General features: G+C 68.3%; 55 protein-coding genes (2 of these 55 running past the window's edge). 21 read left to right on the top strand and 34 right to left on the bottom strand.

Annotated features, from left to right (window positions below; all coding sequences use genetic code 11):
* The 4 genes in view from SLNSH_RS08385 to SLNSH_RS08370 are tightly spaced (at most 51 nt apart) and all read left to right on the top strand, a layout consistent with a single transcriptional unit that may run on beyond the window.
* On the top strand, positions 1–125 hold the 3' end of the coding sequence (locus SLNSH_RS08385) for an ABC transporter ATP-binding protein (RefSeq protein WP_106336271.1). It extends 898 nt beyond the left edge of the window; only the last 125 of its 1,023 coding nucleotides appear in the window; its start codon lies off the left edge, out of view; its stop codon occupies positions 123–125.
* The gene (locus SLNSH_RS08380) at positions 122–940 is read left to right on the top strand and encodes an ABC transporter ATP-binding protein (protein ID WP_106336220.1); all 819 of its coding nucleotides are present in this window, start codon (positions 122–124) and stop codon (positions 938–940) included. Before SLNSH_RS08385 ends, SLNSH_RS08380 begins: the two co-directional genes overlap by 4 nt.
* A 32-nt stretch (positions 941–972) precedes the next feature.
* The gene (gene arfA / locus SLNSH_RS08375; RefSeq protein WP_106336219.1) at positions 973–2,517 is read left to right on the top strand and encodes an arabinosylfuranosidase ArfA; all 1,545 of its coding nucleotides are present in this window, start codon (positions 973–975) and stop codon (positions 2,515–2,517) included.
* A 51-nt stretch (positions 2,518–2,568) separates the two neighbouring features.
* Positions 2,569–3,579 (top strand): ArsR/SmtB family transcription factor, encoded by a 1,011-nt coding sequence (locus tag SLNSH_RS08370; protein ID WP_106336270.1) that lies wholly within the window; start codon positions 2,569–2,571, stop codon positions 3,577–3,579.
* A gap of 50 nt (positions 3,580–3,629) precedes the next feature.
* Here the strand turns inward: SLNSH_RS08370 and SLNSH_RS08365 are convergent, their stop codons facing one another.
* The 5 genes from SLNSH_RS08365 to argH are packed head-to-tail and all read right to left on the bottom strand — an operon-like array spanning position 3,630 to position 8,149.
* Positions 3,630–4,154, bottom strand: a complete 525-nt coding sequence (locus SLNSH_RS08365) for a GNAT family N-acetyltransferase (RefSeq protein ID WP_106336218.1) — start codon at positions 4,152–4,154, stop codon at positions 3,630–3,632.
* Between the two features lie 14 nt (positions 4,155–4,168).
* Positions 4,169–5,002 (bottom strand): ABC transporter substrate-binding protein, encoded by an 834-nt coding sequence (locus SLNSH_RS08360; RefSeq protein WP_106336217.1) that lies wholly within the window; start codon positions 5,000–5,002, stop codon positions 4,169–4,171.
* A 35-nt stretch (positions 5,003–5,037) separates the two neighbouring features.
* Complete coding sequence (locus tag SLNSH_RS08355; protein ID WP_106336216.1) at positions 5,038–5,802, bottom strand: amino acid ABC transporter ATP-binding protein; 765 nt, start codon at positions 5,800–5,802, stop codon at positions 5,038–5,040.
* Positions 5,799–6,704, bottom strand: coding sequence for an amino acid ABC transporter permease (locus SLNSH_RS08350; protein ID WP_106336215.1), 906 nt, complete (start codon positions 6,702–6,704; stop codon positions 5,799–5,801). Before SLNSH_RS08350 ends, SLNSH_RS08355 begins: the two co-directional genes overlap by 4 nt.
* Entirely contained in the window at positions 6,701–8,149 is a 1,449-nt protein-coding gene (gene argH, locus SLNSH_RS08345; protein ID WP_106336214.1) for an argininosuccinate lyase, read from the bottom strand. Before argH ends, SLNSH_RS08350 begins: the two co-directional genes overlap by 4 nt.
* A gap of 180 nt (positions 8,150–8,329) precedes the next feature.
* Between argH and SLNSH_RS08340 the strand changes: the two genes are divergently transcribed.
* From SLNSH_RS08340 to SLNSH_RS08325, 4 genes are all read left to right on the top strand, one after another.
* Positions 8,330–9,808, top strand: a complete 1,479-nt coding sequence (locus SLNSH_RS08340) for a xylulokinase (protein ID WP_245422147.1) — start codon at positions 8,330–8,332, stop codon at positions 9,806–9,808.
* A 90-nt stretch (positions 9,809–9,898) separates the two neighbouring features.
* Positions 9,899–10,840 (top strand): ABC transporter permease, encoded by a 942-nt coding sequence (locus SLNSH_RS08335; RefSeq protein WP_106336213.1) that lies wholly within the window; start codon positions 9,899–9,901, stop codon positions 10,838–10,840.
* Positions 10,841–10,866: 26 nt separating this feature from the next.
* Positions 10,867–11,808 (top strand): sugar ABC transporter substrate-binding protein, encoded by a 942-nt coding sequence (locus SLNSH_RS08330; protein ID WP_106336212.1) that lies wholly within the window; start codon positions 10,867–10,869, stop codon positions 11,806–11,808.
* Between the two features lie 7 nt (positions 11,809–11,815).
* Positions 11,816–12,580: an ATP-binding cassette domain-containing protein gene (locus SLNSH_RS08325; RefSeq protein ID WP_106336211.1), complete on the top strand. Its 765-nt coding sequence runs from the start codon at positions 11,816–11,818 to the stop codon at positions 12,578–12,580.
* A gap of 92 nt (positions 12,581–12,672) precedes the next feature.
* On the opposite strand, the gene SLNSH_RS08320 is transcribed toward SLNSH_RS08325, so the two are convergent.
* The 3 genes from SLNSH_RS08320 to SLNSH_RS08310 all read right to left on the bottom strand — a co-directional run bounded on the left by SLNSH_RS08320 (position 12,673) and on the right by SLNSH_RS08310 (position 14,420).
* On the bottom strand, positions 12,673–12,996 hold the full coding sequence (locus tag SLNSH_RS08320) for an ATPase inhibitor subunit zeta (RefSeq protein WP_106336268.1): 324 nt from the start codon (positions 12,994–12,996) through the stop codon (positions 12,673–12,675).
* Positions 12,997–13,150: 154 nt separating this feature from the next.
* Positions 13,151–13,726: a hypothetical protein gene (locus tag SLNSH_RS25140; RefSeq protein ID WP_196240224.1), complete on the bottom strand. Its 576-nt coding sequence runs from the start codon at positions 13,724–13,726 to the stop codon at positions 13,151–13,153.
* 193 nt (positions 13,727–13,919) lie between these two features.
* Positions 13,920–14,420, bottom strand: a complete 501-nt coding sequence (locus SLNSH_RS08310) for a Spy/CpxP family protein refolding chaperone (protein WP_106336210.1) — start codon at positions 14,418–14,420, stop codon at positions 13,920–13,922.
* A 315-nt stretch (positions 14,421–14,735) separates the two neighbouring features.
* On the opposite strand from SLNSH_RS08310, the gene SLNSH_RS25305 reads away from it, so the two are divergent.
* A complete protein-coding gene (locus SLNSH_RS25305) occupies positions 14,736–15,791 on the top strand; it encodes an aspartate-alanine antiporter-like transporter (protein WP_245422145.1) in 1,056 nt (351 codons plus the stop codon).
* Positions 15,767–16,429 carry an aspartate-alanine antiporter-like transporter gene (locus SLNSH_RS25300; RefSeq protein ID WP_245422144.1) on the top strand — a complete coding sequence of 221 codons (663 nt, stop codon included), beginning with the start codon at positions 15,767–15,769 and terminating at the stop codon, positions 16,427–16,429. Before SLNSH_RS25305 ends, SLNSH_RS25300 begins: the two co-directional genes overlap by 25 nt.
* Before the next feature lie 42 nt (positions 16,430–16,471).
* Here the strand turns inward: SLNSH_RS25300 and ppk2 are convergent, their stop codons facing one another.
* Positions 16,472–17,257, bottom strand: a complete 786-nt coding sequence (gene ppk2, locus SLNSH_RS08300) for a polyphosphate kinase 2 (RefSeq protein ID WP_106336209.1) — start codon at positions 17,255–17,257, stop codon at positions 16,472–16,474.
* A 35-nt stretch (positions 17,258–17,292) separates the two neighbouring features.
* On the bottom strand, positions 17,293–17,730 hold the full coding sequence (locus SLNSH_RS08295) for a lipid-binding SYLF domain-containing protein (protein WP_106336208.1): 438 nt from the start codon (positions 17,728–17,730) through the stop codon (positions 17,293–17,295).
* 239 nt (positions 17,731–17,969) lie between these two features.
* Here SLNSH_RS08295 and SLNSH_RS08290 point away from each other — a divergent pair, with 239 nt between their 5' ends.
* A complete protein-coding gene (locus SLNSH_RS08290; RefSeq protein ID WP_245422142.1) occupies positions 17,970–18,509 on the top strand; it encodes a hypothetical protein in 540 nt (179 codons plus the stop codon).
* A gap of 3 nt (positions 18,510–18,512) precedes the next feature.
* On the top strand, positions 18,513–19,748 hold the full coding sequence (locus tag SLNSH_RS08285; RefSeq protein WP_106336207.1) for an HlyD family secretion protein: 1,236 nt from the start codon (positions 18,513–18,515) through the stop codon (positions 19,746–19,748).
* 160 nt (positions 19,749–19,908) lie between these two features.
* On the opposite strand, the gene SLNSH_RS08280 is transcribed toward SLNSH_RS08285, so the two are convergent.
* Together SLNSH_RS08280 and SLNSH_RS08275 are read right to left on the bottom strand one after the other, a co-directional pair.
* Entirely contained in the window at positions 19,909–20,319 is a 411-nt protein-coding gene (locus SLNSH_RS08280) for a hypothetical protein (RefSeq protein ID WP_106336206.1), read from the bottom strand.
* Positions 20,316–20,594: a hypothetical protein gene (locus SLNSH_RS08275; protein ID WP_106336205.1), complete on the bottom strand. Its 279-nt coding sequence runs from the start codon at positions 20,592–20,594 to the stop codon at positions 20,316–20,318. The genes SLNSH_RS08280 and SLNSH_RS08275 overlap by 4 nt, the downstream gene beginning before the upstream one ends.
* A 237-nt stretch (positions 20,595–20,831) precedes the next feature.
* Here SLNSH_RS08275 and SLNSH_RS08270 point away from each other — a divergent pair, with 237 nt between their 5' ends.
* The 7 genes from SLNSH_RS08270 (at position 20,832) to SLNSH_RS08240 (ending at position 30,319) form a co-directional block, all read left to right on the top strand.
* On the top strand, positions 20,832–23,504 hold the full coding sequence (locus SLNSH_RS08270; RefSeq protein WP_106336204.1) for a decarboxylase: 2,673 nt from the start codon (positions 20,832–20,834) through the stop codon (positions 23,502–23,504).
* 40 nt (positions 23,505–23,544) lie between these two features.
* Complete coding sequence (locus SLNSH_RS08265) at positions 23,545–25,245, top strand: aspartate:alanine exchanger family transporter (RefSeq protein WP_106336203.1); 1,701 nt, start codon at positions 23,545–23,547, stop codon at positions 25,243–25,245.
* Positions 25,246–25,409: 164 nt separating this feature from the next.
* On the top strand, positions 25,410–26,831 hold the full coding sequence (locus SLNSH_RS08260) for a porin (RefSeq protein ID WP_146140222.1): 1,422 nt from the start codon (positions 25,410–25,412) through the stop codon (positions 26,829–26,831).
* A gap of 138 nt (positions 26,832–26,969) precedes the next feature.
* Entirely contained in the window at positions 26,970–28,025 is a 1,056-nt protein-coding gene (locus SLNSH_RS08255; protein ID WP_146140221.1) for a hypothetical protein, read from the top strand.
* A 27-nt stretch (positions 28,026–28,052) separates the two neighbouring features.
* The gene (gene prs, locus SLNSH_RS08250) at positions 28,053–29,513 is read left to right on the top strand and encodes a ribose-phosphate diphosphokinase (RefSeq protein WP_245422140.1); all 1,461 of its coding nucleotides are present in this window, start codon (positions 28,053–28,055) and stop codon (positions 29,511–29,513) included.
* 124 nt (positions 29,514–29,637) lie between these two features.
* Positions 29,638–29,856: a hypothetical protein gene (locus SLNSH_RS08245; RefSeq protein WP_106336200.1), complete on the top strand. Its 219-nt coding sequence runs from the start codon at positions 29,638–29,640 to the stop codon at positions 29,854–29,856.
* 130 nt (positions 29,857–29,986) lie between these two features.
* Entirely contained in the window at positions 29,987–30,319 is a 333-nt protein-coding gene (locus SLNSH_RS08240) for a DUF1330 domain-containing protein (protein ID WP_245422139.1), read from the top strand.
* A 73-nt stretch (positions 30,320–30,392) separates the two neighbouring features.
* Here SLNSH_RS08240 and SLNSH_RS08235 read toward each other — a convergent pair whose 3' ends face one another.
* From SLNSH_RS08235 to SLNSH_RS08185, 11 genes are all read right to left on the bottom strand, one after another.
* Positions 30,393–30,983: an NADPH-dependent FMN reductase gene (locus tag SLNSH_RS08235; RefSeq protein WP_106336198.1), complete on the bottom strand. Its 591-nt coding sequence runs from the start codon at positions 30,981–30,983 to the stop codon at positions 30,393–30,395.
* 78 nt (positions 30,984–31,061) lie between these two features.
* Positions 31,062–32,030 carry a L,D-transpeptidase family protein gene (locus SLNSH_RS08230; protein ID WP_245422137.1) on the bottom strand — a complete coding sequence of 323 codons (969 nt, stop codon included), beginning with the start codon at positions 32,028–32,030 and terminating at the stop codon, positions 31,062–31,064.
* A 150-nt stretch (positions 32,031–32,180) separates the two neighbouring features.
* Positions 32,181–33,179, bottom strand: coding sequence for a catalase family peroxidase (locus tag SLNSH_RS08225; RefSeq protein ID WP_425352986.1), 999 nt, complete (start codon positions 33,177–33,179; stop codon positions 32,181–32,183).
* 137 nt (positions 33,180–33,316) lie between these two features.
* Complete coding sequence (locus SLNSH_RS08220) at positions 33,317–34,705, bottom strand: sigma-54-dependent transcriptional regulator (protein ID WP_106336197.1); 1,389 nt, start codon at positions 34,703–34,705, stop codon at positions 33,317–33,319.
* Positions 34,702–36,444 (bottom strand): sensor histidine kinase, encoded by a 1,743-nt coding sequence (locus SLNSH_RS08215; protein WP_106336196.1) that lies wholly within the window; start codon positions 36,442–36,444, stop codon positions 34,702–34,704. The genes SLNSH_RS08220 and SLNSH_RS08215 overlap by 4 nt, the downstream gene beginning before the upstream one ends.
* Positions 36,432–36,845, bottom strand: a complete 414-nt coding sequence (locus SLNSH_RS08210; RefSeq protein WP_106336195.1) for a DMT family transporter — start codon at positions 36,843–36,845, stop codon at positions 36,432–36,434. The genes SLNSH_RS08215 and SLNSH_RS08210 overlap by 13 nt, the downstream gene beginning before the upstream one ends.
* Positions 36,842–37,987 (bottom strand): GNAT family N-acetyltransferase, encoded by a 1,146-nt coding sequence (locus tag SLNSH_RS08205; RefSeq protein ID WP_106336194.1) that lies wholly within the window; start codon positions 37,985–37,987, stop codon positions 36,842–36,844. Before SLNSH_RS08205 ends, SLNSH_RS08210 begins: the two co-directional genes overlap by 4 nt.
* Positions 37,984–38,832 (bottom strand): alpha/beta hydrolase, encoded by an 849-nt coding sequence (locus SLNSH_RS08200; protein ID WP_106336193.1) that lies wholly within the window; start codon positions 38,830–38,832, stop codon positions 37,984–37,986. The genes SLNSH_RS08205 and SLNSH_RS08200 overlap by 4 nt, the downstream gene beginning before the upstream one ends.
* Before the next feature lie 10 nt (positions 38,833–38,842).
* Positions 38,843–39,193: a DMT family transporter gene (locus tag SLNSH_RS08195; RefSeq protein ID WP_106336192.1), complete on the bottom strand. Its 351-nt coding sequence runs from the start codon at positions 39,191–39,193 to the stop codon at positions 38,843–38,845.
* Positions 39,190–40,146 carry an arginase family protein gene (locus tag SLNSH_RS08190; protein ID WP_210202490.1) on the bottom strand — a complete coding sequence of 319 codons (957 nt, stop codon included), beginning with the start codon at positions 40,144–40,146 and terminating at the stop codon, positions 39,190–39,192. The genes SLNSH_RS08195 and SLNSH_RS08190 overlap by 4 nt, the downstream gene beginning before the upstream one ends.
* A complete protein-coding gene (locus SLNSH_RS08185) occupies positions 40,137–40,871 on the bottom strand; it encodes an HAD-IB family phosphatase (RefSeq protein ID WP_106336191.1) in 735 nt (244 codons plus the stop codon). The genes SLNSH_RS08190 and SLNSH_RS08185 overlap by 10 nt, the downstream gene beginning before the upstream one ends.
* Positions 40,872–41,094: 223 nt before the next feature.
* On the opposite strand from SLNSH_RS08185, the gene SLNSH_RS08180 reads away from it, so the two are divergent.
* Positions 41,095–41,913, top strand: a complete 819-nt coding sequence (locus tag SLNSH_RS08180; protein WP_106336190.1) for a MipA/OmpV family protein — start codon at positions 41,095–41,097, stop codon at positions 41,911–41,913.
* A gap of 8 nt (positions 41,914–41,921) precedes the next feature.
* On the opposite strand, the gene SLNSH_RS08175 is transcribed toward SLNSH_RS08180, so the two are convergent.
* Entirely contained in the window at positions 41,922–43,265 is a 1,344-nt protein-coding gene (locus SLNSH_RS08175) for an aspartate aminotransferase family protein (protein WP_106336189.1), read from the bottom strand.
* A 380-nt stretch (positions 43,266–43,645) separates the two neighbouring features.
* Between SLNSH_RS08175 and SLNSH_RS08170 the strand changes: the two genes are divergently transcribed.
* Positions 43,646–44,119, top strand: coding sequence for a DUF2147 domain-containing protein (locus tag SLNSH_RS08170; protein WP_158266719.1), 474 nt, complete (start codon positions 43,646–43,648; stop codon positions 44,117–44,119).
* A gap of 32 nt (positions 44,120–44,151) precedes the next feature.
* On the opposite strand, the gene SLNSH_RS08165 is transcribed toward SLNSH_RS08170, so the two are convergent.
* The 10 genes from SLNSH_RS08165 to SLNSH_RS08125 form a co-directional block, all read right to left on the bottom strand.
* Entirely contained in the window at positions 44,152–45,399 is a 1,248-nt protein-coding gene (locus tag SLNSH_RS08165) for an SAM-dependent methyltransferase (protein ID WP_106336264.1), read from the bottom strand.
* A gap of 157 nt (positions 45,400–45,556) precedes the next feature.
* Entirely contained in the window at positions 45,557–46,459 is a 903-nt protein-coding gene (locus SLNSH_RS08160; protein WP_158266718.1) for a methyltransferase domain-containing protein, read from the bottom strand.
* A 402-nt stretch (positions 46,460–46,861) separates the two neighbouring features.
* Entirely contained in the window at positions 46,862–47,005 is a 144-nt protein-coding gene (locus tag SLNSH_RS24860; protein WP_158266717.1) for a hypothetical protein, read from the bottom strand.
* 289 nt (positions 47,006–47,294) lie between these two features.
* The gene (locus SLNSH_RS08155; RefSeq protein WP_106336186.1) at positions 47,295–48,731 is read right to left on the bottom strand and encodes an NAD(P)/FAD-dependent oxidoreductase; all 1,437 of its coding nucleotides are present in this window, start codon (positions 48,729–48,731) and stop codon (positions 47,295–47,297) included.
* A 44-nt stretch (positions 48,732–48,775) separates the two neighbouring features.
* Positions 48,776–49,858 carry a hypothetical protein gene (locus SLNSH_RS08150; RefSeq protein ID WP_106336185.1) on the bottom strand — a complete coding sequence of 361 codons (1,083 nt, stop codon included), beginning with the start codon at positions 49,856–49,858 and terminating at the stop codon, positions 48,776–48,778.
* Complete coding sequence (locus tag SLNSH_RS08145; protein WP_106336184.1) at positions 49,855–51,405, bottom strand: class I adenylate-forming enzyme family protein; 1,551 nt, start codon at positions 51,403–51,405, stop codon at positions 49,855–49,857. Before SLNSH_RS08145 ends, SLNSH_RS08150 begins: the two co-directional genes overlap by 4 nt.
* Before the next feature lie 18 nt (positions 51,406–51,423).
* Positions 51,424–53,196 carry an ABC transporter permease subunit gene (locus SLNSH_RS08140; protein WP_106336183.1) on the bottom strand — a complete coding sequence of 591 codons (1,773 nt, stop codon included), beginning with the start codon at positions 53,194–53,196 and terminating at the stop codon, positions 51,424–51,426.
* A complete protein-coding gene (locus tag SLNSH_RS08135; protein WP_106336182.1) occupies positions 53,193–54,245 on the bottom strand; it encodes an ABC transporter ATP-binding protein in 1,053 nt (350 codons plus the stop codon). Before SLNSH_RS08135 ends, SLNSH_RS08140 begins: the two co-directional genes overlap by 4 nt.
* 39 nt (positions 54,246–54,284) lie before the next feature.
* Positions 54,285–55,349, bottom strand: a complete 1,065-nt coding sequence (locus SLNSH_RS08130) for an ABC transporter substrate-binding protein (RefSeq protein ID WP_106336181.1) — start codon at positions 55,347–55,349, stop codon at positions 54,285–54,287.
* 46 nt (positions 55,350–55,395) lie between these two features.
* Positions 55,396–55,714, bottom strand: the 3' end of a protein-coding gene (locus tag SLNSH_RS08125) for an enoyl-CoA hydratase/isomerase family protein (RefSeq protein WP_106336180.1). Its footprint extends 455 nt past the window's final position; the window shows 319 of its 774 coding nt (coding positions 456–774); the start codon falls outside the window, past its right edge; its stop codon occupies positions 55,396–55,398.

The raw sequence follows: 55,714 nt of genomic DNA, 5'->3' as shown, positions 1-55,714 counted from the left end.
GCCGCTTCCATCCCCGCTGCCCCCTGGCCATGGATATCTGCTCCCGGCAGGTCCCGCCCATGGTGGAGACGCTGCCCGGCCATCGCGTGGCCTGCCATGCCGTGAACCCGGGAGCAGCCGCATGAGCGGGGACCTGCTGCGGCTCGACCACGTGTCCAAGACATTCACGCGGGGCGGCTTCTTCACCTCCCGCAAGGTCGAGGCCGTGAAGGACCTGTCCTTCGCCATCCGGCAGGACCGGCCCGAGATCTTCACCATCATCGGCGAGTCCGGCAGCGGCAAGTCGACCACGGCCCGCATGATCCTCGGCGTCGAGCGCCCTACGGCCGGAGCGCTGACCTTCAATGGGCTGGATGTCGGCGCCCTGCGCACCCGGGAGGACCGGATGCGCTTCATGCACGCCGTGCAGCCGATCTTCCAGAACCCCTTCGAGGCGTTCAACCCGCTGAAGCGGCTCGACCGCTACCTTCTCCTCACGGCGCGCCGCTTCGGGGGCGCGACGGACGAGGCTGGCGCGGAGCGGCTGGCGGACGAGGCGCTGCGCAAGGTCGGGCTTTCGCTGGCCGAGGTGAAGGGCCGCTTCCCCCACGAGCTCTCCGGGGGGCAGCTGCAGCGCGTGGCGATCGCGCGCGCGCTCGTGTCCAGCCCGAAGCTGATCGTCGCCGACGAGCCCGTCTCCATGGTCGACGCCTCGCTGCGCATGGCCATCGTCACCCTGTTCAAGGCCCTGCGGGACGACCTTGGCATCTCGATCATCTACATCACGCACGACCTGGCCACGGCCTACTCCATCAGCGACCGCATCATCATCATGCAGAAGGGCGCCGTGGTGGAGGCGGGCGAGGCCCGCGCCGTGCTGGCCGCGCCCCAGCACCCCTATTCACGCCAGCTGCGCGAGGCCGTCCTGACGCCCGACGCGACGCCGGCCTTCAGCGCCTGAGCTTCCGGAACAAGCCTTCGACGGAGACCCCGATGAGAAAAGCCAACGTCCTCATGGATCGCGACTTCGCGATCGGACACACGGACCCGCGCCTGTTCGGCGCATTCGTGGAGCATCTCGGCCGCTGCGTGTATGGCGGCATCTACGAGCCCGGCCATCCGACCGCGGACGAGAAGGGCTTCCGCCGCGACGTGCTCGACCTCGTGCGCGAGCTCGGCCCCACCATCATGCGCTACCCGGGAGGCAATTTCGTCTCCGGCTACAATTGGGAGGACGGCGTCGGCCCGGTGGAGGAGCGCCCAACGCGCCTCGATCTCGCCTGGTTCACCACCGAGCCCAACACTTTCGGCACCAATGAATTCATGGACTGGTGCAAGGCGGCCGGCGTCGAGCCCATGATGGCGGTGAACCTGGGCACCCGCGCCGGGGACGCGGCGCGCAACCTGGTCGAATACTGCAACCATCCTGGCGGCACCTACTGGTCCGATCTGCGCCGCAAGCACGGCTGGGAGAAGCCCCACGACGTCAAGTTCTGGTGCCTGGGCAACGAGATGGATGGCCCCTGGCAGATGGAGTACAAGACCGCCACGCAATACGGCCTGGTCGCCAAGGAAGCGGCCAAGATGATGCGCTGGATCGACCCCAGCATCGAGCTGGCCGCCTGCGGCTCCTCCGCGCGTAACATGCCGACCTACGGCCGCTGGGAGGACGAGGTGCTCGAGCACACCTTCGAGCATGCCGACTACATCTCGCTGCACACCTACCTGAACAACTACAAGGGCGACACGGCCTCCTTCCTGGCCTCGCCCGACCTCATGGACAACTTCATCGACGAGGTCGTGGCGATCGCCGACGGCGTCGCCGCCCGCCGCCGCTCGACCAAGCGCATCATGCTCAGCTTCGACGAGTGGAACGTGTGGTACCGGACCCGCCGCAAGCGCCAGGACCGGGTGAAGGAGGGCTGGCCGATCGCGCCGCCGATCCTGGAAGAGATCTACACCATGGAGGATGCGCTCGCCTTCGGCGGAGCCTGCATCTCCCTCCTCAACCATGCCGACCGGGTGAAGTCCGCCTGCCTGGCGCAGCTCGTCAACGTGATCGCGCCGATCATGACGGAAACGGGCGGTCCCGCCTGGCGCCAGACCATCTTCCATCCCTTCGCCCAGATGTCGAAACACGGCCGCGGCAAGGTGCTGCGCGCCCAGGTCGAGAGCGAAGGCTACGACGCCGAGTACTACGACCCGCGCGGGCAGCAGGAGCTGTCCTTCCCGGTCTCGAACGTGGCCTACCTGAAGGTCGCGGCGGTGTCCGACGAGAAGGGAGGATTGTCGCTGTTCCTCCTGAACCGCGACGTCAAGCAGGAGCTCGAGGCCAGCATCGACGCCCGCGGCTTCGGAGCGCTGACGGTCGAGGAGGCGCTCGAACTGCGCCATGACGACCTGCAGGCGATCAACAGCAAGGATGCGCCGGAGCGGGTCTCGCCCGCGCCGCTGGAGGGCGTCGTGGTGGACGGCGGAAAGGTTCGGGTCACCCTGAAGCCGGCCTCGTGGAACGTGATCCGCCTCGCGCCCCGCTGAGACATGCTCCCGGGCGGCGGACCTCCGCCGTCCGGGATGGAGCCCACGCCGATGCTCGATCGCGAGGACAAGCCGAGAAGCCCGTCCGACCCGCCGCGGCCGGAAGCTGAAGCCCGGGAGCCCGGGCGCAGCTTCCTGGTGGTGAACCCGGAACGCCACCTCGGCGTGATCCGCGGATTGGCCTCGCCGGTGCGCGTCCGCATCCTGCGGCTGCTGCGGCGAAGCGGCGCCCTCAACGTCAACCAGATCGCCGAAAAGCTCGAGCTGCCGCAGTCCACGATCGCCACGAATGTCCAGATCCTCGAGGACGCCGAGCTCATCCTCACGGAGGTCAGAAAGGCCGCGAAGGGCCAGCAGAAGATCTGCTCCGCGCGTTTCGACGAGATCGTCGTCCGCCTGGACGCGGAGGACCCGAACCGCGACCGGAACATGATCGAGGTCGAGATGCCGCTCGGACTCTACACGAGCTACGACGTCTCGGCGCCCTGCGGCATGTGCTCGACCCAGAGCATCATGGGACTGCTGGATGTCCCGGACCTCTTCCTGGACCCATGCCGGGTGCAGGCGGCCCTGATCTGGTTCGGCCGCGGCTTCGTGGAATACAAGTTCCCCAACAACGCCAAGGTGCTCAAGACCGATCTCGCCGCCCTTGAGTTCGTGATGGAGCTCTCGTCGGAGGTGCCCGGAACCAACACCGACTGGCCCTCCGACATCAGCCTTTGGGTGAACGGCGTCGAGATCGGCGCCTGGACCTGCCCGGGCGACTACGGCGACCAGCGCGGCGCGCTGACGCCGCGGTGGTGGAAGCTGGAGGGCTCGCAGTACGGCGTGCTGACGCACTGGCGGGTGACGCCCGACGGGACTTTCATGAATGACGTCAAGCTATCGAATGTCTCGCTGGGCGATCTTTCGTTGGCGGAGCACCATTCCATTCGCCTGCGCATCGGGATCGACCCGCATGCTGCGCGTCCCGGCGGGGTGAACATCTTCGGCCGCGGCTTCGGCAACTATAACCAGGACATCCTGATGCGCCTTCACCTCCAGCCGTCGGCGCATCGGTAGGAGCCTTGGGGGTCAGTCGCGATGGGTCCCCTGACGTTCCTGGCCGCGGCTCAGACGGCCGAGATCGTCCCAGGTGAACAGCCAATTTCTTGACCGCCAGCGTGGGCCGGGGTCGATGTAGGAGCAGCGCGGACCCCTCCCAATGCGGCGTAGAAGGCGATCGCGCCGTCGTTGCCATCCACGACCCCGAGTCCCAGGCCCGAAAAGCCGAAGTGGACCGCTCGATGCGCTGCTTCGGCCATCAGGCGCCTGCCCAGTCCCTCGCCCTGCCGGTCGCGTCGGACAAACAGGTGCTTGACCTCGCACCGGCCGCCGAAAATCGCCTCCGTCGGGGGACCCAGAAGCGCGAAGCCTGCCAGGTCCGGACCGCTTCCGGCGACCAGCGCCGCATGCGGCCCAGGGCCGCCCAGCAGGGCCCGCCAGCGCTCGAGCCGGATTTCCTCCGTCATCGCCTGGCGCACTTCCGGGGGCGCCAGGACGGCGTAGGTTTCATGCCATAGCGCGTTGTGCAGCCGCGCGATCGCCGCGGCGTCGCACGGGGCGGCGTCGCGGATCGGCGGCTGCGCGGGGCTCATGGCTGTCCGATGCCTCACTCGCCCTTGTTGATCGAGATCGGCTTCAGCGCGTTGTCCTGAAGGCCGTACTTGGCGAGGAGCTGGTCGTAGGTGCCGTCGGCCTGCAGCTTCTCGAGAGCGCCCTTCACGGCGTCGCGCAGGCCGCCCTCGGCCTTGGTGAACGGGATGCCGACCAGCGATTGCGTGAACGCCTTGCCCAGAGGCACATAGGTGTTGGGCTCGAGCTTCTGGAAATAGGGCAGGGTCTCGTTGCCCTGCACGGCCGCCTGCAGGCGCTGGGTCTTCAGCTGCGTGCGGGCGTCGACGGATCCCTCGGTGCCGACAACGGTGATCGCGGGCTTGCCCTTGCCTTCGCAGTTGGCCTTGCTCCAGTCGCCGATCTGCTGGGGCCAGTTGGTGGAGCGGCTCGCGCCCACGCTCTTGCCGCACAGGTCGGCCGGCGACTTGATCTCGTTGGCGAGCGCCGTGATCGTGTAGAACTGTGCGCCCGAGGTCATGTAATCGACGAAATCCGCCACCTCGCGGCGGGTCGGCAGGTCGCTCATGCCGGCCATCACCATGTCGACGCGGCCTGTCTGCAAGGACGGCAGCATCTGCGCGAAGGCGATCTCCTGCCACTCGGCCTTGACGCCGAGCGTCTTGGCGATCGCCTCGCCCAGGTCGATGTCGAAGCCCGTCAGCGTGTTGGAGCCGGGGTCCTTGTAGGTGATCGGCGCATAGTTCGGGAAGGTCGCGATCACGAGCTTGCCGGCCTGCTTGATGCGGTCAGGCGCGGTCTGCGCGGCCGCAAGCGACGCGCTCGCAGCCAGGGCGGCCGCCGCGAGGGCGAGGGTGGCGATGGGCTTCATGGGAGTCCTCCAGTTTCTCGGATTGGTCGGAGCGGTCAGGGCAGCACGGCCGCGATGAATTCGCGTGTGCGGGCGTGGGATGGGTTGGACAGCAGCGTCGCAGGAGGGCCCTGTTCGACCACGCGGCCGCGGTCCATGAACACGACCCGGTTCGCCACTTCGCGGGCGAAGCCGAGCTCATGGGTCACCACCACCATGGTCATGCCGCCGCGGGCGAGATCCCGCATCACGGCGAGCACGTCGCCGACGAGCTCGGGATCCAGGGCCGAGGTCGGCTCGTCGAACAGGAGGATCTCCGGCTTCATTGCGAGCGCGCGGGCAATGGCGATGCGCTGCTGCTGGCCGCCGGAAAGCTCGGCCGGATAGGATTCGCGCTTGTCCGCGAGGCCAACGCGCTCCAGCAGGGCCATCGCCTCGGCTACCGCCTCGGGGCGGGGCCGCCGCAACACCGTGACCGGCCCTTCGATGATGTTCTGCAGCACGGTCAGGTGCGCGAACAGGTTGAAGCGCTGGAACACCATGCCGCTCGCCAGGCGCTGGCGCGCGACCTCGCGGTCGCTGAGCGGAAACAGCCGGTCACCTTCGCGCCGGTAGCCGATCAGCTCGCCATTGACCCAGATGGCGCCGCCGTCGATGCGTTCCAGCTGGTTGATGCAGCGCAGGAAGGTGCTCTTGCCGGATCCGGACGGGCCGATGACGCACACCACCTCGCCGCGGGCGACCTCGAGAGAGACACCGTCCAGCGCCTTCAGGGGCCCGAAGGTCTTGCGCACGTCCAGCGCGACGATCATGGGCGTCATGCCTGCGCCCCCTCGGCACCCGCCTCGGGGCGGGGCTGCGTGCGACCGCCCCGGGCGAACCGGCGCTCCAGCAGGTGCTGGCCGACCGTGAGCACGGTGACCACGGCCAGGTACCAGATGGCCGCCACGATCAGGAGCTCGATGACGCGCGCGTTGGCGAAGTAGATCGTCTGCGCGTTGCGCAGGATCTCGGAGTACTGGATCACGCTGGCCACGGAGGTGAGCTTCACCATGCTGATCACCTCGTTGCCGACCGGCGGGATGATCACCCGCATGGCCTGCGGCAGGACGATCCGGCGCAGCGTCGTGAGCCGCGTCATGCCGATGGTCTTGGCGGCTTCGGTCTGGCCCGGGTCCACGCTGAGAATGCCGCCGCGCACCACCTCGGCCGTGTAGGCGCCCTGGTTGATGCCGAGCCCGAGCAGCGTCGCCATGAAGGGCGTCATGACGTCCACGGTGCGCCACTCGATCAGCCCCGGGATGCCGATGCGCGGGAACACGAGGGCGAGGTTGAACCACAGCAGCAGCTGCAGCAGCAGCGGCGTGCCGCGGAAGAACCAGATGTAGAAGCGCGCCAGCCAGCGCAGCACCGGGTTCGGCGACATCACCATGATGGCGAACAGCACCCCGAGCGCGACGCCCAGCGCCATGGCCCACACCGTCATGGCGACCGTGTTGACCAGACCGCTCAGAATGGCCGAGGCCGTCAGGAACTGGCCGACCACGGCCCAGGCGATCTGCCCCTCGACGAACGCCTTCACGACCGCCGCGAAGGCCGCGAGCACCAGCGCGGCCGCGATCCAGCGCCCGTAATGCTTCGGCCGCACATGGGTCAGATGCGCGATCTCGTAGGGCGAGACCCCGGCGGGCCCGCCCGGCGCCGCGACGGCGGGCCCGCTCATGCGCGCGCGTCCCGCGCGGGGAGGTGGCGCGGGCCCGTATAGGCCTGCGCCCAGGCGCGCTGCTCGGCCATCCGCGCCTCCAGGCGCGCCATCTGTTCGCGCACGCGCTCCGGCGCCGTGCCGCCCGGTCCCGAGCGGGCCGCGATCGCGGCCTGCGGGGTCAGCGCCCGCATGAGCGACGCCTCGAGCCGCGGGTCCACGGCCGCGAGGTCGGCGGCCGTGAGGTCCTGGAGCCCGATGCCCCTGGCTTCGCAGGCCTGCACCAGGGCGCCCGTGATCTCGTGGGCCTCCGCGAAGGGGACGCCTCGGCGCGACAGCCAGTCCGCAACCTCGGTCGCCAGCGTGAACCCGTCGGTGGATTGCGCCAGCAAGCGGTCGACCCGCACCGTCATGGTCGCCACCATGCCGGCCATGGGGGGCAGGATCACCAGCATGGAGTCCAGCGCGTCGAAGGCGGCGCGCTTGTCCTCGGAGAGGTCGCGGTTATACGCGAAGGGCAGGCCCTTGAGCATCGTGAGGGTGGTGGCGAGGTCGCCGATGAGGCGCGCCGCGCGGCCGCGCGCGAGCTCCGCGATGTCCGCGTTCTTCTTCTGCGGCATGATCGACGAGCCCGTGGCGTAGGAGTCGTGCAGCTCGATCCAGCCGAACTGGCGCGACGACCACAGGAACAGCTCCTCCGCCAGCCGCGACAGGTGCACGTTGGCCATGGCGGCGACGAACACGAACTCGGCGACATGGTCGCGGCTGCCGACCGCGTCGATGGAGTTCTCGCACGGCGCGTCATAGCCGAGCTCGGCGGCCGACAGGTCCGCGCGCAGGGCGATGGCCGAGCCGGCCAGGGCGGCGGCGCCGAGCGGGGAGGTCGCGGCCCGCCGGTCCCAGTCGCGCAGCCGCTCGACGTCGCGCCACAGGGTCTGGGCGTGGGCGAGGAGCTGGTGGGCGAAGCTCACCGGCTGCGCCGGCTGGAGGTGGGTGAACCCGGGCGCCACGGTCTCCACGTGGCGGCCGGCCTGGGCGAGCAGCGCCTCCTGCAGGCCGAGGATCTCCTCCGCCAGCCGCCGGGCGCCGTCCCGCAGGTAGAGCTTGAGGTCGTTGGCGGCCTGGTCGTTGCGCGAGCGCCCGGCCCGCAGCTTGCCTCCGAGAGCCCCGAGCCGCTCCACCAGGAGGCGCTCGATGAAGGTGTGGACGTCCTCGTCCGTGGCGATCGGGCTGACCTTCCCGTCGGCGTGGTCCTTCGCGATTCCGGCCAGCGCCTCGCAGATGGCGGCGCGTTCGTCGGGCTGGAGGAGGCCCGCGCGCTCCAGTTCGCGCGCATGCGTCTGGCAGGCGTCGACGTCATAGAGGGTGAGCCGGAAGAAGCTCGCGTCCGCGCGCGACAGGCGCATCAGTTCGGGGGCCGGGGGGTGCCGGAAGCGGCCGCCCCACAACATGGCAGGCTTGGTCATCAAAGGTCTCCTGCCGCGAAACCTACAACCTGGCCGCTGGGCCACAACCGAAATGATGGGCGAGGCCCATTCCGCTTTGGACAAGCGCTCCCGCCGGCGCGAACGCGCCGAGCGGGATAAGGGCTGGACAACGCGGGCCGCTGAGCGCAAGCGCTGGCGCGGTTACGGAAGGAGAGGGGCGTGGACAGGATCGTCTTGGCGGTGGACTTGGGGGGCACCAGCCTCAGGGCTGCGCTCGTCTCGGGCGACGGAGCCGTGCTCGCCTCGTCGAGCCAGGCCGAGCCCTTCGGCCCGGCGGGCAGCGCCGAGGCTGACCCCGAACGCTGGTGGGCCCTGCTCGGCGAGGCCGCCGTGGACCTGGCCAGGTCTGCCCCGGCGGCTTTCCGCGCGGCCACGGCCGTGGCCGTGACGAGCGTGACCCGCACCCAGGTGTTCGTCGACGACAAGGGCGATACGGTCGGTCCGGCGCTCACCTGGACGGACGCCCGCTCGGCGGAGATGGCCGATGAACTCCGGGCCCGGCTGTCCCCCGACGACCCAGAGACAGCGCTGGTCAACGCCTATCACCCGCTCGCCCGCCTGGCGTGGTCGCGGCGGCGCAGCCCCGGTGATTTCGCCCGCGTCGCCCGGGTGCTCGACCCCAAGGACTGGATCAACGCGCGCCTGACAGGCCGGATCGCTTCCGATCCCATCGCCTCGGCCCGCATGGCCGCCTGCGCGCGCAAGGACGACGCCGGGCTGCCGCTTTTCGCCCACGCCGGCATGCCGGATCTCTGCCCGCCGCTGCTGGCGCCGGCGACCGCGCTCGGGACGGTGCGGCCGGGTCTTGCGGGCGCGCTGGGCCAGCTCGCCGGCGCGAGCGTGGTGATGATGGCGCACGACACCTGGGCCTCGGTGCTCGGCCTGGGCGCCCTGCGCCACCGGGGAGCCTACAACCTGTCCGGCACCACCGAGGTGATCGGGGTCTTCTCGGAAACGCCCGCCGCGGCCGAGGGCCTCATGAGCGTGGATTGGGGCGGCCTCTGCCACCTGGGCGGCCCCGGCCAGAACGGGGCGGACGCCTTGCGGTGGGCGCTGGACCTGCTGGGCCATGCAGGTGCGCCCGTCGGGCCCACGCTCGACGCGCTGCTGGCGCGGGAGCGCCTCCCGCAGCCGCTCCTGTTCCTGCCCTACCTCCAAGGCGAGCGCACGCCCTACTGGGATCCGCTGCTGCGGGGCGCCTTCGTCGGGCTCAATCGGCGCCACACGGCGACCGACTGCGCCTGGGCGGTGCTGGAGGGCGTCGCCTTCCTGAACCGGCTGGTGTTCGAACGCGCGGAAGCGGCGCTGGGCTTTCGAGTGGGCGAGATCCGCTTCGGCGGGGGCGGCGCCGCGAGCCCGGCCTGGGCGCAGGCGAAGGCCGACGTGTGCAACGTCCCGGTGGTGACCTCGGGTCATGCGGAGCCCGGCCTGCTGGGCGGGGCCATCGCTGCGGCTGCGGCCCTCGACGGCGAGCCGCTCGCCGCCGCGCAGGACCGCCTCGCGCGTCCGGCTGCGCGGTTCGAGCCCAACCGCCAGAGGGCGGCGGCTCTCGAGCGGCTCTACGGTCTCTATCGACAGGCTGAGCAGGCCCTCGCGCCCCTTTCGCACGCGCTCGCAGGCGCGCAATTCGCGAAATAGGGCCAAATCCATCGCAAACGGCTGGCGCGGGCCGCGCGCCGCCCCTACTGTGCAACCCTTCCGCGTTCGCCCCCGCCCACACTGCCCTTCATGAAACGCCTCATAGAGCTCTACGGTACGGCCATCGCCGGCCTGGCGATGGTCCTCGCCTTCGTCGTCCTCGCACCGAATTTCGCCTCGCCGGGCAACCTGCTGAACGTCGTCAAGGACACGAGCTTCCTGGCCATCCTGGCGCTGGGATTCGGGCTGGCGCTGACCATCGCCGAGCTGGACCTCTCGATCGCCGAGGTGGCGAGCCTGTCGGCCGTGACCACCGGCGCGCTGATCCAGAACAAGTTCGATCCAAACCTCGCCGTGCTGGCCGGGCTCGGCGTCGGGCTCGGGCTCGGGCTGGTCAATGGCGTCAGCGTGACGGTTCTGCGCGTGCCCTCCCTGATCGCGACGCTTGGCACGGCCGCCATCGCCCGCGGCCTCGCCTTCATGGAAACCCAGGGAGTCGCCTTCGTGGGCCGCTGGCCGACGAGCTTCACGGGCCTGTCCCGCGGCGCGACTCTCGGCGTGCCCAACCTCGTCCTGTGGCTTGTCGGGGCCACCGCCTTCGCCTACGGCCTCGTGAAGTGGACGCGGACGGGCGCCCGCATGGTGGCGACCGGCGAGGCCGAGGAGGCGGCCCGCCTGGCGGGCATCGCGACCGCCCGGATGAAGCGCATCGGGCTCGTTCTCTCGGGCCTCTGCGCCGGTCTCACGGCCGTGCTGCTGGCCGCCAACGTGTCGTCGGCCGCGCCCAACATGGCTGGCGACTATTTCCTTTACGCCATCGCGGCGGTGCTGCTTGGCATGACGATGTTCGAGCCGGGCCGACCCAACGTGCCGGGGACCGTGTTCGCGGCCTTCGTCCTGAAGGCGCTCGGCAACGGCCTCGTGCTGATGGGCGCAGCCTATTACGTGCAGGACATCATGCTGGGCCTGATCATCATCGGCTCGGTGGCTTTTTCGGCGAGCGTGGTCAAGCAGGCCGCGTTCAAAGTATGAGTGTGAAAAACGGGGGGAGGCGCAATATGAACGCCCTGAAGGCGGCCATTCTGGCCGGCGCAACTCTGATGGCGAGCACCTTGGCCGCGCAGGCCTTCGAGGTCGGCATCGTGGGATTCCAGTTCTCGTCCGAGACCCACGCGCGCGTCGCCAATGCGGCCGCGGCGGCCGCCAAGGCCAAGGGCTGGACGGTGACGCTGCTCAACTCGGAGGGCGCGCTGCCCAAGCACGCCGAGCAGTTCGAGACGCTGATCACCAAGAAGGTCGACGCCATCATCGTCGCGATGGGCAAGCCCATCGAGGCCGACGCGCAGTTCAAGGAAGCCAAGGACAAGGGCATCCCCGTGATCACGGTGATGTCCGGCGGCAGCCCGCACACGCTCTTCGACATCCAGCCCAACGAGTACAAGGTCGGCGCCGAGGCGGCCATGTATCTGCTGGGCCAGATGAACTACCAGGGCCAACTGCTCACGGCGCGGTTCGACGGCAACGTCGCCACGCGTATCCGCGGCAAGGTTCTCGACGCCGTGCTGTCGGAGAACCCGTCCGTGAAGGACGTCGGCAAGTTCTCCATGGCGCGCACGCAGAGCTGGCGCGACGATGTGAAGAGCGGCATGCAGGCGCTGCTGCTGCAGAACCAGGGCAAGGTCCAGGGAATCTGGGCGTCCTTCGACGGCCAGGCCTACATCATCGACGACATCCTGCAGCAGCAGGGCGTGAAGAAGGGCCAGATCCCGCTGGTGTCCGTGGATGGCGGCGAGGAGACCTATCGCCGGATCGCCGACCCGGAGAGCACGCTGCTGGCCACCGTCGCGATCCCGTTCGAGCAGATGGGCAAGGCGGCCGTGGAGGCCGTTGACACGATCGTGGCGAAGAAGCAGCCCAAGGACAACGTGACCAAGGGACCCTACCTCTATGTGGACGCGGTGCTCGTGGAGCAGTCCAACGTGAAGCAGTTCCTGAAGTGACGGCCTGATGAGCGAGGCGGCGACCCCGATCCTCAGCCTGCGGGGGATCTCGAAGAGCTATGGCGGCGTGCAGGCCGTGTCCGACGTGGACCTCGACGTTTGTCGAGGCGACGTGCTGGCCATCTGCGGCGACAACGGGGCCGGGAAGTCCTCGCTCATCAAGGTCATCTCCGGCGCGCAGCCCCCGAGCGCCGGAACCATGACGCTGCGCGGCGAACCGGTCCGCTTCGGCTCGCCGCATGACGCCCTGCAGAAGGGCGTCGCCACCATCTACCAGGACCTCGCTCTCGCGCCGCGGCTGTCCGTGGCCGAGAACGTGTTCATGGGCGCCGAGCTGACGCGCCGCGTCGGCTTCGTCCATTGGCTCGACAAGGCGCGCATGCGCGAGGAGGCGAAGCGCTACCTCGGGCGTCTTTCTGTATCGCTGCCGGACATGCGCCAGCCGGTGGAACGCCTCTCGGGCGGGCAGCGGCAGGCGGTCGCGATTTCGCGGGCCCTGCGGTGGAACGCCGACATCATCATCATGGACGAGCCCACGGCCGCCCTCGGCGTGCGCGAGACCGCACAGGTGCTCGACCTCGTGCGCAGCCTCAAGGCGGACGGGCGCACCGTGATCCTGATCAGCCACAACATGCGCGACGTCGTCGCGCTCGCCTCGCGCGTGGCCATCCTGAGCCGCGGTCGTAAGGTGGTGGACCGCCCCATCGAGGGACTGGAGCCGGACGATCTCACCCACATGATCATGTCGGGCGGCGAGCGCGCGGGCCTTTGAGGAGCGAGCGCTCACTGGAGCTCCGCCTCGCACCCCGGCCTTTCCCTAAAATCGGTCCTGCTCCGGGAGCAAGACTCTCCTTGACCCCCTGGTCACCCCATCAGGTTGCGCTTGAGCTTCACGGCTGCTGCGTCAGCGACGCCGCCAGTGCTGCGGGACAGCTGGTTGCCGGCCCTGATCATGAGCTCCGTCATGGCGCTCAGGATCTGCGTGTCCGAGATCGAGACGCCTGCGGCGTCGAAATCCTTGCGGATTTTGCTGAACACGTCGTTGCGGGCCGGATCGTATGTTCCCTGGGCGAGGTCTTGCGCATAGTTGTCGGCATCGGAGCCTGTGATGCTCAGCTTGTCGGCGGCCCACCGGCCGAGGAGCATGTTGCGGAGCACTGTGGTTCCGATGTCTTCCGAGCCAGTCATCCTTAAGGTCTCCGGCGTCTCAGCGGAGTGCAGGGGCGCATTGGCCTGAGCCAGGCCGATGCTGGCGAGCGTCAGCAAAATGCGCGGGCCTCTTCATCGTGCAAAGTGGGTGCAATGCGGAGTGGCGGAGCCGGGGCGGCCCCGCCTCTCTGCGTCAGAACCGCCGGCCGTGCCAGGCTACCCGCCTCACGTAGCTTCCCCGATAAAGGGGACGGCCATAGTAGCCTGCCCGATAAAACCGGCCATGGTAGCCGGGTCCCCAGTAGGCCCGCCGATAATAGGCCCGGCGGGGCCAGTAGCCCCGGTGAACGACCACGACACGCGGCGCCGCATACACAGGGGCGTAGCCGTAGCTGTAGTAGGGATCGTCGACATACGCGGCCCCGTAATAGGGCGAGCCATAGCCGTAACCGTAGCCATAGTCGTCATAGGGGTAGTCATAGCCATAGCCGTATCCATAAGCGGGGCCGGCGAGGGCGGATCCAATCACGAGCCCGGTCAGACCTGCGGCCAATCCGGCTCCCCAGCCCCAGCCGCCTCCCCATCCGCCGTGCCAGCGTCCCCAGCCGCCGCCCCACCCGCCGTGGCCCCATCCGCCGTGGCCCCAGCCACCATGGCCCCAGCCGCCGCGCCAGTGCCCCATGCCGCGCCACTGCGCGGAAGCCGGGGAAGGACCGAGAACGCCGAGGGCCAGCATCGACGCAAGGGCGACAGAAGCGATCTTTTTCATCGTGACCTCCGTAACCGATCGGCCGAGCCGCCCTCGAAGGCGGCCCGGTGGAAAGATCCAAGGGCGCCGGTCCGCGCCGGCGCCCTGCGGTTCTTTTCAAATCGGCGGAGTCTGGCCCTGGTCACGCATGGATCGCGTCCTTGGGATGCTCTCAGGGAGCGCGCGACGAGGGAGCGCCATGCGCCTCGCTCGCCTACTCTTCGTCATCGTCGTCCGAAAAATCGACCGAAGAATGCCCGCGGGATCTCAGGTCGCGAACTTCCCGCAGGACGAAGAGGGTGAGAACCGCCAACCGATGCTTCTGTTCGTCGGAGAGGGTCGCGGCCAAGGGTTGCCAGGCGTCCGCAAGCTTCTTCAGGCTTTCCCCCCGCTGGATGAGGTTGTCGGCCCGCTTGCGCATCAGGTCGGCCAGGCTCGCGTCCTCGAACTGCCCCGATTGAAGACGGGCGATCCTGAGATGACGTGCGGCCGCCCTGGCGCGGATGGCTTCCTCCACGGGTGGCCACAGCTTCATCTGCTCAGGGGTGAGTTGAAGGGCGAACTTGGTCGCCGCGATCCGCGCATCCAGGATGGCGCTGAGGTCGGCGCTGCTCAACCTGTCCGAGCCGGCCGCCGCAGGGGAGGCGGACTGCGCGTGGGCCGAGCTCCAGCCCAATCCGATCACGGCGGCTGCGATCAATACGGGTTTCAGCATGGTCGTCCTCCTCGTCATGGTGAAACGCAGCGCTCGACAGCGAACAGCGTGGCCTAGCTCAAGGCGTGAATCGCCGAGCATTTATCGGGTGGCGCTTTGCATATCCAAGCACTTCGACGCGGCCTGGACAGGTATCTTACGGTAAGATTCGCGTGGACGTTCTCCGGCGCGGGAGCGCCTCTCAGCGAGCTGGTGAGGGCGCGATCTCCGGGAGGCGGCGCTACTGTAAGACACTCATGCAAGGCAAGCCGCGGGCGCATGCTGGCTCGAGCGCGGCCGGACTTCCGCGGTTCGCGCATGGCCGGAGAAACCGCCGTGCTCGCGTGGCTTCACGACTTCCTGGTCCGATATCCCGAACTGACCCTCTTCCTGGTGATCAGCGCCGGGTATTGGATCGGCGGCTTCAAGATCGCCGGGTTCGGACTTGGCCCGGTCACCGGCTCGTTGTTCGCGGGCATCCTCGTCGGGCAGTTCGCCGAGGCGCCGGTCTCGGGCATGCTGAAGTCCTTCCTGTTTCTGCTTTTCCTGTTCGGCATCGGCTATTCGGTCGGCCCGCAGTTCTTGCAGTCCCTCAGGCGTGACGGTCTGAAACCCGTGCTGCTGGCGCTGGCGTGCACCGTGACGGGGCTGATCGTGGCCGTGGCGGTCGCACGCTCCCTGAAGCTCGATCCGGGGTTCTCCGCCGGCCTTCTTTCCGGCGCCCTCACCGAAAGTCCGGCGATGGGCACGGCGACCGAGGCGATCAACCAACTGCCGCTCCCGGACGCCGACAAGGCCCGCTATGTCGCGCATATCGCGGTGGCGGACGCCGTCTGCTACGTCTTCGGCACGGCAGGGCTCATCCTGTTCTGCAGCGTGATCGCCCCGGCGCTGCTCGGGGTCGATCTGCGCGAGGAAGCGCTGGCCCTGGAGAAGAAGCTGGGCATCTCCCGGCAGAAGCCGGGCGTCGCCTCCGCCTGGCGCAAATTCGAGCTCCGCGCCTTTCGGCTGGCGGCGGAGTCGCCCTTGGCGGGCCGGACGGTCGCGGAGGCGGAGGCGGGAGCGCGTGACCATCGGCTGTTCATCCAGCATGTCCGCCGGGGGGAGCGCATCCTGGCGGCGGAGATGGGACTCATCCTGGAGCCAGGGGATGTTCTCTCCATTTCCGGACGGCGGGACATCATCGTCGAGCGGGTCGGGCCGCGGGCGGAAGAAGTGGATGATCGTGAGCTGCTCGACCTCCCGATAGCCTCGCTCGACGTCCTGGTGCAGAGCCCCGATTTTGCGGGGCGCACCGTCGCGGAGGTCGGCCAGGAGGATTGGACGCGCTGCGTCTACCTTCGATCCATGACCCGGGGGGCGAGGAGATGCCCATCGCCCCCGGCCTGGTGATCGACAAGGGCGACGTCCTGCGCCTGGTCGGCCCCGAAGAGGTTGTCCGGACAACGGCGGCGCGCATCGGCGCCGTCGTGGCGCCCACGACGGCGACGGATTTCGTCGTGTTGGGCCTGGCGATCTTCCTCGGCGGCCTCATCGGCGTGCTGGTCACCTTTCCGATCGGAGGCCTCAGGATCACGCTCAGCACCAGCGTCGGCACGCTGCTCGCGGGTCTGGCCGTCGGGCATCTGCGCACGCGCTATCCCCTGTTCGGACGCATTCCCGATGGCGCCGTCAACCTCATGACGGCGCTGGGACTGGCCGCGTTCGTGGGGATGACGGGACTCCATGCCGGCCCGGTGTTCTTCAAGGCCGTCGCGGAGGCGGGCGTCGGGCTCGTGTTCGGCGGCATGGTCGTCACCCTGGCGCCGCCGGTGGTGGGCCTCTTGCTGGGCCGCTACGTGCTCGGCATGAACCCGGTGCTCGTGCTCGGGGCGATTGCGGGCGCGCAAACCATGACGGCCGCCATGGCGGCCGTTCAGGAGCGCTCCGGCAGCCCCGTCGCGGTGCTCGGCTACACTCCCGCGGTTCCGGTGGGCCATATCCTGCTCACCACCTGGGGCTCGATCATCGTCGGTCTCATGGCGTCGTGAGCGTGGCAGGCGCGACGGCTACAAGGCGCGCCTCCGCGGTCTTCAATAGACGTTGGGCACCCAGTTGCGGGCGTACTGCGGCTCCACGTAGGACGGGTCCTTGTCGCGCTTGGGCAGCTTCACCTTCTTCATCGGCACGTCCTCGTAGGGGATGTGGTCGAGAATGTGCCGGATCACGTTGAGGCGCATGCGCTTCTTGTCGTCGGAGCGCACCGCGTACCAGGGCGCATGGGCGCTGTCGGTCTTCACGAACATCACGTCCCGCGCCCGGGAGTAATCATACCAGCGCCTGTAGGACTCGAGGTCCATGGGCGAGAGCTTCCAGACCTTGCGCGGGTCGGCGATGCGCTCCTTCATGCGCGCGGTCTGCTCGTCCTGGCTCACCTCGAGCCAGTATTTCAGCAGGATGACGCCCGAGTGCACGATCGCCCGTTCCACCAGAGGCACGGCGTCCAGGAACAACTCGGCCTCTTCTTCCTTGCAGAAGCCCATCACCCGCTCGACGCCCGCCCGGTTGTACCAGGAGCGGTCGAAGATCACGATCTCGCCGCCCGCGGGCAGATGCGGCAGGTATCGCTGCACGTACATCTGCGTCTTCTCGCGCTCTGTGGGCGCGGGCAGCGCGATCACCCGGAAAATGCGCGGGCTGACGCGCTCCATGATGGCCTTGATGACGCCGCCCTTTCCGGCGCCGTCGCGACCTTCGAAGACGATGCAGACCTTGGCTCCGGTCGCCTGGGCCCAGAGCTGCACTTTCACCAGTTCCGCATGCAGCTCGGCGAGCCTTTTGCGGTAGGTTTTGCCCTTGAGGGAGACGTCTTCCTTCATGGCGGCCTCGTCCTGCGCGTGTGCTTCCGATAGCGTTAGCGCCTGAGGGAGATCTGCATCCCGCTCAGGTCGAGCGAAAACATGAGGCCCGCCTGGCGGCCCTGGACCTCCAGGATGACCCCGCGGGCGTTCTTGAGCTTGGCGACCTTGCCGCCGCCGGCGATCGCGGCGCCGAACTCGGCGGCCGTGTACACGCCCTCGATGTCGCTGGGACGGGTCAGGTTGTAGGCGCGGCCGACCAGTTCGGCCTTGGAGGCGCCCACGGTGGCTCCCAGGCTGACGCCCCCGATCCCCAACGGGTAGCTGCGGCCGGCCACCGTAAGCATGCCGGAGCCGCCCGACACCCCGACCACGAATCCCGCCTTGAAGATCTGGATGCGCACCGTGCCCGTCCGCGCCTCCGCGGGGGCGATGCCGGCGAGCAGGCCGAACAGGGCGAGCGCAAGGCCGAAGGCCAGTCCTCGATTGAGCATCCCGGTGTCCTCCAAAGGCCGCTGCGGGCCGGTTTCGCATGGAGGGCTCGGCGCGATCAATCGAACGCCCATTCGGATTCGCGCGTGCAGCCCCACGAAGATTTGGCGGGGGCGCGGCGAGGGACGCCAGTATCTTACCGTAACTAACCTCCCCCGGGCGGACGCGGATGTTAGGGGGAAGCACGCCAGCGCCGCCTCCGGGCGGACGCGGCGCTTCAACGCAGACGTGAGGCCGCCCCGTGTCCGTCGCCGTCAACCCCGCCGCCCCGCATCAGCTTCCGGTATTCATCACGGCCCCAGGCCAGACCGACGTGCTGATGGTGGGAACGGGCGTCTTCCTCCTGTTCGCCGTGCTCGGGGTGGGGCTGCTGTTCCTGCGCATCCACACCTTGCCGGAGCGCATGGCCCACAAGTCGCAGAAGCTGCAGTTCGAGATCGTGGCCGTGCTCGGGCTTCTCGCCCTCTTCACGCACGAGCACATCTTCTGGGTCGCGGGCCTGCTGCTGGCGCTGGTCGATCTCCCCGACTGGGGCTCGCCGCTGCGGCGCATGGCGGGCTCGCTGGAGAAGATGGCCGGGCTTGCGCCCGACTCCGGCGCCGATGCGGCGGATGCCGTGGAGCGCAAGGGGATCCCGGAGCAGCCGCCGCCCATCGCGCAGGAAAGCCTGGCCCAGGACCGCCTAGTTCAAGACCGCCCAGTTCACGACCGCCCGGTTCACGACCGTCCCATGCAGGACCGTCCGGTTCAGGAACGTCCCATGAAGCAGGTGGAGCGCTGACCGATGCTCGAACTCATTCTCTGCTCCATGCTGACGCTCCTGCCGGACTACCTTTACCGGCGCCTCGTGCAGGGCAAGCGGCTCGGCAAGGAGATCAACCTGTTCTCCGTGTGGTTCGAGCTGCGCTGGGGCATCGTCGGCTGCCTGATGCTCACTGTCGCCCTGATCACGACCGTGTTCTACAACCACCCGGCGACGACCAACGTCACCGCCTATTTCCGCACGGTGCCCATCGTGCCGGAGGCCAACGGGCGGGTGGCGGAGATCTTCGTCAAGGGCAGCGACGAGGTGAAGAAGGGTCAGCCCATCTTCAGGCTCGACAACTCCCGCCAGCAGGCGGAGGCCGAGACCGCGCGGCGCAAGGTGGCCGAGATCGAAGCCCAGCTCGTGATGGCGCAGGCGGACCTGGCGGCGTCAGAAGGCCAGATCACGCAGGCGCAGGGCGCCTACGACCAGGCGCTGAACGAGCTCACCACCAAGCAGGAGCTCAACCGCCGCAACCCCGACATCGTGGCCCGCCGCGAGATCGAGAAGCTGCAGACGCTGGTCGACACGCGCCAGGGCGGGGTGGACGCGGCGCAGGCCGCCAAGCAGGCGGTCGAGACGCGCATCTCCACGCTGCTGCCGGCGCAGAAGGCCAGCGCCGAGGCCGCTCTGGCGCAAGCCGAGGTGGAGCTGAACAAGACCGTGATCCGCGCCGGCGTCAGCGGCCGCGTCGAGCAGTTCGCGCTGCAGGTCGGCGACATCGTCAACCCGTTCATGCGCGCGGCGGGCGTGCTGATCCCCGAAGGCGCGGGGCGGCGGTCCTTGTATGCCGGCTTCGGGCAGATCGAGGCGCAGGTGATGCGCGCCGGCATGGTGGCCGAGGCGGCCTGCATCTCAAAGCCGTGGAGCATCATTCCCATGGTGGTCACCGACGTGCAGGACTACATCGCGGCCGGCCAGTTCCGCGGGGGCGAGCAGCTCCTCGAAGCCCAGCAGGTCGCCAAGCCCGGCACGGTGCTGGTGCGGCTCGACCCGCTCTTCGACAACGGCCTGGAGGACGTGACGCCGGGCAGCAGCTGCGTCGCCAACGCCTATACGAGCCACCACGAGGAGTTGAAGAGCGCCGACCTGAGCTCGTTCCAGCGCTTCGTGCTCCACGGCGTGGACGCGGTCGGACTCGTCCATGCGCTGCTGCTGCGCATCCAGGCGCTGATCATGCCGATCAAGAGCCTGATCTTCAGCGGCGGCCATTGAACAGCGGAGGGCGGGGCCTGGCCCTCCGCCAGCCTCCGGCTCCAGGCCTCCCAGCGAGAGGCCTCCCAGCGAGAGACGGAAATTTGGAAACGGAAAAGGCCGGGGCGGCCCCCAAAGTCAGAGGCCGCCCCGGCGCTTGCGCCCAGCGATGCGCGGCCGCTCAGGGCGCGCACTGATGATAGCTGTCGCCGCTGGTTTCGTTGGGGCCGGACAGGCGCATCAGGCTGCCGTCTTCCCGGGCGCGGAAGTAGGCCTTCATGCCCGACGACGACATCGTGTTGGTGCAATTCAGGTCAAGCGTCGTGACGCCATTCGGGTCGGACGACCGGCGCCCGATCCTGCAGCTTGCCATGGCGGTGCGCAGGGATCCGCCTTGGACCAGGAACGCGGAGCCAAAGGCGTTGCGGGGCTCCTTGAAGCTGGCCTTCCCTTTGCGGAAGACGAAAACCTCCTCGCAGCCTTGGCCAGGGCCCACATAGGCGCCCGATATGGCCGGGGCCTTTTGGGCGAAGGCCGCGGCCGGCGCGAGGAACCCGAGCGCCGCGACGGCGGCGGTGACCATCATCTTCATGTGTCGCCCCCTTTTTCTGACTGCTTCCCTGCGCCCCGATACTGATCCGCATTCCTGACGTACTCCCGGAGCTCTCCGACCAGTTCGGCCACGAGCCGGTCATATTCCGTCGCGGCGACGGCGTTTTCGGGCGTGCGGGGAAGCGTCTCAGACAGCCGGATCACCTCCGCCAGGTCGTCGCAGAGCGTCCGGAACCCCGGGCTGCGCGCATAGAGGTCCGCAGCGCGTTGCTCGGCGCCAAAGGCCGCGGCGATCGCGATGATCCTCTTGTGCATCAGCCGCTCGCTGGAGGAGATTTATTTCGCCTTCAAGCATGCGGCCCGTCGGGCGACGCGGGCAGTATTTTACTGTAGGCGGACTCCAGCCGAGCGGTTGTCACCGGCCTGACGATCCCGTCGCGCCCTGAAACAGTAAGATACTTCGCCCGGGTCGTCGGCCCGCGGATGCTGCGCTCATGTTTGCGCGGCGCGCCCGGCCCGGGATGCCGCCTCACGCGCATGAGGGAGGCATTCATGGCCAAGACGGCGACCCGCATCGACCAGTTCTTCGTGCTGCACGCCACGCGCAACGACCGTTGGCAGGTCGTGGCCGATCTGGCGCGCGACTGGGCCGCAGGCGCGGAGCGCCCGCAGGGTCTCGCGGACACCCTCGACGAACTCGCCGTGCTCGAACAGTTCCACGCCATCCCGGGCAGCCCCACGGTGGAGCGCCTGCGGGGCCTGGTGGAGACCGGCGAGGCCGCGGAGGCGGCGCGGCTCGCCCGGCATGTCGCCGAAGTGCTGATGGTGGGCCGCGGTTCAGACCTGGTGGAGGAGTGGGAGGCGGAGGAGGACGTCGTCGCCGCCGACATCGTGCCGAGCGTCGTCGCGCCGGCCGAGGCTCGGCGACCCTATTTCGAGGTCCTCTACGTCACCGCCCAGGAGGAGCCGCGCTGGAAGACGCTGCGGGGCCAGGTGCGTCGCCTGCGCCGGCGCGAGGATCAGTTCGTCTACGAGCCGGTGTTCGTCGGCTCTGTCGAGGACGCCATCTGCGCGACCGTGCTCAACCCGCGGCTTGCGGCGGTGGTGGTCGGAGAGAACGTGCCGCTCCATTCCCGCCACCAGGCGCCGGTCATCCGCGAATTGCTGGAGCATGTCGCCCAGGCGAAGCTCCAGGCGCCCCTGGGACTGGAGCTGGCCCGCGCTCTCAAGCGGATCCGGCCCGAGCTGGACCTCTACATGCTGTCCGGCCGCAACGTGGAGACAATCGCCGGCGACCCCCACGCCGATGTGCTGCGCCGCGTGTTCCACTCGATCGAGGAGCCGATCGAGCTCCATCTCTCCATCCTGGAGGGGGTCGCGGCCCGCTACGAGACGCCTTTCTTCGACAACCTGAAGAAATACGCCCAGCGCCCGATCGCCACCTTCCACGCCCTGCCGATCGCCCGCGGAAAGTCGGTCTTCCAGTCCGACTGGATCCGCGACATGGGCGAGTTCTACGGCATGAACCTGTTCCTGGCCGAAAGCAGCGCCACCACGGGCGGCCTGGACAGCCTCCTTGAGCCGACCGGTAACATCAAGAAGGCGCAGGAGATGGCGGCCCGGGCCTTCGGGGCCGACCACGTCTTCTTCGTCACCAACGGCACCTCGACCAGCAACAAGATGGTGGTGCAGGCCCTGGTCCGGCCGGGCGACGTCGTGATCGTCGACCGCAACTGCCACAAGTCGCACCACTACGGGCTGGTGCTCAGCGGCGGCCAGCCGGCCTATGTCGAGGCCTTCCCGCTGACCCAGTACTCCATGTACGGCGCGGTGCCGCTGGAGACGATCAAGAAGACCCTGCTGGACTTCCGCGACGAGGGCCGCCTGGACCGCGTGCGCATGCTGGACCTGACGAACTGCACGTTCGACGGGCACATGTACAACACGCGGCGGGTGATGGAGGAATGCCTCGCCATCAAGCCCGACCTGATCTTCCTGTGGGACGAGGCCTGGTCGGGCTTCGCCCACTGGTCGCCTTTCCTGCGCCCGCGCACCGCCATGGGCGCGGCGGCGGCGCTGAAGGACTATTTGTGCAGCCCCGAAGCCGTCGACGCCTTTGAGCGGCAGCAGGCCGAGCTCGGCCCCGATCCGTCACGCGAGAAGCTGCTGAAGACGCGCCTCGTCCCGGATCCCCGGAAGGTGCGGCTGCGCGTCTACCAGACCAACTCGACCCACAAGTCGATGTCGGCCATTCGCCAGGGCTCTATGGTGCTGGTGCGCGACGTCGACTTCGCGCACGTGGAGAGTCAGTTCCACGAGGCGATCTTCACTCACGCCTCCACAAGCCCGAACCAGCAACTCATCGCCAGCCTCGACGTGGCGCGCCGGCAGATGGAGCTGGAAGGCTACGGGCTGGTGATGAACGCCATCACGATCGCGCTGAAGATCCGGATGGCCGTGAACGGCCACCCCCTGGTGTCCAAGTACTTCCGCGTGCTCGGCGCCGACGCGATGATCCCGGAGCAGTTCCGCAACTCGGGCTTCGTGGACTACCTGTCGCCCGGCGCGAACTGGGGCACGGTGCTCAAGGCCGTGAACGAGGACGAGTTCTTCCTCGACCCGACCCGCCTCACGCTGGTCTGCGGCACGGCCGGGTTCGACGGCACGAGCTTCAAGGGGCTCCTGGCCAACCGCTTCAACATCCAGGTCAACAAGACCTCCCGCAACTCGGTCCTCATCCAGTCCAACATCAACAACAGCCGCAGCGACGTGGCGCTGCTGCTGCGCGTGCTGGTGCAGGTGTGCCGCGAACTGGAGGAGGGCGGCGGGACGACGACCGACGGCTTCAAGAGGAAGGTCCACAGCCTCATGACCGAGGTCCCGGACCTGCCGAATTTCAGCCGCTTCCATGACGCCTACCGCAAGGACGGCGGCCCCCAGACGACCGAGGGCGACATGCGGACGGCCTTCTTCGCGGCCTATCGCGAAGAGAACTGCGAGTACGTGCCGCTGCGCAGCCCCGAGATCGACAAACGCCTGGAGAACGGGCCCGAGCTCATCTCGGCGAACTTCGTGATCCCGTATCCCCCGGGCTTCCCGATCATGGTGCCAGGCCAGGTCCTGACCAAGGACGCCATCACCTTCATGCGCAAGCTCGATGTGAAGGAGATCCACGGCTACGAGGCGGCCAGGGGCCTCAAGCTGCTCAGGCCCGACCGCCTCTGAGCCGAGCCGCCCGATCAGACCCGGCGAATGGAGCATCCCCATGTCCGCCTTTTTCGGCTATCTCGCCAACAACCCCTACCTGCTGCTCTTCCTGACGGTGGGGCTCGCAGTATGGCTCGGACGCCAGAGCGTGAAGGGCTATGGCCTCGGCATGGTGGCGGCCGCCATCGTGATCGGCTGCGGCCTGTCCGTGTGGGCTTCGGCCTACGGCCACAAGCTTGAGCTCAACAACTTCACCAAGTCGATCTTCTACTACCTGTTCATGTACGGGGTGGGCCTGCGCGTCGGGCCGTCGTTCCTGAACAGCCTGGGCGGCGACGGCCTCAAGTTCACCGGCCTCGCCGTCGTGAGCTCGGTGGTCGGACTGGCTCTGGTGGTGCTTGGCGCCAAGCTCTTCGACCTGCCGCCGGGGGCCGCCGGCGGAATGCTGGCCGGCTCGCAAACCATGTCGGCCGCCATCGGCTCCGCCGAGGAGGCCGTGAACTCCGGCGTCGTGCGGCTGCCTGAGGGCTCCAGCAAGGAGGCCGCGAGCTCCATGATCGCGCTCTCCTACGGCATCACCTACATCTGGGGCACCGTCGGCATCATCCTGATCACCAAGTACCTGCCGAACTGGTGGGGCATCGACGCCAAGGCGGCGGCGCGCCAGTACGAGGCCGAGCACGGCGTCAACAGCGGCGACCTGCCGACCCTCAGCGGCTGGACCCCAGGCGCCCTGCGGGCCTACCGGCTGGAGAACCGCCAGTGGTTCGACCGCACCGTCGGCGACCTGCTGCGCGAGAATCCCGAGTACCGCGTGGCGAACGTGGTGCGGGACTCCAAGGTCCTGCCTGTTTCCCGGGACCTCGTCCTGCAGCACGGCGACGTCATCGCGCTCGGTGGACGCCGCGAGGCCATGACGGAGAAGATGGGCCTGATCGGCCCCGAAGTCTCGGACCGCACGGCCCTGGACATCCCGCTCGACAGCGCCGAGATCCTGGTCACCAATCGCGAGGCGGTGAAGCTCACGCAGGAACAGATGCGCGACCTGCCGGGCGTCGACCAGATTCAGGTGACGAAGCTCGAGCGGGGAGGGGTTCCTGTCCCGATCGGCCGCGACACGAAGCTGCAGCGGATGGACGTGGTCACGGTGGTTGGGCTGAAGTCCGCCGTGAACGCCGTCGGCGAGTTCTTCGGGCGCGTGGTGCGGCCAAGCGCGGCCACGGACCTCCTGACGCTCGCCACCGGGATGATGCTAGGGCTGCTGATCGGCGCCATTCAGTTCCCGGCGTTCGGCGCCTCGGTCGGCCTCGGCAACGCCGGCGGGCTCCTGGTCTCGGGCGTGATCATGTCGTCGATCGCGTCGCGGCTCCGCTTCTTCGGCAATACGCCGAACGCCGCACGCAACATCCTCGAGGATCTCGGGCTCGTCGTCTTCGTCGCCATCGTGGGCATCAACGCGGGAAACTCGCTGCTGACCCAGCTCACCGGAGCGATCGCGCTCAAGATCTTCCTGGTGGGCTTCGTCGCCTGCTCGCTGCCCCCCGTGATCGTCTGGGCGATCGGTTACCACGTATTCAAGTTCAATCCGGCGGTTCTGATGGGTGGCGTCGCCGGCGCCCGCAGTCACTCCGGTCCCTGCCGCGAGGCCGCGGTGGAGATCCAGAGCAACGTGCCGTGGATCGGCTTCCCCGTCGCCTACGCCGTCTCGGGCATCTTGCTCACCGTGTTCGGTTACTTCGCCATGGTGCTGGCCCAGTAGGATCGCGCCCACGGGCTCAAGAAAACGCCGGCTCCTGCCGGCGTTTTTTGCATGGCGTGTTGCAGCCGCGACATTGTCTTCTCCCGCCCAAGTCGCGACACTCGACCTTGAGTAGTGGGCTGCGTGTGTTCAACCGCTTTGGCGCTCGATTCGGGGGCGTGTTGATGAAGCAGATGCTGGGGGCCGTGGCTGGGGCGCTGGCGGCCTCGCCGCTGATGGCGGCGGATTTGCCGGCCCGCAAGGCGGCGCCTGTCGAGTACGTGCGCGTGTGCTCAACGTACGGGGCGGGGTTCTTCTACATCCCCGGCACTGACACCTGCATCCGGGTCGGCGGCCGCGTCCGCTATGAATTCCAGCTGCAGACGCCCTACACGCGCAACGACGACACGACCGGCACGCGCGGACTGGGCCGTCTTTATGCCGATACGCGCACCGAGACGGAGTACGGCCTGCTCCGGGCCTTCGTGCGCGTCGACGTGGCGCGCCGCAACGGCGCCATCTACAGCGGCACGGCGACCCGGATCGGCAACGCCTTCACCGGCACGAGCGTCGACTACAATGGGACCGCACAGACGCAGGTGGTCCTGGATCGCGCCTTTATCCAGTTCGGTGGGCTGACGGCCGGGCGCACGCAATCCTTCTTCGGCTTCTACCAGGGCGACCTCGAATGGGTGGGCATCACCGCCGGACAGTCGTCGCTCAACGACCTGACGAACGTCCTGGCCTACACGGCGACCTTCGGGTCCGGTTTCTCGGCCACGCTGGCGATCGAAGATCCCGTTGAAGCGCGCAACGCCATCGCCACCGCGGTCGCGCCCGCGCCAGGCCTCGTTCCCACCTACGCCTACACCGGTTCCGGCGCGCCGGACGTCGTCGGGCTCCTGCGCTATGACGCGTCCTGGGGCGCGGCGCAGGTGTCGGGCGCCCTCCACCAGGTGCGGGTTGGGGAGCAGACGGCGCTCGCCAGCGGTGTGACGCCGCAGGGGTTCACCCCTTCAACTGAATACGGCTACGCGCTGAACGCCGGCGTGAAGTTCAACCTGCCCATGATCGCTTCCGGCGATGCGCTCTATCTGCAGGGCACCTACACGCACGGCGCCAGCTCGTACATCATGGGCAACTACTTCGGGCTCGGAAAAGCCGCGGGGTGGGGCATCGGCGGCGTGGGCAACGTGGGCATGCCCGATGCGGTCGTGGCCGGCGCCGCGCCAGGCGACCTGAAGCTCACCAGCATCTGGGGGCTGACCGCGGCCGCGCTGCACTACTGGACGCCGACCGTGCGGCAATCGCTGTTCGGCACCTACATGGCGGTGGACTTCAGCAACAGCGCCTTCTACGCGGCCAACGGGTTCAGCTTCGCCTTCAACGGCAACAATCCGTATCGCGACTGGCGCTACTGGGGCATCGGAACCAACCTGATCTGGTCGCCCGTCGCCAATCTCGACATCGGCGCCGAGGTCAACTACGTGCGCGCCAATGCCGGCCAGGGCGGCGTCTTCAGCACCATCAGCACGGACCCACCGAACTGGATCCGCAAGACGGGGGATCAGGTCATCGGGCGCATCCGGATTCAGCGCGATTTCTGAACGGGGCGCGAGCACGCGCTAGTCTGCGTGCAAGAGGCTGCCCGCAAGCAACACGGCGACCAGTTTTCAGAAGCGCGAGGCGGCTCAATCTGACGTCGGTCATCGCGTCGGGGACGACGTCGCGCCATGGTGGGCGGGATGTCGGCTTCTCACCGTGCCTTCTCCCCGCGCGACCCCGCCCCCATGGGCGAGGTCAGCCAGGCTTGCGAGGTGGTCGCATTCCTGCGTGATCCGTCGATTTATCCGGGCACGCCCGGGGAACTCAGCGTTCGGGAGACACGGACCTCGTGGGTGTTCCTCACACCCCGCCACGTGTTCAAGCTCAAGAAGCGCATCGTTGATGAATTCGTGGACTTCCGTTCCGCCGAAGCCCGGCGTCGCAATGCGATCGATGAAGTCCGGCTGAATCGGCGCCTCGCGCCCGACGTGTATCTCGGCGTCGTCCCGGTGACGCGGGCCGACGGAGTCTTGAGGCTTGGCGGCGAGGGCGAAGCCGTCGATTGGCTGGTGGAGATGCGCCGCCTCAACCAGGCCGAATTCCTGGATGAATGGGCGCTGAGTGGTGCGCTTCCGTCGGATCGCATCGAGATCCTGGCGGACAGGCTTGCCGCGTTCTACCGCGCGGCGCCGCGGGCGCCCATCTCGGCTGGGGAGAACGTGGCGCGCTTCCGCCACGAGATCCTTTCCGCCCGGCAGGGCTTGTCCGACCCGCGCTTCGGCCTTTCGGAGGGCCGGGTTCGCCGGATCGCGGGCGCTCAGCTTCGCTTCTTGATGGGGCCGGCCGACCCCATCGGCCGGCCCGCCGCCATGGGGCGGATCGTGGAGGGCCATGGCGACCTTCGTCCCGAGCACGTCTGGCTTGGCTCCGATCCGGTGGTCATCGACTGTCTTGAATTCAACGCCGACCTGCGCCGCCTCGACCCGTTCGACGAGCTGTCCTACCTGTCGCTCGAATGCGAGCGGCTTGGCGCGCCCCATGTGGGCCGCCTCCTGATCGCCCGTGTCGCGGCACGGCTGAAGCACCGGCCGCCTCCTGCGCTCCTGGCTTTCTATCGCAGCGTCCGCGCTTTGATGCGGGCCCGCTTCGCCTTGCGACACCTGCTCGAACCCGCGCCGCGGGAGCCCGCGAAGTGGCCGCCCCTGGCCCGCGCCTACCTGGCGATCGCGGAAGCCTCCGCCTTGCAACTTCCGTGAGAAGCGCCACCCGCCTGGGAGGTCCCGATGACCAGCCTAGCCGTCACCGCACCGCCGCTTCGCCGTCTCTTCCAGGAAATCGACGAGGCGGCCCGGCCGCAATCCGAAGCTCTCGCAGCCCTGCGCGAGCAATGGGAGCGGGGCAGGGGCGATCGGCTGTTTCCTCGACCGGATGACGCCAAGGCCTGGGCGGCCCAGCCCTGGGCCTTCTCGCTGGCCGTTCAGCCGGGGCGATCTTTCGCCTTCATGGATCTTGGCGTCCGTGCGAGGGCGATCCTCTGCGCCGGAGGAGCGGACCGGAGGGAGTCCCCAGCCCGGCGGATGGCCGTCCGGCTGCGCCGACTGGCGGAAACCGTGGTCAGCCGGGGCGAGCCCCTGCGAGCGTGGGCGGATGCTGCCGGCCCCAGTCGGGAAGGCGTCGAATGGCTCGTTCTGCCGCTGTCCTCCGACGGCGTCCGGGTGGACGCCGTTGTCGGCGCCATTGCGCTGGGGCAGCCGGCTCCGTCGCGGCGGGGCAGGGGCGGCAAAACGCCCGCACAAACCGACGAACCGCTCCTGTTCGCGCTGAATGCGTCGCAGGCCTTCGGCCGGTCGCTTGCAGACGCCCTCGGCCTCGCGCTGGCCGCCCATGAGGAACGCGACTTCGAGGACGGCGAGCACAAGGCCCGGCCCCTCTGCGACGTGGCCGGCAGGACCGCCGTACTCGTCCAAAGCCTCCACGGGGACGACGCCCAGTCCGTCAACGACAAGCTCTGCCGAATGCTGTTCTTCACCGGAGCCCTGAAAGATTCCGGCGCGCGCCGCGTCCTGCTTGTGGCGCCGTACCTCTGCTACGCCCGCAAGGACCGCCGCACCAAGCTCCACGATCCGGTGACGACCCGGTACCTCGGGCAATTGTTTGAGGCGATGGGCGCCGACGGGATCGCGACCGTGGAGGTGCATAATCAGGCGGCTTTCGAGAACGCCTTCCGGATCCCCAAGCTGCACGTGGAGCAGACGGGGGCGCTGTTGCCCTACCTCCTGCGGATCGCGAGCGGTGATAAGCTGGCGGTGGTCTCCCCGGATTCAGGCGGGATGAAGAGGGCCGAGGCGCTGCGCCTGGCGCTGGAGGACGCCACGCGCCAGCCGGTCTCCAAGGCGTTCATGGAGAAGCAGCGCAGCATGGGACAGGTCTGGGGCGATCTCTTCGCCGGCGACGTGGCGGGCCGCACGGCGGTGATCGTCGACGACATGATCAGCACAGGGGGCTCCATGGCGCGGACCGCCGAGGAGTGCCGGCGCCGCGGCGCAGCGCGCGTGATTTGCGCAGCCGCTCATGGCCTGTTCGCCGAGGGCGCGCCCGCCTTGTTCGCTTCCCCGGTGGACCGGATCGCCGTGACGGACACCGTCGAGCTTCCGTCCGCGCTGAGGCGTGCGCCGCCGGGCAATCTCGATGTGATTGGGGTCGCTCCGACCGTGGCCGCTTCGCTGTCCCCGTGGCTGGGATAGGAGATCGCCCGGCCGAGGCTCGATCTCCGCGGCGGAGCGCGCCGCCAGGTGCTGTTGCGCACGGAAGATCCTCGACCGCGCCTTCAATCTGTGCGCGACAGTGGCGTCCTGTGGAGCCGTCTCCATGCTGCAGCCGGACCAACTCCAACAATACGAAGACATGTTCGCCTTGATCGCTCGTCAGCTTCGTCAGGAGAGCGGCGTCGATGGGGAGGAGGCGGCGCACGATTGGGACGAGCTTCTTTCGAAAATCGATCAAGCCTGCGCGGCGTTGCAGGACATCGCCTTGCACCACTTCGAGAAGGACAGCGCGGCTTCCGCTATTGTCCGCACCGAGGGCTGAAGCGCGCCAGGCTGGAGAAACGCCGGGCGTTCGCAACAAAGAAGACTTGCTGGCGCGGCCGCGTCGCCCGATCCTCCGATCGACGACGAGAGCTCAGCCCCCGAGGCGAGCGAAAAACCAGGGGAGGACGATGATGGCCGTGTTCCTGATCGCCAACGTCAAAGTCACTGACGAGTCCTGGATCCCCGAATACGCCGCCAAGGTGCATGACATGGTCGCCAAGCACGGCGGCAGGTATCTCTCCCGCAGCGCCAACATCAGGACGATCGAGGGCGAGGCGCCTGACACCACCCTCATCGCCCTCATTCAGTTCCCCTCGATGGAGGCCCTGGACGGCTTCGTGCACGACCCGGCCTACGCGCCCTTCGCGAAATCGCGGCAGGATGGGAGCGTGAGTCAGTTCTACGTCATCGACGACACGGACGTGGCGGGCTCCATTCCCTATCTGCAGGCGGGTCGCTGAGGTCAGCTGGGTCGGCGCCGGGTCGGGCTATTCACGTGGGCCGCCCCGGGCTGGCTTGAGCGCACGCGCCGGATCAATAAGGCGGAGCCTTGCGGGCGCGCTGCTCCCGGCAGGCTTCCGTCCACCAGGCGAGGTCGTCGGCGAAGCGGGGGAAGGCGCGTCCGAGCGACTTGCCGCCGCTTCCCGCGAGGTTGCCGTCCTCATCGAGGGTGTCCCCAATCGGCCCGACCGTGAGGGTGCTGGAGATCACGACCATGCCCATTTCGGAGAGGGTGCCGTGCCACATGGAGTTTGAACGCGCGCCCGAGAGCCGTCCGGCCGAATAGCTGGCGATGGCTGCGGGCCGCCAGAACCACTCTTCGAGGAAGTGGTCGGTCAGGTTCTTCAAACCGGGCTGCATGCCCCAGTTGTATTCGCCCGTCACGAACACGAAGGCGTCGGCCGAGCGTATCTTTTCGGCCAGGGCCTCCATGGCGGGCGGCGCGTCGCCCTTCGGGTATTCCTTGTACATGCGATCGAGCATCGGCAGTCCCACCGCCTTGGCGTCGATGAACTCTACGCGTTCGCCGCGGGCGCCCAGTTCGCGCACCAGGTACTTGGCGAGCCGGATGCCGGCGCGATCCGAGCGATAGGAGCCATAGAAGACAAGGATGGCGCTGGGCATGTCGGTGCTCCGGTCACGGGTGAAGGCAGGCTAGCAGAAGCATTCGCCGCGCTGGGTGTGCGCTTCGTTGCGCCAGCTTCAGGATCGCGCGCCCGCCCCGGCGCGCGGCACGGAGCCGGTGGAGGAGGGGCCCATGATGATCTCCTCGGGCTTGGTCAGCGCCTCGGGCCTGGAGACGTCGCCCACCTTGGCCTCGCCGGACATGAACGCCGCGTTCTGGCCGCCATCGCGGTAGACGAGCCTGACGGCCGGCACGCCGGCCGCCACGAGCCGGGCCACCTGGGCGTCGTCGGCCCGTTCCCTGACCTTCAGCGCCGAGGACAAGGCGGCGTCCTGGGGGCCGCAGCCGCCGTCGGCGGCGTTGAAGGTGTAGCGGCGGTCGCACACCCCGACCTGCGGCTCCTGTCGCGTCAGCGCGAACACGTCGTTCCCTTCCTTCAGGTTGCGCCAGAAGGCGATGTTGGGGTCGGCGCGGTGCCTGGCCAGGTTCTCGGCCGTCATGCGGAACGGATAGGACTGGAACTGGAACTCCCGCTGCCCGCCGGCGAACGCCTCGCGGGCGATGGCGTAGACCTCTGAAATCGCGTCGTCCGTCATGGCGAAGCAGCCGCGGGACGAGCACGAGCCGTGCACCATCAGGTATGAGCCCGTCCGGTCGTTCGCTCTGTCGAAGTCGTTGGGGAAGCCCAGGTTGAAGGACAGGTAGAGCGCCGAGTTCGGGTTCATGGAGGCGGGCGTGATGGTGTAGAACCCCTCGGGCGCCTGCCGGTCTCCTTCGCGCACCTTCGGGCCCAGTTGCCCCGACCAGCGGCAGATGGGGAATGTCTTCAAGAGAGCGTAGCGTCCGTCGGCCCCGCGCTTCCAGACTTCGAGCTCCGCCTCCTTCTTGAAGGCGCGCAAGAGGATGGGCTGCGACGGAGTCGTCCCCTTCTCGTGCATGAGGGCCATGGTTCCGGGCGGAATCGGCGCAAGGTGCCGGTTGCTGTACCCGTCCTGGCAGGCCGCGAGCATCAGCGCGGCGCCAAGCACTGTCGCAATCGCCTTCATGCGTCACCTCTCTCCCGAGCCGCCCAATCGTCGGGGCCGAGCCCTTTACTGACCGTGAAGAAGGGCCAAAGCGGGGCCGTGCGAGCGGGTGGAGCGCCTTCGCATCCACTGACGGGACGGGTCGCCGCAGGCGAGACGGGCGGCGAAGCGCTACTGCCGACGCCCGAAGGAGACAGCGTAGGCTGCGTTGCGGGCGTCGATGAGCGGGTCATCGGACTGCTCGACGCCTGCCGTCAGGTTCTGCGGCAAAAACAGCAGGGACTTCTCAGCCGTCGCGCTGTCAGGGGCCGGGCGGGTCAGCGTGATCCTGCCCAGCTCGACGATCCTGCGGTCCTCGGGCCAGGGCTTGGTGGGGTCGCTCGTCGGGTCTCCAGCCTGGGCGAGCTGGGCCTTGAGATGAAAGACCACCGGGCGGCTGGAGACCCGCTCCGCGATCTCCTTCATGAGGAAGTCGGGCTGCTTGGCGGCCGCCGCCTCGGCATCGAGGTGCTCAGCGCCCTCGTCCGGGTCGATGCGGAAGCGGAACGGCTGGCGCTTGCCGTCGCGGCTCACGAAAACGAACGCGTCGATGCCGTTGTAGGTCTCGCGCGCCAAGCTGGCGGGCGTCTGCACCGATTGCACCGCCTTGAGCGCGGCCGGGTGGGCGGCCACGAATTGCTCAAGCCGCGTGGGCTTTGGCGCGCCTGGGCCGCTTTCCGCCGCGGCTTGCAACATGTCGCGGAACTCTTCCCCGGTCGCGACCGGGAAGAACTTCAGCGAATTGGCGACGATGTCCATCTCGCCCCCGTCGCTAAGCTTGAACTTCACGGCCATGCCGTGTGGATTCGCCTGAGGCGAGCCGTCGGCGATGGTCGGGATGCCGGTGGCGTCCGAGAAACGCACGGTCACGGGGACCGGGCCGCCCGCGAACAAGGGAGACGCGCTGAGCGCCGCGCCGTCCGGAGATGGCGCGAAGCTTCCTTCCACGACGACTCCCTTCGCGTGGTTGGCGCGCATGCCGGGGTGTTGTCCCCAGAGCCGGTTCATGACGTCGACGATCTGCTCAGGGACTGGCTTGTCCTGGGCCCGGGCCGCGGGGTCGCCGAGCATCTGTGCGCCAAGACAGGCAACGGACATCACGGCAAGGTTGCGCGCCGCCAGCAGTCTCATGGACCCATTCCTCGCCGATACGCCCCCGGACATCCTCCGGTGGCCCGGCATGCGTGTCAAAGCACGAGAGTTTGAATGCCGTCGCTGGCGTCACGCCGCAAGCGCCGCCATGGGGCGGTCAGGGCCGCTTGGGCCGGTCATGGCTCGGCGACGGCTTTGCCCACGCTGATCCCGAGCTTCTTGACGCGGTGCCAGAGACTGCGCTCCGAGACGCCCAGGAGTTCGGCTGCGCGAACCTGGACCCCCTCGGTTCGCTTGAGCGCGGCCACGATGCGGCTGCGCTCGAATTTCGCGCACTCCTCCTCCAGGTCCATCGGGAAGACGACCTCGCCATTGGCGGAGGCTGCGCCCTGGGCCTGGGTGATGTAGGGCGGCAGGTCGGCCGCGGTGATCACCGAGCCGCGCGCCGACAGCACCGACCGCTCCACGCAGTTCTGCAGTTCACGGATGTTGCCGGGCCACGCGTAGGCTGCCAGGGCGCGCACGGCATCCGGGGCGAAGCTCAGGCCACGCTTGCCGAGCGCCGGGCCGAACTCGGACACGAAGCGGTCCAGGAACAGCGGGACGTCCTCGCGACGGTCCCGCAGCGGCGGGAGGGCGATCGGGAACACGTTCAGGCGGTAGTACAGATCCCCTCGGAACTGCCCTTCGGCCACCATCTTCTCGAGGTCGCGGTTCGTGGCCGCGATGATGCGGACGTCCGTTGTCTTGCTTTGGGTTCCGCCGACGGGCTCATAGGTGCGATCCTGGAGCACGCGCAGAATCTTGGCCTGGAGGGCCAGCGGCATGTCGCCGATCTCGTCCAAGAACAGGGTTCCGCGGTCCGCCTGTCCGAAGCGACCGACGCGGTTGGTGAGCGCTCCGGTGAAGCTGCCCTTCACGTGGCCGAAGAACTCGCTCTCGAGCAGCGCTTCCGGCACGGCGGCGCAGTTAACGGCCACGAAGGGGCCCTCGTGCCGGGGACTGTTGAAATGGATGGCGCGGGCGACGACCTCCTTGCCGGTTCCGCTTTCGCCCGTCAGCAACACCGTCGTCCTGGCGGAGCAGACCTCGCCGACGGCGCGCAGCACCTTCTGGAACGCCGGCGAGACCCCAATGAGCGTGTCGAAGCGGTGCTTGCCCTCGAGTTCCTCCCGCAGGCGCGCGTTGTCGCGCAGCGCGTCCTGGAGGCGCAGGGCGTTGGAGAGGGTGGCGGTGAGATCGTCGAGCTCGATCGGCTTGTCGATATAGTCGAAGGCGCCTTCCTTGATGACCGCCACGGCGTCGCGCACGCTGCTGTAGGCCGTCATGATCACGAGCGGAACCGCGTGGCCGCGCCTCTGCATCTCGGCGAGCAGTTCGCGGCCGCCCATGCCGGGCATGCGCAAATCGCAGAGAACGAGGTCCACGCCCTCACGCTCGAGGACGTCCAGGGCCGCGACCCCGCTTCCGGCGGTCAGGGTGCGGTAGTCCATCTGCTCCAGCATGCCGGACAGTACGTCCAGGAGCTTCGGTTCGTCATCGACGATCAGGATCGTATGGCTCATGCGCGCGCGTCGTCCTCGGAGGCGGCGACCGGGAAGGTGAGCTCGAACACCGCCCCGCCAGGGTTTCCCTTGTACTCCACCTTGCCTCCGTGGGTCTCCATGACGGCGAAGACCTTGGCCAGGCCGAGCCCGGCGCCGGAGGGCTTGGAGGTCACGAAGGGATCGAACAAGCGCGGCCGGATCTCTTCCGGCACACCGGGCCCAGTGTCGGCGAACACGAGCCGAACGTGCTCGCCGTCGGACCACTGACGGATGCTGAGCTGGCCGCCGCCCTGCATCGCATCGAGCGCGTTCAGCATGAGGTTGAGGATGGCGTCGTAGACCTGGCCGGGATCGCCCCGGACGACAGCGTCGTGCGCGCTGTCGGCGAACGAGATCGCCACCCCGCGTCGTTCCGCCTCCTGCTGGGCGAAGTCCAGGGCCCTGGCCACGATTTCCGAGGGCTTGATGAGCGCGAAGACCTGGGGCGTCTTGGCGAAGGTCAGGAAGTCGCGGATGAGCGCGTCGATTCGCCGGACCTCCTCGACCACATAGCCGAGGCGGCGGGTTTCAGCCTCGTTCAGGTTGCGCGAACGCTGCAGCAGCTCTGCCGTGGTCTTGATGATGCCGAGCGGGTTGCGGACCTCGTGGGCGAGGCCGGCCGCGACTTCTCCCAGGGTCGACAGCCGTTCCTGGCGGCGCATCCGCTCCTCCACCTCCCGCAGCCTGGCGAGCTGCACCGTCATGCGGTTGAAGGCTTCGGACAGTTCCGCCACCTCGTCCCGCCCGGTCACGGCGACGGCCTGCTGGTAGTCGCCGGCCGAGACCGCCCGGACGCCCTCGGCGAGGCGCAGCAGCGGCTTCGTGAGCTGGCGCGAGAGCAGCAGCGCTCCCAGCACGGCCAGGGCCGAGCCGAGGACGAGAATGGCGACGAAGATATTGGTCCGGTTCACCCACCCGGCCACGCCGACATCGGAGCGCAGGCCGCAGAAGATGACCCCAAGCAGTTGCTGGCGATTATCGTAGAGGGGCGTGTAGACGCCAAGGAAACGACCTCCCTCAGCGGCGCGCTGGAACACGTAGGGGGCGCCGCCGGCGAGGTCCGAGACGACCGAGCGCCGAAGCAGCCGGTCCGCCCGGACGCCGTCCCGGGACGAGTAGAACTCGACCAGGTCGGCGCCCTGCCTGTAGTAAAGGCGCATCTCGAAGGACTTCAGGGCGTTGATGTTGCCGATGTAGTTCTCGTCGATGAAGATGCCGACGAGCAGGAACATGCGTCGCCCGTCTCGCTCGAAGGGCCGCAAGGCGCCCGCCATCAGCATGGGGCGGCCATCGAGCTGGACGGTGTAGAGCGTGGCTTCCTCCGAGAGAGGCGCCTCCTCGAGGCCGGCCACCGGACGTGACGAAAAGATCGCCTTCTTGTCCGCGTCATAGATGACCAGCACATCGTAGCCGAGCGCGTCCATGAGCTTCTGGATGCTCCCGGGCAGCGTCTTCGCCGCGCCGCTCGCCACCGGGTCCAGCGCGCCCTGCTCGATCATGCTCTCGGCGATGCCGATGGCCTCGCGGCGCTCGTCCAGCAAGTTGCCGAAGAAGAAGCGCGAGGTCTCGTAGAGCCACACGCGCAGGCTGGACTCGAAAGTGTCGACGACGAGTTGGGTGGCCAACTCCGTCGCGACCAAAGTCGGCGCGACGCTGACGAGCATGAAGGCGATGATCAGCTTCAGGCGTATGGACCTGAAGCGCTTCAGCGAGCGCACGCGGGTTCGTCCTCCGTGCCCAGCACGATCACGCCCACGATGATGAGCGCGATCCCGGCCCAGCGTAGCGGTCCGATCTCCTCCCGGAAAACGAGCGCCGAACAGGCCGTCACCGTGACATACACCACGGACGTGAGCGGGAAGCCAAGGCTGAGCGGCAGCTTGTCCAGGATCGCCATCCACGCCGCGAAGGAGCCGAGATAACCCAGCACGCCGAGCCAGGCCCAGCCGTTGCCTGCGGCGGCCGCCATCCAGTGGGACAGGTCCGGCGCGGCCGCGAGCGCTTCCCCGGCCGCCTTGAGGGCGACCTGCGCGAGTGTCTCGAAGGCGACCAGCAGCGTCCACGCGGCGCCTGTCAGGACTGCCGCCGAGGCGCGGTCCGCAGCCATGGTCCGGGTCACGCGTGTTCCTCCATCTGCCTGGCGACCTCCGGGTCGAAACGGTCGAGCCGCACTACCCTGGCCACGAGCCGGAGAACGGCGTTCAGGGCTGGGCGACGGTGGCGGAACATCAGCCAGTTGGGCGAGAGCCTGCAGCCGAGCCGCACTTTGGGGCCGTAGAAGGCCTGCCCGCTCTGGTAGGTCCCGATGCCGCGCTCGGCGCAGTAGGCCACGTTCTCCAGCCAGCTCAGGTAGTAGAGATTGTAACGTCGCACTGTGGGGTAGTGCATCCCGATATACTTGTCGACGAGGCGGGTCGGCGTCTCGATCATGAGGTTGAACGCCACCAGCCGGTCCTCCGCCCAATAGAGGACGATGCTGGCCGCCGGCGCCAGACGGCGCAGCACGGCGGCGAAATAGTCGGGCGGCAGGTGCTCGAACTGCAACTCGCTGTTCGCGACTGTCTCCTCGTAGAGCGCGCCGACCTCGGCGACGACGTCGTCGATGGCGTGGCGGTGCTCCACCCGGAGCCCATCCCGGGCGCGAAGCTTGCGCTTGAGATCCTTTCGCGTCGCGCGGCTGAGCGTGGCGAGGTAGCCCTCCAGGCCACCGGATGGGATCTTCAGGACGCCGGTGGGCAGGCCAGGCATGGGCTGGTAGCCACGGCGGCCGGCGACCTGCCGCCACAGGGGCATGTCCAACTCGCTGGCGTCCTTGATCGCCATCAGTCCGCAGCGCTCCGCTTCCGCCAGGGCTTCGAAGGCGTCGAGCAACTGTTCGAGCAACGTCGGCTTGCGCGCGTCGGGGACCTGGGGAGCGAAGCCAAGGTGGCACTGCTCCGCCACGGGCGAACCAAGCGCGGCGAGGTTCAGGGTCATCAGCCGGGGCAGCGCGCGGCCGATGGCCTCCGTGATCCGCTTCAATGGGCCCTGAACCGTCGTGTCCAGGCGATAGCGCGTGAGGAAGACGGGCGCGACCGCCACCGGCTGGCCGTCCTCCAGGAGCGCGATGTAGCGCCAATCGAACCCCGGCGGCCCGGCGTCCTCAACGGCCCGATAGAAGGCCCAGCCTTCCGGGTCGCCTGGGAAGCATCGATCCCAGGCGGCAGGGGAGATGGCCTCGATGCTGCGGTACACGGCTACTGCCGGGGAGGGCGGCCTCATCCGGCGCGCGCCCGCAGCATCGGCACGGCCGCTTCGCGGGCTGCGGGTCGCGGCCTGCGGCGTTCCAGGAAGCCGAGCGTGTGCTCGACCAGCCGGTCGCGGTCGAGGTCCAGCGTCACCATGTGGTAGCTATCCTCCAGGATCACCTTTTCCACGTCGCCGCCGATCCGGCTCGCGACATAGTGCGCGTTGCGCAGGCTGGTCATGTCGTCGTCGCGTGCGTGGACCACGAGGGCCGGCGCGCGGACGTTCGGCAGGGCTTTTTTCACGCGGTCAATCAACCTGTGCAGTTCCACCAGGCTGCCGCCGGGCGTGGCGGCGTTGCCGGCCGAGCCGCTGTCCCCGCCCTGCATGGCCCGGACGATGCGTTCGCGCAGACGGTCGTCCTTGATGCCGTAGGGCGAGTCCTCGACGAAGCGGACCCATCGCGCGAAGCCCAGCGCCAGCGCCGGCTTCAGCAGCACGCGCGAACGCGGTATGGCCCACCCGTCGTAGAAGAGTGTGGTGGAATACAAGAGGAGGCCCGCCACCTCGTTCGGCCTCGCATGGGCGAGGTTGATGGCGAGAAGCGCGCCCATCGAGAGCCCGCCGACGAACACGATCTCATGCCGCTCGCGCAGCCGGTCGAAGGCGCGCTCCACGCTGCGGCTCCAGTCGCGCCAGCCGGTGCGCAGCAGATCCGCCTCCGTGCCGCAGTGGCCGGCGAGTTGCACGCCGTGCACCGTATAGCCCTTGCGGGCGATCGCTTTGGCGACGCTCTTGACCTCGGAGGGCGTGCCCGTGAGCCCATGGATCAGCAGAACCGCAACCGGTCCGCCCTCGAACGTGAAGCTGTTGTCGCTCATGGTTGTGGTCTCACGCAGCGCTGATGCAGACGAGGGCGACGCCCAGGGTGATGATGGAGGCTCCGAGCCAGCGCCGGGCGGATACGCGCTCACCGAGCACGAACCGACTGGTGAGCAGCACGCCGCAATAGGCGAGGGCGGCTACCGGAAAGGCGACGCTCAGCGGCGCCTCCGAGAGAACGGCGAGCCACAGCAGGATCTCGAGCGCGTAGGCGGCCACGCCGGCGAGCGTCGTCGGGTTTGTGAGGACCTTGCGCCATAGCGGGCCGTCGTGGCTCGACAGGCCCAGCTTGAAGGCGGTCTGGCCCGCGACGTCCAACAGGATGGTCGCGGCGAAGAGGGCGGCGATTATGGGAGTCACAGCACCTCCTCCAGGAGATCGAGGAGGCGGGCATTCGTGCTCTCGTTGAGCCCCAGGTCTCGCGGAGCGCGGCGCGGCTGGTCCAGCCACGCTTCTGCGATCTTCATGGGGTGACGATGACCGGCGGGGGAATAGTCGCCGCACAGGTCGACGCCGAGGACCCGGCAGGCGCGCGCCAGGGTGGAGACGGCCTGCTCCAGCAAGGGAAGGGGCAGGGCGCCCTGGTCCCAGTTCGTGGCGGCCTCATCGGGCGCCAGCACGTCCTTGTCGATCGTGATCCAGACCGCCTCGGTGGGAAGGCGGGCGACCAGGCGGGCCAGAAAGCCGGTCCAGTCCTCCCCGGCGAGGTTGGCCCATTCGAGCTGGCCATGGGCGACCACATGGCCGGGAACGGGGGCATCGTCCCGGTCAAACGCGGTCGGGGTCCGGTACCAGGGGTGCAATTCGAGCTTTCCCGAGCGGAGGGCGGCGAGGTTCTCGCCGGCTCGGTCGAGCTGGGCGAGATCGTCGCTGCAGCACCCGATGGTGATCACACGCGCCACATGGGGCATCTTGAGCGCGGCGTTCACCCAGGAGCCGCAATGCCGGCGGGGGAATGTCCACGCCCAGTCCGGATGGTTGTCGAAGTGGATGACGGTGAGCGGTTCGGCCCGACGCTCGATCAGGGCCGCAGTCAGATGGTGGTAATCGCCCGATCCCAGCAGGAAGATCTCGGGCGCGCCCGAAGGAGCGGGCAGCCGGCGGGCGAAGGCGGCGTAATCGCGGTCCCACGCCCACAGACGAAGCTTGCGTCCCACGTCGCGCAGGTCGAGCCGGGCCGCGGCCCCGGCTGCGATGCGGTGGCGGATCGGCGGCTGGCTCGGTTGGCTGCCGTCGAGGTCCAGCACCGTCACCACCGGGGCTTGCCTCGGGGCGAGACCGGCGCGCAGCGTGGTGGCGAGCGTTACAGCCATGACGCGGCCTGTCCTTCCAGGATGCGAGGGGCGGCTCCGAAGCAGCGCTCCAAGCCGGCGACGACGTCGAAGAAGGTCGTGAACGGCTCGACCGGCCGCCTGTGCGCCCGCATGTGGCGCAGCAGCGTGGAAGGCCCGGACGGGCCCTCCTTCGCGAACACCAGGTCGGCGGAGCCGGCGAGGCAGATGTCGGAGCGGCCATCGCCGATCACGACCGTGAGCGCGTCGCTCTGGAAGGGGACGCCCGAGCGGCATTTGCAGTGCGCCGAGTCCGCCGCGCAGCCCGAGTCCGCATGGGGCGTCTGGAGCGCCCAATCCCCTTCGGCGTCACGCGTCAGGCCATTCGCCCGGAATGGGACCGTCAGATCGAGGCGCTCCAGGATGCGCCGGATCGCATAGTCCAGGCCGTCGCTCACGATCTCGAGCCGAAAGCCGCGCAGCGCGCAGTAGGCGACGAACTCGCGAAATCCGACCTCGACCTCGATCCCGTCGATCACGGCGTCGATATCGGACGGCTCTCCCCGAAGCAGGCTCACCTGCCGGGTCAGGCATTCGCGGGACCCGATCGCGCCCGTCGTCCAAAGTTCCTCGACGTCGGTCCAGGTAGGATCGGCCCAGGCCTCCAGCAGCGCGTCCGTGACGTCTTGGCGGGTGACGGTGCCATCGAAGTCGCACAGGATGCGGAGGGACGGCGCGGAGGTTCGCACAGGTGATCGACAGTTCATGGTCCCCTCTGGGCAACCCTCGTGCCAGATGGGCGGCGGTGGCTAAGGCGTTGATGTTTCGACTGGTCATGTTCCACGCCCCGGGACCTTGACGCTTCCAAGCTCCAAATTTTGGAGATCACCCCGAATAAGCGTGCTGGCCGGGGTGGGCGGCGCGACGTAAGGTTTGAACGTCAGCGGGGCGTGCGCTCCCCGCAGGTTTCATCCACTTGCGAACCGACTCGTGACCCTTCGTCCCGTCCTGATCGCTCTGACATGCCTGGCCTTCAGCGGCGCCGTGCGCGCTGCGGATGCGCCGCCCGTGACGAGCCCCGAGCCCGCCTCCGGGTGGATCGTCACCATGGGCGCGAACCTCTCGGCAGCGCCCCGCTACGACGGCGCGGCGCTCTATGACGTCTATGCGCTGCCATCGTTCAGCATTCGCCGCGCCGACGAGCCGGCTGGCTTCTCGGCCCCGGACGACGGGTTCGATTTCACCCTGTTCGGAAACGAGCGGTTCGCCATCGGCCCGGTCGCGAACCTGCGTGGTGGGCGCTATCGCTCCTCGAACCACGACCTGAACGGCCTGAGAGACGTGCCGTGGACGATCGAGGGCGGCGTCTTCGCGGAGTTCTGGCCGGTTCTCGACCGCCTGCGCATGCGCCTGGAGGTTCGCCACGGGTTTCGTGGGCGCGCCGACGGCTTCGTGGCCGACCTCTCGTCCGACTGGGTGCAGCGGTTCGGCAAGTTCACCCTGTCCGGCGGTCCACGAGCCTCCTTCGCGGATTCCGACTACATGGACGCGAACTTCGGCGTGCTTCCGAGCGAGGCGGCCCTGAACCCGCGCGTCTACGCCTATGATCCCGGGCCGGGGCTGAAGTCCGTCGGGTGGGAGACCGCGTTGAGCTACGCGTGGTCCGACGCCTGGACCACCACAGGCTACATCCGCTACGACCGGCTCGTGCGAGACGCCGCCGCGAGCCCGATCGTGCGTCGGATGGGCTCGCGGGATCAGCTCACGGTGGGGACGGAGATCACCTACTCCTTCGCGATCGGCCGCTGAGGCGGGGCTCAGGCGCCCCGCAGCAGCTCCTGGGCCGTGTCACGGGCCGCGTCCAGGGTGGCGTCGACGTCTTCCGCCGAGTGGGCGGCCGACACGAAGAGGTTCTCGTACGCGCCCGGGTGGAAGAGCACGCCGCGGCTGAGCATGCCGCGCCACCACCGATCGAAGAGGGCCTGGTCGGCGTGGCGCTCCGCCTCGCGGTAGTTCCGGATCGGCTTCTCGGAGAACCAGACCTGCATGAGCGGGCCGAGGCCGACCACATGGGCGGGAAGCCCGGCGTCCTGCAGGACGTCTTCAAGCCCCAGCCGAAGCCGGTCGGACACCGCGTCCAGGTTTTCGTAGAATCCCGGGCGGGCCAGCATGTCCAGGGTGGCGTTCGCGGCCGCGATCGCGATGCCATTGGCTGTGTAGGTGCCGGCCATCGACACGCGGCCCTGGTCCACCAAGGACATGACGTCCCGTCGTCCGCCCATGGCCGCGACCGGGAAGCCGCCGCCCAGGCCTTTCGCGAAAACGGAGAGATCGGGCTTGATCCCGAGCCGTCCCTGGGCGCCGGCCAGGCCAAGCCGGAAGCCCGTGATGACCTCGTCGAAAATCAGCAGAATGCCAGCCTCGGCCGTGATGGCGCGCATGGCCTCGAGATATCCCGGCTCTGGCAGGATGCAGCCCGTGTTGCACATTAGGGGTTCTGTCAGCACGGCGGCGATCTCGTGCCCATGGGTCCAAACAACGTCGCGCAACGCGTCGGCGTCGTTCCACGGCAGGATGATGAGGTTGGCCTCGACGCCCTTGGGCATCCCCGGCCCCTGCGCCACCGGTTGGGGACGGCTGTCCGGGCCGGCCTTCTCGAGCGAGGGATGCTTGCTCCAGTACACCGCGTCCGAGAAGCCGTGATACATGCCCTCGAAGCGGACGATCTTGTGCCGGCCGGTGAAAGCCCGGGCCAGGCGCGTGGCGTAGAGCACGGCCTCGGTCCCGGTGTTGCAGAGCCGGACCTGCTCCACGGAGGGGAGGGCGGCGACGATCTTCTCCGCCAGCACGGCCTCGTCCGCCGTGGGCAGCGCGAACACCGTGCCGCGGTTCTCGATGAAGTCCACGACCGCCTGCGTGACCTCCGGCGGCCGGTGGCCCAGGATCATCGGTCCCAGGCCCAGCAGGTAGTCGATGTAGACGTTGCCGTCCGCATCCTCGATGCGCGACCCCGTTCCACGCTCCACGAAGAGCGGATAGGGCGTCCACCCCGACCAGGTGGCGCGGGCGGTGCTGTTGACGCCGCCCGGAATGACCCGGCGGGCCGCATCGAACAGGACGCCGCTCCTCGCGGTGCGGGAGTGGGCAGGCATGTAGTTCATGGGAAGCTCGCGCTGGTGTGGAGGAGGTGGGACGGAACGGAGCCGTGGCTCGCGCCAGTGGTCGAGATGTCTTCGCAACCTCCGTGCCAGCATCAGGCGCAGCGCTAAATGCTTGAAACAAGGAGCGCCGCCGCCTCTCCAGAGTATTGAACGCGCACGCATGGCTCCAAAAAATGGAGGTCCCACCAAAACGTGTTGAAGCGCCCGCGCTACTCTGAGTTCAGCGAGAATTGACCTGGGGCTGGCTCCACTTTCGACTTGATGCAGCGGCGCTGAACGTCCACATACTCGCCCATCGGATGCTAGGAACGCGACATGGCGGGAACGGCCGTGATCCCGGCCTGATCGGGCCTGTTCTCACCCCCAACGAGGCCGCAGCCATGGTCCGAACTCCCCTTGCGCTTCCACGCACCGCGGCGATCGCTGTTCTCGCGATGCTGGCGTTCGCCTCCGTGACCGCCGCCGGGCCCAAGGGGCAGGATCCCATCGTGGGCGAGTGGGAGCAGGTCGACGAGGATGGCCAGGTTGGCGCCTTCGTCGCGCTCAGGGAGCGCGGCGGCGTCGTCGAAGGCGTGATCGTGAAGGTCTTTCCCGAGCCGGGCGAACCCGAGAATCCCGTGTGCAGCCGTTGCCAGGGCCCCCTCAAGGATGCGCCGGTGGTCGGCCTGACGGTGATCCGGGACCTGAAGCGAACGCCCGAGGGCTACCGGGGCGGTCAGATCCTGGACCCCGACACGGGGGACACATACCAACTGGAGGCGAAGCTCCGCCCGAATGGCCAGGCCCTGGAGGTTCGCGGCTTCAAGGGCGTCTCCCTGTTCGGCCGCACCCAGGTTTGGCGCCGCCGGTCCTGATGGGCGAGCAGGGGGCGAACCGGTGCGAGTTCCTAGGCCTGCGCCGGCGCCCTTGACGCTTCCGCTCGCGTAGCGAGGCTAGCGGACATGTAATCGCGCGTGCGCGGCAGAGCGCGCGCCGAGCGGGCCAACTGGATCTGGAACACCACCAGGTTCTCGTGAAGGAACGCGCACTCGGCCGCGGCCAGATAGAATTCCCACATGCGGCAGAGCCGCTCGTCGTAGAGGGCCGCCGCCTCGGCGCGACGCCGCTGGAAGCGGCGAGCCCACTCCGCCAGGGTCAGGGCGTAGTGGAAGCGCAACACCTCCACGTCCGTGACGATCAGGCCGGCGCGCTCCACGCGAGGCACGATCTCGGAGAGTGACGGAATATCGCCGCCGGGGAAGATGTATTTGTCGAGCCAGGGGGTCACGAAGCCCGGCGCTTCTGACGAGCCGATCGTGTGGAGGACCATGACCCCGTCGTCAGCCAAGAGACGGGCCGCCTTCTGGAAAAATGTTCGGTAGAAATTTACGCCGACGTGCTCGAACATGCCGACCGAAACGATCCGGTCGAAACGGCCCTCCAGACTTCGGTAGTCGGTCAGCTCGAACCGGACTCGATCCTCCAGCCCCGCATTCGACGCGCGCTGGCGGGCCACCCGGATTTGCTCCTCCGCAAGGCTGACCCCGAGAACCTCGCCAGCGCCGGCGTCGGCGAGAGTGAGCGCCAGTCCGCCCCACCCGCAGCCGATGTCCAGGACGCGCGAACCGGGCCCGAGGTGAAGCTTTGCGGCCAGCCGTCGCTTCTTTGCCGCCTGGGCCTGCTCGAGCGTATCGTCGTCCTTGGCGAAGTAGGCGCAGCTGTACTGCATGTCCTCGTCCAGGAAGAGCCGGAACAGGCGCTCGTCCAGGTCGTAGTGATGGGCCACGTTCCGCCGCGACCGCGCCGGCAGGTTTGAGCGCGCAAGCCGGCGCGCGCGAAAGCGGACGGCGGCCAGGACCCTCGCGAGCCACGGTTGCGCTTGTGCCTCCGCATTCTCGTAAAAGAGGCCGAGGATGTCGCGGATGGATCCGGCTACCGGGACGAAGCGCCCGTCCATGTAGAGTTCGCCGAAGCGCAAATCGGGGTCGAGGGCCATCAGGGCCTGGGCCCGCCGGTCCGTGAAGCGCGCTGCGAGCGCGGGACCGCTTCCATCCCCGAAGCGCCGGACGTCCCCCGAAGCGAAGGTCACGGCGAGAGATCCGCGATGGATGGCGCCGTGCAGCCCTCTGGCCAAGAGCCGCTCGATCAGGTCCATGAGTCCCCCAAAAATCGGATGCGGAACGCGCCGGCGCACGCGCAAGCGCGAGCCCGCCGCTTGCCGCATGCAGGTTGCAGCAAGCTGCGGCGGAGGAGTCAAATTGGCTTTGTGCAAGCCAGTCGGGGACGCCTTTACCAGTCAGGCCAAGTTTGGCCTACGTCGCCTTCGCGACGGCCGCCCTGGCGAATTGCGGGGGAGAGGCTGTCTGCCTCATCGACTGCAGCAGGGAACTGCTCGTCGAGAGATCCCGGTCGCTCAGGTGCCGGTAAGGGCAGGCGAGCTGGCTGCGGTCGATGCCTGACGACCGTTCGACGCGCACCTCCGTCAGGATGCGCCATCCCATGTCTTGCAACAGGGACACGTACGCCGAATGAGGCACGCGGTTGGTGGCGTGGCGCCTGTTGCCCACCGCGAGCTTCCAGAGCGGTTCGGAACAGGCCCAATGGCCGTTCCACTCGGTCGTGATCCCGATCGACTGGAACGTGACCTCGTGGGACATCACACCGTCTGGCCTCAGCCACCGCGCCATTGCGGCGTACGCGGCCGGGATGTCTTCAACGAACTGAAGAACGCCCTGCGAGAACACCAGGTCGACCGACGCATCGTCGATCATGTCGGCCGTCCACGGAGCGTGATAGCAGATCGGTCCGTCGCGGCGGTCCGTGCCGAGCGCGGCGAGGGCCGCGCGGATCCGGCCTACCCGATCCGGGCTGAGGGCCGCTTCAAGGCGGGCCGGCGTCAGCAGATCCGACGGAAACGCGTACGAGCGCAGCGGGGGCTGAACGCGTGGGAACTCCCGCTGATCTGGGATGGGCGCGCGATTCCGGAAGAGTTCGACCAGCTCGTCGAACACGCGCAGGTTCGTGGCCCTGTCGGCGTATCGGACCGCATCAAGCGCAATGTAGCGCTCGGCTCCGCACAGGAGGGCGGCGAGGCCGGCGCCGAGCGAGTCGCCTGGGCCAAGTTCGGCCACGGTCTCGAAGTCCGTCGGCAGCCCATGCTCATGAAGCATGCACAAGTGACGCAGCCAGACCGAATAGCAGTAGCAGGAGGACACCGTGCCTCCCGTTCTCCTGCCGGTCAGGCTTCGGAGCCCGGGGACGAGCGTGGCAAGGCCAACCGCAAGCATACGTGGGCTGATCAACAAGTTACCCTCCAGCGTTGGAGCCGGGGTATACCGTCAAGCCCTTATTGAACGTTCGGCGCAGCAGGTTGTCACGTTACCATTCGGTCTGGAAAGAAGATGTTTCACTCGTTTCGGACCAGAGGAGAGCTTTCCGGACGGGCTCCGGAGGCGTTCCGAACGGCGGGTTGGTTCGCCTTCTGCGCTCGCCAGTGCGTTAACAGGACGGATCCCGCTGAAAGATCAGGCGGCCGACTGGTCCAGTCAGGCGAAGCAATCAAGCGAGCCGCCGCCTCAACGGGCGCACTTGTTCCGGCGTCTCATCGCGCCCCAAGATCACTCCGGGAAGCGGGCGGTCAGGCGGCGCTGCGTGGCCAAGGCTTCGGCGTAGGCTTCGCAGAACAGGCTGAAAAAGCGAGCCAGTCGGGCCAGGAGGCCCTCACGCGGGCCAGTGGTTTGGGAGAGCGCAAGCGCGGTCATTCCACGATTCCTTCGAGAAACGGTCTTTGCGCGGTCAAATAATCCCATTGCTGCAGCGCAACAATGGCTTGCTCGCCAATGCTGCTATGCAAAAATCTTCGGGCCGCCAGGGTCGGGGCTTGCAAGCATGGACGGTGATCGCCTTCACCGCAGTCATCTAGAGCGCGTCAGGCGCTCATCACGAAAGGAGCAGCCAAACCTCTGCCGCTGGCAGGCCAATGGTGGGAGCGGGCGAGGGACAGGAACTGAGCTTCCGAGCGTCCGCTCGGGCCGAGAGCCGAAATCCCGTCTAGCGCATTCCCACCTTGATGTTCAGCGCCCGCGGCAACCAGGCTCCGAAGCGCGCCGCCGTGCCGGGTTGTTCCCCGCGGTCCTCGGCTTCCTCGCAGGACAGGATCGCCGCGCGCACCATACGTCCTCCCACCGTCTTGAACGGTTCGGGAGGAAAGCGCGGCGGCGACCGCCGGCAGAAGAGCGACTCCGTCCAGGCGTTGCGCTCGCCCAGGATCAGGGACGAAAGGCATTCCCCCCCGATGCGGGTCGCGTTGACCCCATGGCCGGAAAAGCCGCAGCCGATATGCACCCGACCCTTGTCGGACGTTTTGAAGAACGGCAGCCGGTCCGCTGAGATGTCGATCCCGCCGCCCCAAGCCTTGGCGATCCCAGATCTGCCGAGATCCGGCAGAAGGCGCCACAGGGCCTCTTGCGCCCTGGCGGCGGAGGCCTCGTCCTCGTTCATGGCGCGGTCGTGGTAGCGGGCGTTGAACGCGATGGGTCCGGAGCCGGAGCCCATGAGGATGCGGTCACCCTGCGCCTTGCGGAAGTAGTGGAGGAACATGCGCAGGTCGGCGACGCCCTCGTCAGCCGGCCAGCCGATGCGCTCGTGCATGTCCGGGATGGGCTCGCTCATCACGGCGTACGACGAAAAGACGGCCAGGTGCGCCGAGGCCAACGGATGGGTGGCGAGCGCGACATTGGTCGCTAGCACGACCTGCCTGCAGCGGATTTGGCCCGAGTCCGTGTGGACGACGCATTCGTCCGCCTCCTCGATCCGCGTCATGCAGGTGTGCTCGAAAAGGCTCACGCCCGCCTGGACGCACGCCTTGCGCAGTTCTCGCGCCAGCCGGGCAGGATGGAGGTTCGCGCCCTCCGGGTAGAAGATGCCCCGGCGGAACTTCGGCGATCGGATGCGCCGGTCGAGTTCGGCCTTGTCCAGCCGCACCGCGGTGTCGGGCGCGCCGAGGCGGCGGGCCGCTTCCAAGGCGAGATCCAGCTTCCCGTCCTGCGCCTCCGAGGTGGAGACGCGCAGGTTGCCGGACTCTCTCCACCACACATCGCGCCCTGGGGCCGTGCAGAAGGCGCGAATGGCGTCCTGCGCCATCGTGCCCAGGCGCGCGGCCTCGAGCGCGCCGTCGGGGCCGACCGTCGCGGAGAGACCCCGCAGCGCGGCCCAGTAGCCGTGGACCTTGCCGCCGTTCATCCCGCTGGCGCCGGCGCCGCAGATATCCGCCTCGATCAGGGCCACCCGAAGATCGGGCTTGCGCTCCTTGAGCAGGAGGGCCGTCCAAAGTCCGGTGAAGCCGCCGCCGACCACTGTGACGTCGGCTTCGAGAGAGCCGCGCAAGGCCGGGGTCTCGGGAGCGTCCCGCTCGCTGGCGAGGGCTTCGTCAAGCCACCAGGAGATCTTGGTGGGCTTGGCCGTCTGCGGCGCGGTTCGGTCGAGCATGGTCGCAAGCTCTCGGCAAGAGGGGGCTGGGCGGCGCCGCCGGGTCAGGAGGTCGCTTCGAGACGCGCGCGAAGCCGCTGCATCTCGAGGTAGACGTCCTCGATGTCTCGAACATCGAAGCCCTTGGCGAGGTCCGGCGAATGGATTGCGAGCAGGTCGCGCAAACGCCCAGTGTAGGCGGCCCGTCCCTGTCGATCGACGACGAGGCCCTTCTCGGCCTCGAACGAGCCGTTCCAGGCGATCGCATCGTCGCGAGACAGGCCGGCGGGAAGATGCAGTTCGAGAGCGCCGCCGCTCAGGCGAACCGGATAGCCGCCCGGCAATCCATGCGGGCCGGGGACATGCCCGGTCCAGTCATCGCCCGACGAAAGCGCCAGGAACAAGGGCGCGCCGGACGCGCCGGAGACGTCGATCACCGGCTCGGGGGTCAGCTTCACGTCGCTGAACGCCTCGAACACACCTTCGATCTCCCGGCCGTCGATCCAGACCCGCGGCGGACGGCCGGTCCGGCCTTCCCGGGGCAGCCGGAACGGAGCCAGGTTCTGGTAGTGGGCCAGAATCTTGATGCGGGAGGGATCGAGGTCGCGGGCGCCCGCGAACACGGAAGACAGGATCGCGACGTTCCCGATGCCGCAGAGCACCGGGTAGCCCATGGCGGCGATGAGGCCGTTGACTACGTCCGGGAACGAGCAGTTGACGAAACGGATATCCCGGCCGGCCGCGGCCGTCGCGGCTGCGACCCGGGACGAGATCAGCGCTTGGGCCACCGCCGTGGCGCTGAGGCCCCCGTCGCGCACCAGGGCCGACCAGGCGTCGTCCGTCCGCGCGATCACGGCGGAGGTCTGGACGGATGCGGCCTGCACCACGAGCCGGGGCGCGGTCGCCCCAAGCATCTCGGCCGCGGCGCCCTCGGCCAGAAGGTCCACGCCGAATTCCGCGAAGCGGGCCGGGGTCCCGAAGATCTTGGCCCTGGCGTTGGCGGCGGTCACCAGCCAGGACAACCGCTCCCGGTTGCGCCCCGCGATCACGCAGCGCACGGGCTTGCGGGCGATGGCGGCCATGTCGAAGGCGATCCGGGCCGCGAAGGCGCCCGTGCCGGACAGGAGAATGTCGCATCCTTGGCTCATGACGCGGCCCTTCCCACGGCGCGGCTCTTCGCGAGCCGGTCGAAGCAGTCGTCCAGGCGGGTCGAGAGCTTGCCCTTCATGATGCGCTGGCTCGCCGTGCGCTCGAAGTCGGGGACAAGAGCAAGGTAGCGCGGGTTCTGGTAGGGCGCGAGACGCGCGCCCAGCCAGGCCGAGAGCGCCTCCTCGCTGGCCCGGCGCCCCGGCTTGAGCTTCAGGAAGAGCTTGATATCCTGCTCGCCGATGTCGGACGGCACGCCGACCATGGCGCAGTCCTCCACGTCCGGGTGGCTGGCGGCCACATGCTCCACTTCCCAGGCGGAGACGTTTTCGCCGCGGCAGCGCACGCTGTCGGTCATCCGGCCGTGGAAGAACATGTCGCCGCCGGCGTCGAGGGAGCCGAGGTCGCCGGTGAATAGCGCGCCGTCGCGGAGCGCCCGGGCCGTGGCTTCCGGATTGTCGAAGTACCCGGGAAAGATCGCGCCAGGGAGCGACGTGCGCACGACGATCTCGCCGCGTTCGCCCGTCGCGACCGGCTGGCCGGCGGCGTCGAGCAGGTCGACCGTGAACCAGGGGACCGGCTTGCCGACGCTGCCGACCAGCCCTGTGTCGTTGTAGGTCGTGATGCTCGAGGCCTCGGTCATGCCGTAGCACTCGCGCACGTGGACGCCGAAGCGGTCCTGGAACTGCGTCCAGATATCCGGGGGGCACCCGCCGCCCCAGGCGACCCGCACGCCGTGGGTCCGGTCGAGCTCGGAAGGCGGCTGCTTGAGCAGAAGCTGCAGGATCCCGCCCAGATGGTGGATATGGGTGGCGCCCTCGGCCCTGGCCTGGGTCCAGAACTGGCTGGCGCTGAATCGGTCCACCATGGCGAGGCGGATGCCGTGCGTCATAGGCAGGGGCAGGAGCTGGGCGCCGCCGATGTGGTAGAGGGCCTCCCAGACGAAAAAGACGTCTCCCGGCCGTCCAGCCGAGACGAGCCCGACGGCGTGGCTCGCGAGCAGGAGCATGCGGTGGGTGACGATGGCGCCCTTGGGGCGTCCGGTCGTTCCGGACGTGTACATAATGGCGAAGCGGTCATCGAGGCTCGGAGCGGGCTCCTCGAAGGAGGCGGGCCCGGAAAGCGCATCCTGCAGCGTTCCCTTCGCGTCGTCCGCATGCCAGAGGCTGGGGACGGCCCGCCCGTCCAGCGCTTCCGCGATGGAGGGCTCGAAATCTGCGTCCGCGATGACGAAGGCCGGCCGCGAATGTTCGAGCTGGTAGCGCAAGCCCTCGCCGCGCTGCTGGGCGTTCACGGGAACCCAGACCAGACCGGCCTTGGCCAGGGCGAAGATGACGGCCAGCGCTGCGGCGCTGTTGCGCATCATCACCGCCACGTGCGCACCCCGCTCCAGGCCCTCGTCCCGCAGGCGCGCGGCGAGCGCGGCCGACTGGCGGTCGAGCGCGGTGTAGGTGACCGGCGCTCCGTTGAACCGGGCGTAGGCGCCGTCCGGATCGCGCCGCGCCTGCTCGCGCAGCAGTTCCGACAGGACCGTCTGTGTCGGGTTCATGCCGTTATCCTTTAGTGCCTACGCCGTCCGTCGCAGCCGCTGGGCGACCAGCAGCAGGGCGGTGACCACCACGAAGACGACCGTCGAAACGGCCGCAAGCGTCGGATTGAGCTGTAGGATCATGTCGTCCCACATTTGTTTCGGCAGGGTCGTGGCGATGCCGCCGCTGATGAAGATGGCGATGGTGAGTTCGTCGAAGGACGTGATGAACGCAAACAGGAAGGCTGCGACCAGGCCGCCCCGGATGATCGGGACCGTGACATAGGCGAGCGTGCGCGCGCGATTGGCGCCGAGCGTCGCGGCCGCCTGGTCGAGGCGGGGGTCATAGGTCTTCAGAATGGCGGTGACGGTGACGACCGTGAAGGGCAGGGCGAGCACCGAATGGCCGATGACGAGGCCTGTGTTGGTGGCCACCAGCCCCAGCCGGGCGAACAGGTAGAACATGCCGACCGCGATCACTACGCGGGGCACGATCATGGGCGCCAGGAAGAAGGCGAAGATAGCGCCGCCGAAGCGGGTTCGCGATCCCGCAAGAGCAATCGCCGCGGCTGCGCCGATCACCGTGGAGACCAGGGCGGTCGCGAAGGCGACGCCGAAGGAGCGTAGCGTGGCCGCGATCCACAGGGGCGACGAGAAGTACGTGTCGAACCAGCGGACGGAATAGCCCGGCGGCGGGAAGGACAGAAACTCCGAGCTGGTGAAGCCGATCGGGATGACCAGGAGCGTCGGCAGCACCAAGAAAGCGATGATGAGCCAGGATGCAGCGGGCAGGAGCCCCGCCGTGACCCGTCGTCCCAGAACCGCGCGGGCGCCTGCAGCCAAGGCTTCCGAAGCGCTCGCGAGCAGCGCGAGCGCCTCGATCCCGACCCGTCGCAGCTTGCCGTCGGTCTCCACGGACGCGCCGCCCGAGATCGAGGACATGCCGAAGACGCGATCATAAATCCAGAAGGCCGCGAGCGCGGTGGCCAGCATCATCACGGCGAGGGCGCCGGCGAAGGACCAGTTCAGCAGCTCGGAGATCTGGGTGATGATCAGCTGGGCGAGCATGGTCTGCTGCGGCCCGCCCAGGAAGGCCGGCACGATGAAGAAGCCCAGGGACGAGATGAAGACCAGCAGGCCGGCGGCCGTGACTCCGGGCAGGGACAGCTTGAAGTAGACCATCCAGAAGGCGTGGGAGGGGCTTGCCCCCAAGGTCTGGGCCGCGGACACGAGCCGCCTGTCGATGCTCGTCAGCACGGGCAGCATGGTGATCACCGCGAGCGGGACCATGCTGTGAACCATGCCGACCATGACGCCGAATTCGTTCTGCAGCAGCGGCAGGGGCCCGTCCACGACGTGTGCGCCCATCAGCAGTTTGTTGATGACGCCGTTGCGGCCCAGGATCAGCATCCAGGCGAAGGTCTTGACGAGATAGCTCGTCCAGAAGGGCACGACCACGAACAGCAGCGCGCGGTTCCGCACGGCTTCGGACAGCGATGCGATCCAGTAGGCGAGGGGGTAGCCGATCAGGAGCGAGAGCACGGCGGTGCTGCCTGCGACCCTGAAGGTGATGCCCAGAACCCGGAGATACACGTCCGTGCTGGCGATGCGGGCGAAGGAGCGCAGGCTCCAGCCGCCGCCTTCCGGGTCCGTCACAGACAGGAAGAGCAGGCTCGCAACCGGGTACAGAAAGAACACCGCCAGGAAGGCGAGCCCGGGCGCAACCAGCCACGTGGCGGTGAGCCGGACGCGGGCGCTGCGGGGCGCCAGTGGCGCAGCGCCTTCCGTGGACGACGATGACGCCACACTCATGGGACGAGGACCGCGGCGTTGCTGTCCCACCCGATCGTGACGGTCTCGCCCATCGCGGGCGCCCGCTGGTGGGACGGGAGGCGGAGCGTGACGTCCTGGTCTCCGGCGCTGCGGACGATGATGCGGGTCTCCGACCCTGCGTAGACGGTTTCCCGCACCAGGCCGGCGAGGGCGTTTTCGGGGCGGCCGCCCAACTGCAGTTGCTCGGGCCGCACCACGAGTCCACCGCCATCGCCAGTCGGGGCGCATTCGGAGGGAAGACGGAATACCCCCTGCGGAGTCTCCAGGCAGATGCGCTCGCCCTCTGTCCGGAACGTTCCCCGGAAGATGTTGGAGATCCCGATGAAGTCCGCCGCGAAGGCCGTGCGGGGCTTGCGGTAGATGTCCTGCGGCGTCCCGAGCTGTTCGATGCGTGCGTGGTTCATCAGGCAGATGCGGTCGGACAGCGCGAGCGCCTCGTCCTGATCATGCGTCACGTAGACGATCGTGGCGCCGCTGTCGCGATGCAGGCGCTTGATCTCGATCTGCATGTGGTCGCGCAGCTTCTTGTCCAGCGCCCCGAGCGGCTCGTCCATCAGGATGATCGAGGGCTGGTAGACGAAGCAGCGCGCCAGCGCGACCCGCTGCTGCTGGCCGCCGGACAGCTCGCGCGGGAATCGACCCGCAAGGTGCCCGAGATGGACCATGTCGAGAGCTGCCGCCACCCGGGTCTTGATCTCGGCGCTCGGACGCCCGCGCATCCTCAGCGGGAAGCCGATGTTCTCCGCGACGGTCAGGTGCGGAAACAGGGCGTAGTGCTGGAACACGAGCCCGATGTCCCGACGATACACCGGGACGTCGGACTGGTCCTGCCCGTCGATGAGGATGCGGCCGGAGGTCGCCTCCACCAGCCCGCAGATGAGCTGGAGGAGGGTGGTCTTGCCCGACCCGGACGGACCCAGGAGCGTCAGGAACTCCCCCTGGGCCACCTCGAGCTGCGTTGGTTCGAGGGCCGTGACCTGCCCGTACTTCTTGCACAGGCCGTCTACGTAAAGCTTCGATGGCGTCATGCCGCACTCTCTCGGTGGTTCGCCACCGAAGCCTCCACCTTACGACAGGATCCAGCTGTTGAAGCGCTCGGTGACCGCCGCTCGGTTGGCGCTCCACCAGTTCTCGTCGGCGATGGCCATCTTCTTGAGATTGTTCGGCGAGGTCGGAAGGTCTTCGGCCCGCTTCGCAGGGATCGTCTTGTAGGCGTCGAGGTTCGTCGGCCCGTAGGCGAGCCCTTCGGTGATCGCGGCCTGTCGCTCGGGATCGCTGCAGAACTTGATGAAGGCCCGGGCCACGTCGGCGCGGGGGCACCCCTTCGGGATGGACCAGCCCTCGATGGAGTAGAGCCCCTGGTTCCAGACGATCTTGGCCGGCGTGCCGCCGTCGATCGCCGCCTGGAAACGCGCGTTCCAGCCGGTGATGATGTCGACTTCGCCGCTCTGGAGCAGCTGGGTGGTCTGGGCGCCGCCCGTCCACCAGACCGCGATGTGCGGCTTGATGGCGTTGAGCTTCTTGAAGGCCCGCTCCACGTCCAGGGGGTAGAGCTTGTCCAGCGGCACCCCGTCGGCCAGCAGCGCCTGCTCGAGGGAGTCGATCGGGTTCTTGCGCATTGAGCGGCGGCCGGGGAACTTCTCCACGTCGAAGAAGTCGGCCCAGCTGTTCAGGGGCGTCTTCACCCGGTCGGTCCGGTAGGCGAAGACCGTGGAATAGACGTCCGTGCCCATCCAGTTCTCGGAGATCGCCTCCGGCATGAGCTTGGGCGCTTCATTCCGGCCGAAGCCGATCGGCTCCAGAAGCCCCTGCTTCGCCAGGATGTCGCGGGCTGACAGGGTCAGGGTGCAGACATCCCAAATGTAGGACTTGGTCTCCACCATGGCCTTGAACTGCGCGGTCGGCTCGGCCTCGCGGGCGACGTTGACGACCTTGTTCCCGGTCGCCTTCTCGAAGGGATCGTAGAAAGCCTTGCGGAAGGCGGGGCCGAAGGGGCCGCCCGGATCCGCGACAGTGATCTGGGTGGCGGCGGCGGCGCGGCCAATCAGGCCAGGCGCGGCGATCGCAGCCGCGAGGCCGCCGGCGGCGGTCAGCAGACCGCGACGAGTCGTCTCCAGCGTTGTCTTGCTCATGGCGTTCCCTCTCCCTCTCCCGGTTCGATCCGCTTCTCTGCGCGGTTCAGGATTTCTTCCGTGCGGCGCGCGTGGCCAGGAACTGCTCCATCATGCGCGCCGGCTCGCCGGTCTCATAGGCGATCCGCTGGTTGCGGGCGCCGGCGGCGAGGCAGTCGCGGAACCCTGGCTCGGTCACCTCCCGGAACCGCGCCCGGTTCAGCCGCATGGCGACAGGAGGCTTCTCGGCGAGCTCGCCAGCGAGCTTCAGCGACTCGGCCATGACCTCGGATTGGGGGACGATGCGGTTGATCACGCCGATGCGGTAACATTCGTCCGCATCCATCATGCGGCCGCTGAGCGTCAGGTCGATCGTCCGGGCGAGT

The sequence above is a fragment of the Alsobacter soli genome, assembly GCF_003004785.1.
Lineage (GTDB): Bacteria > Pseudomonadota > Alphaproteobacteria > Rhizobiales > Beijerinckiaceae > Alsobacter > Alsobacter soli.
This window is presented reverse-complemented; position numbering and strand designations above follow the sequence as displayed.

Coding starts and splice junctions, on each gene's coding strand:
- SLNSH_RS25140 (WP_196240224.1), bottom strand. CDS start 13,726: ATGAAAAAGATCGCTTCTGTCGCCCTTGCGTCGATGCTGGCCCTCGGC.
- SLNSH_RS08170 (WP_158266719.1), top strand. CDS start 43,646: ATGGTCCGAACTCCCCTTGCGCTTCCACGCACCGCGGCGATCGCTGTT.
- SLNSH_RS08360 (WP_106336217.1), bottom strand. CDS start 5,002: ATGAAGCCCATCGCCACCCTCGCCCTCGCGGCGGCCGCCCTGGCTGCG.
- SLNSH_RS08330 (WP_106336212.1), top strand. CDS start 10,867: ATGAACGCCCTGAAGGCGGCCATTCTGGCCGGCGCAACTCTGATGGCG.
- SLNSH_RS08130 (WP_106336181.1), bottom strand. CDS start 55,349: ATGAGCAAGACAACGCTGGAGACGACTCGTCGCGGTCTGCTGACCGCC.
- SLNSH_RS08235 (WP_106336198.1), bottom strand. CDS start 30,983: ATGCCCAGCGCCATCCTTGTCTTCTATGGCTCCTATCGCTCGGATCGC.
- SLNSH_RS08320 (WP_106336268.1), bottom strand. CDS start 12,996: ATGACTGGCTCGGAAGACATCGGAACCACAGTGCTCCGCAACATGCTC.
- SLNSH_RS08310 (WP_106336210.1), bottom strand. CDS start 14,420: ATGCTGAAACCCGTATTGATCGCAGCCGCCGTGATCGGATTGGGCTGG.
- SLNSH_RS08165 (WP_106336264.1), bottom strand. CDS start 45,399: ATGGACCTGATCGAGCGGCTCTTGGCCAGAGGGCTGCACGGCGCCATC.
- SLNSH_RS08185 (WP_106336191.1), bottom strand. CDS start 40,871: ATGAACTGTCGATCACCTGTGCGAACCTCCGCGCCGTCCCTCCGCATC.
- SLNSH_RS08270 (WP_106336204.1), top strand. CDS start 20,832: ATGGCCAAGACGGCGACCCGCATCGACCAGTTCTTCGTGCTGCACGCC.
- SLNSH_RS08255 (WP_146140221.1), top strand. CDS start 26,970: ATGTCGGCTTCTCACCGTGCCTTCTCCCCGCGCGACCCCGCCCCCATG.
- SLNSH_RS08275 (WP_106336205.1), bottom strand. CDS start 20,594: ATGCACAAGAGGATCATCGCGATCGCCGCGGCCTTTGGCGCCGAGCAA.
- SLNSH_RS08150 (WP_106336185.1), bottom strand. CDS start 49,858: ATGAGCCAAGGATGCGACATTCTCCTGTCCGGCACGGGCGCCTTCGCG.
- SLNSH_RS08205 (WP_106336194.1), bottom strand. CDS start 37,987: ATGAGGCCGCCCTCCCCGGCAGTAGCCGTGTACCGCAGCATCGAGGCC.
- SLNSH_RS08325 (WP_106336211.1), top strand. CDS start 11,816: ATGAGCGAGGCGGCGACCCCGATCCTCAGCCTGCGGGGGATCTCGAAG.
- SLNSH_RS08370 (WP_106336270.1), top strand. CDS start 2,569: ATGCTCGATCGCGAGGACAAGCCGAGAAGCCCGTCCGACCCGCCGCGG.
- arfA (WP_106336219.1), top strand. CDS start 973: ATGAGAAAAGCCAACGTCCTCATGGATCGCGACTTCGCGATCGGACAC.
- SLNSH_RS08155 (WP_106336186.1), bottom strand. CDS start 48,731: ATGCTCGACCGAACCGCGCCGCAGACGGCCAAGCCCACCAAGATCTCC.
- SLNSH_RS08285 (WP_106336207.1), top strand. CDS start 18,513: ATGCTCGAACTCATTCTCTGCTCCATGCTGACGCTCCTGCCGGACTAC.
- SLNSH_RS08245 (WP_106336200.1), top strand. CDS start 29,638: ATGCTGCAGCCGGACCAACTCCAACAATACGAAGACATGTTCGCCTTG.
- SLNSH_RS08140 (WP_106336183.1), bottom strand. CDS start 53,196: ATGAGTGTGGCGTCATCGTCGTCCACGGAAGGCGCTGCGCCACTGGCG.
- SLNSH_RS24860 (WP_158266717.1), bottom strand. CDS start 47,005: ATGACCGCGCTTGCGCTCTCCCAAACCACTGGCCCGCGTGAGGGCCTC.
- prs (WP_245422140.1), top strand. CDS start 28,053: ATGACCAGCCTAGCCGTCACCGCACCGCCGCTTCGCCGTCTCTTCCAG.
- SLNSH_RS08380 (WP_106336220.1), top strand. CDS start 122: ATGAGCGGGGACCTGCTGCGGCTCGACCACGTGTCCAAGACATTCACG.
- SLNSH_RS08200 (WP_106336193.1), bottom strand. CDS start 38,832: ATGAGCGACAACAGCTTCACGTTCGAGGGCGGACCGGTTGCGGTTCTG.
- SLNSH_RS08260 (WP_146140222.1), top strand. CDS start 25,410: ATGAAGCAGATGCTGGGGGCCGTGGCTGGGGCGCTGGCGGCCTCGCCG.
- SLNSH_RS08135 (WP_106336182.1), bottom strand. CDS start 54,245: ATGACGCCATCGAAGCTTTACGTAGACGGCCTGTGCAAGAAGTACGGG.
- SLNSH_RS08265 (WP_106336203.1), top strand. CDS start 23,545: ATGTCCGCCTTTTTCGGCTATCTCGCCAACAACCCCTACCTGCTGCTC.
- SLNSH_RS08225 (WP_425352986.1), bottom strand. CDS start 33,179: ATGAGACTGCTGGCGGCGCGCAACCTTGCCGTGATGTCCGTTGCCTGT.
- SLNSH_RS08190 (WP_210202490.1), bottom strand. CDS start 40,146: ATGGCTGTAACGCTCGCCACCACGCTGCGCGCCGGTCTCGCCCCGAGG.
- SLNSH_RS08240 (WP_245422139.1), top strand. CDS start 29,987: ATGATGGCCGTGTTCCTGATCGCCAACGTCAAAGTCACTGACGAGTCC.
- SLNSH_RS08335 (WP_106336213.1), top strand. CDS start 9,899: ATGAAACGCCTCATAGAGCTCTACGGTACGGCCATCGCCGGCCTGGCG.
- SLNSH_RS08365 (WP_106336218.1), bottom strand. CDS start 4,154: ATGAGCCCCGCGCAGCCGCCGATCCGCGACGCCGCCCCGTGCGACGCC.
- ppk2 (WP_106336209.1), bottom strand. CDS start 17,257: ATGAAGGAAGACGTCTCCCTCAAGGGCAAAACCTACCGCAAAAGGCTC.
- SLNSH_RS08230 (WP_245422137.1), bottom strand. CDS start 32,030: ATGAAGGCGATTGCGACAGTGCTTGGCGCCGCGCTGATGCTCGCGGCC.
- SLNSH_RS08175 (WP_106336189.1), bottom strand. CDS start 43,265: ATGAACTACATGCCTGCCCACTCCCGCACCGCGAGGAGCGGCGTCCTG.
- SLNSH_RS08145 (WP_106336184.1), bottom strand. CDS start 51,405: ATGAACCCGACACAGACGGTCCTGTCGGAACTGCTGCGCGAGCAGGCG.
- SLNSH_RS08280 (WP_106336206.1), bottom strand. CDS start 20,319: ATGAAGATGATGGTCACCGCCGCCGTCGCGGCGCTCGGGTTCCTCGCG.
- SLNSH_RS08355 (WP_106336216.1), bottom strand. CDS start 5,802: ATGACGCCCATGATCGTCGCGCTGGACGTGCGCAAGACCTTCGGGCCC.
- SLNSH_RS08220 (WP_106336197.1), bottom strand. CDS start 34,705: ATGAGCCATACGATCCTGATCGTCGATGACGAACCGAAGCTCCTGGAC.
- SLNSH_RS08295 (WP_106336208.1), bottom strand. CDS start 17,730: ATGCTCAATCGAGGACTGGCCTTCGGCCTTGCGCTCGCCCTGTTCGGC.
- argH (WP_106336214.1), bottom strand. CDS start 8,149: ATGACCAAGCCTGCCATGTTGTGGGGCGGCCGCTTCCGGCACCCCCCG.
- SLNSH_RS08350 (WP_106336215.1), bottom strand. CDS start 6,704: ATGAGCGGGCCCGCCGTCGCGGCGCCGGGCGGGCCCGCCGGGGTCTCG.
- SLNSH_RS25300 (WP_245422144.1), top strand. CDS start 15,767: ATGCCCATCGCCCCCGGCCTGGTGATCGACAAGGGCGACGTCCTGCGC.